The 57671-nt window shown below is 39.1% G+C and carries 53 protein-coding genes and 5 pseudogenes; 12 read left to right on the top strand and 46 right to left on the bottom strand.

All coding sequences use genetic code 11. From position 1 onward, the window contains the following. The first annotated feature begins 588 nt into the window (after positions 1-588). Positions 589-1962 (top strand): IS4 family transposase, encoded by a 1374-nt coding sequence (locus ROSEINA2194_RS18710; RefSeq protein WP_044928915.1) that lies wholly within the window; start codon positions 589-591, stop codon positions 1960-1962. A gap of 211 nt (positions 1963-2173) precedes the next feature. Here ROSEINA2194_RS18710 and ROSEINA2194_RS18705 read toward each other — a convergent pair whose 3' ends face one another. From ROSEINA2194_RS18705 to ROSEINA2194_RS18645, 13 genes and pseudogenes are all read right to left on the bottom strand, one after another. Continuing rightward, on the bottom strand, positions 2174-2398 hold the full coding sequence (locus tag ROSEINA2194_RS18705; RefSeq protein WP_217284426.1) for an HFCD family protein: 225 nt from the start codon (positions 2396-2398) through the stop codon (positions 2174-2176). Beyond that, positions 2391-3877: pseudogene (gene malQ / locus ROSEINA2194_RS23720) on the bottom strand (4-alpha-glucanotransferase). Before malQ ends, ROSEINA2194_RS18705 begins: the two are co-directional and overlap by 8 nt. A 22-nt stretch (positions 3878-3899) precedes the next feature. Continuing rightward, a complete protein-coding gene (locus ROSEINA2194_RS18695; protein WP_007890472.1) occupies positions 3900-4685 on the bottom strand; it encodes a nitroreductase family protein in 786 nt (261 codons plus the stop codon). Positions 4686-4731: 46 nt separating this feature from the next. Continuing rightward, positions 4732-6306, bottom strand: a complete 1575-nt coding sequence (locus ROSEINA2194_RS18690) for a response regulator transcription factor (protein ID WP_007890471.1) — start codon at positions 6304-6306, stop codon at positions 4732-4734. Then, on the bottom strand, positions 6303-6827 hold the full coding sequence (locus ROSEINA2194_RS20745) for a sensor histidine kinase (protein WP_369122138.1): 525 nt from the start codon (positions 6825-6827) through the stop codon (positions 6303-6305). Before ROSEINA2194_RS20745 ends, ROSEINA2194_RS18690 begins: the two co-directional genes overlap by 4 nt. After that, on the bottom strand, positions 6718-7941 hold the full coding sequence (locus tag ROSEINA2194_RS22425; RefSeq protein ID WP_252832755.1) for a sensor histidine kinase: 1224 nt from the start codon (positions 7939-7941) through the stop codon (positions 6718-6720). The genes ROSEINA2194_RS20745 and ROSEINA2194_RS22425 overlap by 110 nt, the downstream gene beginning before the upstream one ends. Before the next feature lie 4 nt (positions 7942-7945). Continuing rightward, positions 7946-8827 (bottom strand): carbohydrate ABC transporter permease, encoded by an 882-nt coding sequence (locus ROSEINA2194_RS18675; RefSeq protein ID WP_007890468.1) that lies wholly within the window; start codon positions 8825-8827, stop codon positions 7946-7948. Positions 8828-8838: 11 nt separating this feature from the next. Then, positions 8839-9783 (bottom strand): ABC transporter permease, encoded by a 945-nt coding sequence (locus tag ROSEINA2194_RS18670; protein ID WP_007890467.1) that lies wholly within the window; start codon positions 9781-9783, stop codon positions 8839-8841. A gap of 121 nt (positions 9784-9904) precedes the next feature. Beyond that, positions 9905-11443, bottom strand: a complete 1539-nt coding sequence (locus ROSEINA2194_RS18665; protein ID WP_007890466.1) for an ABC transporter substrate-binding protein — start codon at positions 11441-11443, stop codon at positions 9905-9907. Positions 11444-11481: 38 nt separating this feature from the next. Further along, entirely contained in the window at positions 11482-13911 is a 2430-nt protein-coding gene (locus tag ROSEINA2194_RS18660; RefSeq protein WP_007890465.1) for a TIM-barrel domain-containing protein, read from the bottom strand. Between the two features lie 366 nt (positions 13912-14277). After that, a pseudogene (locus ROSEINA2194_RS18655) lies at positions 14278-14511 on the bottom strand (IS4 family transposase); the annotation flags it as partial. 157 nt (positions 14512-14668) lie between these two features. Beyond that, positions 14669-14956 (bottom strand): hypothetical protein, encoded by a 288-nt coding sequence (locus ROSEINA2194_RS18650; protein ID WP_007890463.1) that lies wholly within the window; start codon positions 14954-14956, stop codon positions 14669-14671. Between the two features lie 245 nt (positions 14957-15201). Beyond that, positions 15202-16257 carry a carbohydrate-binding domain-containing protein gene (locus ROSEINA2194_RS18645; protein ID WP_007890462.1) on the bottom strand — a complete coding sequence of 352 codons (1056 nt, stop codon included), beginning with the start codon at positions 16255-16257 and terminating at the stop codon, positions 15202-15204. 211 nt (positions 16258-16468) lie between these two features. Here ROSEINA2194_RS18645 and ROSEINA2194_RS19975 point away from each other — a divergent pair, with 211 nt between their 5' ends. From ROSEINA2194_RS19975 to ROSEINA2194_RS18625, 3 genes are all read left to right on the top strand, one after another. Beyond that, positions 16469-16990 carry a DUF6431 domain-containing protein gene (locus ROSEINA2194_RS19975; protein WP_007890461.1) on the top strand — a complete coding sequence of 174 codons (522 nt, stop codon included), beginning with the start codon at positions 16469-16471 and terminating at the stop codon, positions 16988-16990. Positions 16991-17053: 63 nt separating this feature from the next. Further along, on the top strand, positions 17054-18298 hold the full coding sequence (locus tag ROSEINA2194_RS18630; protein ID WP_007890460.1) for a DDE-type integrase/transposase/recombinase: 1245 nt from the start codon (positions 17054-17056) through the stop codon (positions 18296-18298). Next, positions 18298-19098, top strand: a complete 801-nt coding sequence (locus ROSEINA2194_RS18625; protein WP_007890459.1) for an ExeA family protein — start codon at positions 18298-18300, stop codon at positions 19096-19098. The genes ROSEINA2194_RS18630 and ROSEINA2194_RS18625 overlap by 1 nt, the downstream gene beginning before the upstream one ends. Before the next feature lie 167 nt (positions 19099-19265). On the opposite strand, the gene ROSEINA2194_RS18620 is transcribed toward ROSEINA2194_RS18625, so the two are convergent. Beyond that, complete coding sequence (locus ROSEINA2194_RS18620; RefSeq protein ID WP_007890457.1) at positions 19266-19949, bottom strand: hypothetical protein; 684 nt, start codon at positions 19947-19949, stop codon at positions 19266-19268. Positions 19950-20240: 291 nt separating this feature from the next. Between ROSEINA2194_RS18620 and ROSEINA2194_RS22420 the strand changes: the two genes are divergently transcribed. From ROSEINA2194_RS22420 to ROSEINA2194_RS20740, 6 genes and pseudogenes are all read left to right on the top strand, one after another. Further along, entirely contained in the window at positions 20241-20393 is a 153-nt protein-coding gene (locus ROSEINA2194_RS22420) for a hypothetical protein (RefSeq protein ID WP_007890456.1), read from the top strand. 113 nt (positions 20394-20506) lie between these two features. Next, a complete protein-coding gene (locus ROSEINA2194_RS18615; protein WP_007890455.1) occupies positions 20507-21175 on the top strand; it encodes a response regulator transcription factor in 669 nt (222 codons plus the stop codon). After that, positions 21172-22185: a sensor histidine kinase gene (locus tag ROSEINA2194_RS18610; protein ID WP_007890454.1), complete on the top strand. Its 1014-nt coding sequence runs from the start codon at positions 21172-21174 to the stop codon at positions 22183-22185. The genes ROSEINA2194_RS18615 and ROSEINA2194_RS18610 overlap by 4 nt, the downstream gene beginning before the upstream one ends. Positions 22186-22296: 111 nt before the next feature. Beyond that, entirely contained in the window at positions 22297-23064 is a 768-nt protein-coding gene (locus ROSEINA2194_RS18605) for an ABC transporter ATP-binding protein (protein ID WP_007890453.1), read from the top strand. Continuing rightward, entirely contained in the window at positions 23054-25267 is a 2214-nt protein-coding gene (locus ROSEINA2194_RS18600; RefSeq protein WP_007890452.1) for an FtsX-like permease family protein, read from the top strand. Before ROSEINA2194_RS18605 ends, ROSEINA2194_RS18600 begins: the two co-directional genes overlap by 11 nt. A gap of 15 nt (positions 25268-25282) precedes the next feature. Further along, positions 25283-25471 (top strand): annotated as a pseudogene (locus ROSEINA2194_RS20740) (DUF4368 domain-containing protein); the annotation flags it as partial. A 9-nt stretch (positions 25472-25480) separates the two neighbouring features. Here ROSEINA2194_RS20740 and ROSEINA2194_RS21410 read toward each other — a convergent pair. The 26 genes and pseudogenes from ROSEINA2194_RS21410 to ROSEINA2194_RS18475 form a co-directional block, all read right to left on the bottom strand. Beyond that, on the bottom strand, positions 25481-25621 hold the full coding sequence (locus tag ROSEINA2194_RS21410; RefSeq protein ID WP_007890450.1) for a hypothetical protein: 141 nt from the start codon (positions 25619-25621) through the stop codon (positions 25481-25483). Between the two features lie 29 nt (positions 25622-25650). Beyond that, positions 25651-26997, bottom strand: a complete 1347-nt coding sequence (locus ROSEINA2194_RS18595; RefSeq protein ID WP_044928905.1) for an MATE family efflux transporter — start codon at positions 26995-26997, stop codon at positions 25651-25653. A gap of 239 nt (positions 26998-27236) precedes the next feature. Continuing rightward, positions 27237-28316, bottom strand: a complete 1080-nt coding sequence (locus ROSEINA2194_RS18590) for a Fic family protein (protein ID WP_007890448.1) — start codon at positions 28314-28316, stop codon at positions 27237-27239. 143 nt (positions 28317-28459) lie between these two features. Further along, entirely contained in the window at positions 28460-29125 is a 666-nt protein-coding gene (locus ROSEINA2194_RS18585) for a hypothetical protein (protein WP_007890447.1), read from the bottom strand. Positions 29126-29316: 191 nt separating this feature from the next. After that, on the bottom strand, positions 29317-29916 hold the full coding sequence (locus tag ROSEINA2194_RS18580; protein ID WP_049888010.1) for a TetR/AcrR family transcriptional regulator: 600 nt from the start codon (positions 29914-29916) through the stop codon (positions 29317-29319). A 71-nt stretch (positions 29917-29987) separates the two neighbouring features. Further along, positions 29988-31343 (bottom strand): MATE family efflux transporter, encoded by a 1356-nt coding sequence (locus ROSEINA2194_RS18575; protein ID WP_007890445.1) that lies wholly within the window; start codon positions 31341-31343, stop codon positions 29988-29990. A 92-nt stretch (positions 31344-31435) separates the two neighbouring features. After that, positions 31436-33586 (bottom strand): ABC transporter permease, encoded by a 2151-nt coding sequence (locus tag ROSEINA2194_RS18570; RefSeq protein WP_172727175.1) that lies wholly within the window; start codon positions 33584-33586, stop codon positions 31436-31438. After that, the gene (locus tag ROSEINA2194_RS18565; RefSeq protein WP_044928902.1) at positions 33490-35118 is read right to left on the bottom strand and encodes an ABC transporter permease; all 1629 of its coding nucleotides are present in this window, start codon (positions 35116-35118) and stop codon (positions 33490-33492) included. The genes ROSEINA2194_RS18570 and ROSEINA2194_RS18565 overlap by 97 nt, the downstream gene beginning before the upstream one ends. 9 nt (positions 35119-35127) lie before the next feature. Continuing rightward, positions 35128-35832 (bottom strand): ABC transporter ATP-binding protein, encoded by a 705-nt coding sequence (locus ROSEINA2194_RS18560; protein WP_044928899.1) that lies wholly within the window; start codon positions 35830-35832, stop codon positions 35128-35130. A gap of 301 nt (positions 35833-36133) precedes the next feature. Beyond that, complete coding sequence (locus tag ROSEINA2194_RS18555) at positions 36134-37852, bottom strand: glycoside hydrolase family 13 protein (protein ID WP_007890441.1); 1719 nt, start codon at positions 37850-37852, stop codon at positions 36134-36136. Between the two features lie 29 nt (positions 37853-37881). Beyond that, entirely contained in the window at positions 37882-38223 is a 342-nt protein-coding gene (locus ROSEINA2194_RS18550) for a PAS domain S-box protein (protein WP_007890440.1), read from the bottom strand. A gap of 113 nt (positions 38224-38336) precedes the next feature. Then, positions 38337-39090: pseudogene (locus ROSEINA2194_RS18545) on the bottom strand (NifB/NifX family molybdenum-iron cluster-binding protein). A 154-nt stretch (positions 39091-39244) separates the two neighbouring features. Beyond that, positions 39245-40156 carry a nucleotidyl transferase AbiEii/AbiGii toxin family protein gene (locus ROSEINA2194_RS18540; RefSeq protein ID WP_007890438.1) on the bottom strand — a complete coding sequence of 304 codons (912 nt, stop codon included), beginning with the start codon at positions 40154-40156 and terminating at the stop codon, positions 39245-39247. After that, positions 40143-40760 (bottom strand): hypothetical protein, encoded by a 618-nt coding sequence (locus ROSEINA2194_RS18535; RefSeq protein ID WP_007890437.1) that lies wholly within the window; start codon positions 40758-40760, stop codon positions 40143-40145. The genes ROSEINA2194_RS18540 and ROSEINA2194_RS18535 overlap by 14 nt, the downstream gene beginning before the upstream one ends. Before the next feature lie 536 nt (positions 40761-41296). Further along, on the bottom strand, positions 41297-42094 hold the full coding sequence (locus tag ROSEINA2194_RS18530; protein ID WP_227970502.1) for a YhfC family intramembrane metalloprotease: 798 nt from the start codon (positions 42092-42094) through the stop codon (positions 41297-41299). A 19-nt stretch (positions 42095-42113) separates the two neighbouring features. Next, positions 42114-42416, bottom strand: a complete 303-nt coding sequence (locus tag ROSEINA2194_RS18525; protein ID WP_007890435.1) for a hypothetical protein — start codon at positions 42414-42416, stop codon at positions 42114-42116. Positions 42417-42425: 9 nt separating this feature from the next. After that, positions 42426-42632 (bottom strand): helix-turn-helix transcriptional regulator, encoded by a 207-nt coding sequence (locus tag ROSEINA2194_RS18520; RefSeq protein ID WP_003865061.1) that lies wholly within the window; start codon positions 42630-42632, stop codon positions 42426-42428. After that, positions 42629-42958 (bottom strand): DUF6442 family protein, encoded by a 330-nt coding sequence (locus ROSEINA2194_RS18515; RefSeq protein ID WP_005608366.1) that lies wholly within the window; start codon positions 42956-42958, stop codon positions 42629-42631. The genes ROSEINA2194_RS18520 and ROSEINA2194_RS18515 overlap by 4 nt, the downstream gene beginning before the upstream one ends. A 193-nt stretch (positions 42959-43151) precedes the next feature. After that, positions 43152-43391: a TnpV protein gene (locus ROSEINA2194_RS22415; RefSeq protein ID WP_007890434.1), complete on the bottom strand. Its 240-nt coding sequence runs from the start codon at positions 43389-43391 to the stop codon at positions 43152-43154. Positions 43392-43406: 15 nt separating this feature from the next. Beyond that, positions 43407-43832 carry an HAD domain-containing protein gene (locus ROSEINA2194_RS21560; protein ID WP_044928896.1) on the bottom strand — a complete coding sequence of 142 codons (426 nt, stop codon included), beginning with the start codon at positions 43830-43832 and terminating at the stop codon, positions 43407-43409. Positions 43833-44558: 726 nt separating this feature from the next. After that, complete coding sequence (locus tag ROSEINA2194_RS18500) at positions 44559-44984, bottom strand: hypothetical protein (protein WP_007890432.1); 426 nt, start codon at positions 44982-44984, stop codon at positions 44559-44561. Between the two features lie 18 nt (positions 44985-45002). After that, positions 45003-47495, bottom strand: coding sequence for an ABC transporter permease (locus ROSEINA2194_RS18495; protein ID WP_007890431.1), 2493 nt, complete (start codon positions 47493-47495; stop codon positions 45003-45005). A gap of 14 nt (positions 47496-47509) precedes the next feature. Further along, on the bottom strand, positions 47510-48175 hold the full coding sequence (locus ROSEINA2194_RS18490) for an ABC transporter ATP-binding protein (protein WP_007890430.1): 666 nt from the start codon (positions 48173-48175) through the stop codon (positions 47510-47512). 263 nt (positions 48176-48438) lie between these two features. Beyond that, positions 48439-50259, bottom strand: coding sequence for an ABC transporter permease (locus tag ROSEINA2194_RS18485; protein ID WP_044928894.1), 1821 nt, complete (start codon positions 50257-50259; stop codon positions 48439-48441). A gap of 165 nt (positions 50260-50424) precedes the next feature. Further along, positions 50425-51456, bottom strand: coding sequence for a sensor histidine kinase (locus ROSEINA2194_RS18480; protein WP_007890427.1), 1032 nt, complete (start codon positions 51454-51456; stop codon positions 50425-50427). Further along, a complete protein-coding gene (locus ROSEINA2194_RS18475) occupies positions 51453-52145 on the bottom strand; it encodes a response regulator transcription factor (protein WP_007890426.1) in 693 nt (230 codons plus the stop codon). Before ROSEINA2194_RS18475 ends, ROSEINA2194_RS18480 begins: the two co-directional genes overlap by 4 nt. Positions 52146-52373: 228 nt before the next feature. Between ROSEINA2194_RS18475 and ROSEINA2194_RS18470 the strand changes: the two are divergent. Next, a pseudogene (locus tag ROSEINA2194_RS18470) lies at positions 52374-52610 on the top strand (helix-turn-helix transcriptional regulator); the annotation flags it as partial. A 358-nt stretch (positions 52611-52968) separates the two neighbouring features. Then, positions 52969-53208 carry a DUF6061 family protein gene (locus tag ROSEINA2194_RS18465; protein ID WP_007890424.1) on the top strand — a complete coding sequence of 80 codons (240 nt, stop codon included), beginning with the start codon at positions 52969-52971 and terminating at the stop codon, positions 53206-53208. A 314-nt stretch (positions 53209-53522) separates the two neighbouring features. On the opposite strand, the gene ROSEINA2194_RS18460 is transcribed toward ROSEINA2194_RS18465, so the two are convergent. The 6 genes from ROSEINA2194_RS18460 to ROSEINA2194_RS18440 all read right to left on the bottom strand — a co-directional run. Further along, positions 53523-54149, bottom strand: a complete 627-nt coding sequence (locus ROSEINA2194_RS18460) for a DUF3879 family protein (RefSeq protein WP_007890423.1) — start codon at positions 54147-54149, stop codon at positions 53523-53525. Between the two features lie 135 nt (positions 54150-54284). Beyond that, entirely contained in the window at positions 54285-54884 is a 600-nt protein-coding gene (locus tag ROSEINA2194_RS22410) for a LytR/AlgR family response regulator transcription factor (RefSeq protein WP_007890422.1), read from the bottom strand. Positions 54885-55164: 280 nt separating this feature from the next. Next, positions 55165-56607 (bottom strand): hypothetical protein, encoded by a 1443-nt coding sequence (locus ROSEINA2194_RS18450; protein ID WP_015517468.1) that lies wholly within the window; start codon positions 56605-56607, stop codon positions 55165-55167. A 72-nt stretch (positions 56608-56679) separates the two neighbouring features. Then, positions 56680-56880, bottom strand: coding sequence for a DUF6947 domain-containing protein (locus ROSEINA2194_RS23990; protein WP_081453954.1), 201 nt, complete (start codon positions 56878-56880; stop codon positions 56680-56682). Beyond that, complete coding sequence (locus tag ROSEINA2194_RS21400) at positions 56843-57031, bottom strand: hypothetical protein (protein WP_044928892.1); 189 nt, start codon at positions 57029-57031, stop codon at positions 56843-56845. Before ROSEINA2194_RS21400 ends, ROSEINA2194_RS23990 begins: the two co-directional genes overlap by 38 nt. A gap of 48 nt (positions 57032-57079) precedes the next feature. Further along, on the bottom strand, positions 57080-57671 hold a 592-nt coding region (locus ROSEINA2194_RS18440), incomplete at its 5' end, for a DUF3879 family protein (protein ID WP_007890419.1).

Raw genomic sequence — 57671 nt, 5'->3', positions numbered from 1 at the left:
AATTCTAAAGAGTGTTCACATAAAGAAAGAAGCAGGTCGTTGTCATATGTTTATCACAACTGCCTGCTTCTTCTCTTTGCAAAACACTCAGGTGCATAAATCATATGAAAATAAAACCGTATTCATCCATACAGCACATACAACAGCGGCACATCTGTTTTTTGTTCTTTACAATCGTATTTGTTTTCATATGATTTTCTCCCTTCTTTATTTCCTATCTTTTTGATATGTTTTATAGGAATTAATTTATGTTTGTGATTATAACTATGTGGTCATGGTTTGTCAATTGTTCTGGTTATAGAAGATTCCTTGTGGTTGTTATAGGTTTTTCTTATAACTCATATTGTCGTTCATTTCACTTTAATTTTTTGCAATAAAATAATCCCCAGTATCAGGATGCTTCCTCTGTCTGATAGAAATCATCTTAATACTGGGGATGTTTGATTTTATAAACTCAAACTTCGCACTTAAATAAGTGCCTATGCACCTTGAAAATTCAATAATAACTGGCATAAATATAGCATGAAACCGTCTGGTTTTGATATAATTGAGTTGTTCAGAAACAATTACAAACTGGAGGCTCATGCTATGAATAAAAGTATAACACAAGCGACCCAAGATGATAAGCAGATTTCGAAATCTATCAAAAGATTTTTTACAAGATTTCATATATCCTCAGCTTTGAAAGTATCCAACACCTACAAAAAGAAAGGGATTCCGGTAACGGAAATCTTCCAGTATCTGTTTCTGCTGATTTTTTCAAACAGAAGCATGTACATGAATTTGATTACAGGTCGAAACACTCCTGGTTTTGCAAAGGATACGGTGTATCGTTTCATGAAGATGATACAGATTAACTGGATTCGTTTTACAACGATTCTTTCTTCCCGGATCATCAAAGAAGCTATCATTCCACTGGATTCCAAAGATCGTACCAATGTCTTTATCATTGATGATTCCATGTTTGAACGCAACCGTTCCAAAAAGGTGGAGCTTCTTGCAAAAATCTATGATCACGCAAAACATAAATATCGTTTTGGATTTCGAATGCTTACGCTTGGATGGTCAGATGGAAGTACGTTCCTGCCGGTAAACAGCATCCTTCTTTCTACAGAAAACAAGAAAAATCGTATCAATGAGGCTGTAAAAGCAGACAAAAGAACCTTTGGCTACAAACGCAGAAAACTTTCCATGGAAAAAGGAACATCTGCCATGCTTTCACTTTTAAATACAGCTAAAAGAGCTGCAATTCCTGCGAAATATGTTCTTTTTGACAGCTGGTTTTCATCCCCAAGTACGCTTCATGCGGTAAAAGGGATTGGATATGATGTAATCGGCATGGCTAAGAAAACCCCAAAGATGTTCTTTCGTTACAATGGGGAAGATATGTCTTTGGTTTCTATCTACAACAGGAATAAAAAGAGACGCGGAAAATCAAGATATCTGCTCTCTGTTATGGTCGATGTTGTAAAGAATGGTGAAATCATTCCGGCAAAAGTGGTTTATGTCCGTAACCGCAACAAACGCAAGGAGTACCTCTGTCTTATTTCTACAGATATAAATCTGACCGAAAACGAAATCATCCGAATTTATGGAAAGCGCTGGGATATAGAGGTGTTCTTCAAGGTATGCAAAAGTTATCTTAACCTGAGCAGAGAGTGCAATTCTCTGTCCTATGATGCAATGACAGTGCATACCGCAGTTGTTTTTACTCGATACATGATGTTATCGCTGGAAAGCCGGGAATCTAATGACAGCCGGTCTCTTGGCGAACTCTTTTTATACTTTTCTGATGAGTTATCTGATATCACTTGGATACAGGCATTTCAAATGTTACTTCAAATGTTCTGGACAATGTTTGAAGAAAATACCGAGTTATCAGATGAGAAAATCAACGAAATGATGGAGACATTTATGAATGCACTTCCAGTGATGTTGAAAACTCAGTTGCATGCTGCATAAAAGTGGAACATTGACAACGGAATAACTGCCAGATATTGAATTTTCAAGGTGCATAGCTAAAATTTATGTGCGAAGTTTGAGTTAATTATAAATACTTGCTAAAATCTTGCGTAATCTAGCAATATTTTTACGTAATCCACAAGAATACAACGTAACCGCATTGATGCAAACGATATTTAAAGCAATATATAGCCAGCAGTGATGTATTATGTTAAAAATCAATCCATACAGACCGGGGGCAGGATTCATCCATTCCATCTGCGATACACCTTTGCCTTGATTCCAAAAGTTCTATCAGCTTGGCTGCTATGTAATAGGTCATGTCATCGATTGTCTCAGGTTTGCGGTAAAACGTCATTATGAGTGGGATAATGCAGACTCCAGAAATCATGGAAAGCTTGCCAGTGCATCCTTCCTTTCTTCTGTAATCAGCCACATCTTCCACAAATTTCGCATAAACTTTTAATTCTCTTTGCCAGATTTCCTGTAAGAACCTCTTTTTCGATTCGCCACTCCCAGTTTCCGCCAAGTGTAGATGGTGTATTCATTCTCGCCTCATTTCCAAGTCCAATATAATCCTGCATTGGTATAATTGCAGTATCTGCAACACTTGCCAATGCTGTCCTTATCATCTCCCATGCTGGTTCATCTTCACTGTGAAGGTTTAAAAAGCTGTCTGCAAGTCTTTTATCATCCTCAGGAAGATGCATATACCATCCCGCTGTTGTCTCATTATCATGTGTTCCAGTATAAACCACGCAATTATGGCTGTAATTGTATGGCATATAGTCGCTGGCTTCCCTTGAATCAAATGCAAATTGCAATACTTTCATTCCCGGAAATCCACTGTCTTTCACCATCTGTATGACACTCGGTGTCAGAAAGCCAAGATCTTCTGCAATAATTTGCTTTTTTCCAATCTTTTTCTCCATCTCACGAAATAGTGCCACTCCTGGTCCTGCCTCCCAGTGCCCACCTGATGCAGTTTCATCGCCGTATGGCACAGACCAGTATTCATCAAATCCCCTAAAATGATCGATTCTTACAATATCATAAATACTACAGCAATATTCGACTCTCCGTATCCACCATGCATATCCGGTATTTCTATGATATTCCCAGCAATAAAGTGGATTTCCCCATAATTGTCCGGTTGCAGAAAAAGCATCCGGCGGACATCCAGCCACAGCAATCGGTTTTTTTGTTCGTCCAGTTGAAATAACTGTGAATTAGCCCAGGTATCTGCACTGTCAAATGCAACATAAATTGGAATGTCCCCAACAATTTCTATCCCCTTCTCATTTGCATACCGCTTTAACTTTTCCCATTGCCGTATAAATATGTACTGTAAAAATTCATAGAAAGCTATATTTTCTGACAGTTTCTGTCGATATTTATCTAAAGCTCCCTTCTTTCTTAGGCGGATATCTTCTTCCCAGTCAATCCAGCATATACCTCCAAATGATTCTTTCAGTGCCATATACAGGCAGTAATCAGGCAGCCAGAATGTATTTTCTGACAGAAAACTTTTATAATCCTCTGTTTCACTAATATTTTCAGCTTTTGCACTTTTAAATGCCTTCCTTAATACCTGAAATCTCGTTTTATAAACAGCTTCATAATTTACTTTCCCAGGTTGTTCTCCACAATCTGCTTTTTTACATTCCTCTTCTGTAAGCCATCTCGATTTTTGTAAAGATTCAAGATCAATATAGTAAGGATTTCCTGCAAATGTAGAAAACGACTGATACGGGGAATCCCCATAACCAGTTGGTCCAAGAGGCAGAATCTGCCATATTTTCTGTCCTGACTCTCCGAGGAAATCCACAAATTCATATGCTTCCTTTGAAAAACCCCCTATCCCATATTTTGACGGAATGCTTGATATTGCCATCAATATACCACTTTTTCTCATCTCTGTACTGCTTTCCTTTCTATTATTTCCAATAAATAACTGCAGGTTTTCGTGGTGCCGGTCTCTGATAACTGATATCTGGATAACCCATGAGCATGCAGATACAAATATCTTCCTTTTTAAGATTTAGCAGTTCCAGTGCTTCGCTGCTTTCTTTTAATCCTCTCTCAATAAATCCGGAATACAGGCATCCAAGTCCTAGCGTATTGGCCATCAGTTCAACACTGTCTGCCGCCAGAATACCATTTACTGATGTTTTTGCAGCTACGATCAGCAGAATTGGTGCATTAAAAAAAAGATGGTCTTCTTTCCCCTGTGTCCTGCAGCACTGAGTATACATTCTGCTCCACAGACTGTCATACATACTGTCCGGGTCGATTTCTTTCATTTTTTTCCCAAATTGCAGCAATCCCCGCCATATATATGGTTTCACTTCTGGAAGTTTTTTACTCACTACGGTATAAGTTACATCCTGCGCATTTCCTGCTGTAGGTGTATATCGGCCCGCCTCTAATACCAACTGGATCTGCTCATTCGAAACAGGCTGATCTTTATAATACCGGATGCTCCTCCTGTTTTTAATAAGATTTAAAAATTCTTCTGCTTTTCTATTTCCGGTTTGTATTTCATCTTCGGTATCTCCTTGAATTTTTGCTGCATTCACAGGACATATTGCAACACAGTGACCGCATTCGAAGCAGTTTCCTATTATATGTGCCTTTCCCTCTTTCATGCTTATGTTATGTCCAAAGCAGTCTTTTTCACACTGCCCACATCCTATACAGCTTATTTTATCTATTACTACCATTTAATTTCTATGCTCCTTTTCGGTTATCTTCATATTCTGTAAACTGTCAGATTCCCTTTCGGTATTCATTTGGTGTCTTTCCGACAAATTTTTTAAACTGCTTGGAAAAATGTGCAAAACTGGGATACCCTGTCTCCGTAGCGATTTCACTGATTGAATAATTTGTTTCCAGCAAAAGCTGTTTTGCCCTGCTCATTCTTACATTCTGAATATAAACGCTCAGAGATGATCCTGTTTCCTTGCGGAATAATTTCGACAGGTAGTTCGGGGACAGATAAAACTCTTCCGATATCTCACTTCTTGTCACGCTATCCAGATGTTTGTCTATGTATCTCCTGATGTCGGCAATCATTGTATCTGTTTTTTCCACATAAGAAACAAGTTCCCAGATTTTTCTGACTTCTTCTTCAATTAATTCTTCCATACATGATACACTTTTCAGTGCGAGCAATGCGTGTTCCTGGTTTCTTACTCTGCTTAACATCTGGTAAGTTGTCATATTATGGCTTACAAGCACATTATGGGCGATCATATTCCAATCCATCAGGACAACTTCCAGAAAAGTTGCATTTAAATTTTCAATCTGCTTCAAATGCGCAAAATATTCACGAATCGACTTATAAAGTTCCTCCAGTTTTCCTCTTTGTAAAAGTTCTTCCCATATTTCAGCTTCCGGATCATGGAAGAGTTCTTTTGCTGTCTCAGGAGAATTCCTTTCATAAATAATTCCGCTTTCCCTGTTCAGATTCTCCAATGCCTGTCCTTCAAGCTTCCTTACCATTACAGCAATTTCATCAATACACACATTTTCTGCAAAATAACATTGTACTCTTCCATGATAAAATGGAACGAATGCCTGTATGAACTGTTCCAGAGTTCTTTTTATATGATCCATTTTCCATTTTTCTTCCAGAATTACTGCATACTGAAATGGTCCATTATACATAATCGCTTCTGCTTCAATCCCATTCTTTTCTGCAATCTCATTCCAGACATTTTCACATGAAAATCCAAGTAATCCCTGTGTCAGGCGCTGTTTTCCTATGTCCGGTTCAAAGCAGAGCAGTCCCACACAAAATTGCTGATCCGGTTCATAAGTTAAACCTTCTTTCTTTATCCGGTATATTGCCGAATTATCTCTGCAGAAAATCAATTCGTCCAGAACATCTTTCCAAAACATTTCCTTAATGATACTCTGGTGGGAAAGCCAGTCATTTCCACATTGAAGAAGTCTTTTTTCTCTTTGGTACTTTACTCTGCTGTCAACCTGTTCAATCATTACTTCTTCTAATTTGGACGTTTCTATCGGTTTTAGAAGATACTGGCTGCATTTGTAATCAATTGCCGCCTTGGCATAATGGAAATCTGCATAACTTGTAAGGAGCAGTTTCTGTGTATCCATTCCCTTTTCCTGCATCCAGGAAAGTAATTCAAATCCATTTTCTTCCGGCATCTCGATATCTGAAATCAGGAAATCTATTTCTTCTTTTTCCATAATTGATTTTGCCTGGGCTACACTATAGCAGCCAAAAATCTCATCTATTCCAAAAGCACTCCAGTTTAACTGTCTTTTCAGGCCTTCTACTACATACTTATTATCATCCACGATCAAAAGTTTCATAATGTTTCCGTTTCCTCCGGTATAAGAATATCTACACAGGCACCACCCTCCTGGGTATTTCTGAATAATATCCTTGCCTTTTCCCCGTAAATCAACGATATTCTCTGCCTTACATTATTAATTCCGATGTGTTTTCCTCCTGTATCCGCTACTGGAGCTCCCTGGTTCAATTGCTCACACACTTCTTCTGAAAAGCCTGCTCCATTGTCAGTAATACAGATAGAAACCATATTCCGCTCTGCCTTTTTTGCTGTAAGCCTGATTTTCAAGACACCCGCCCCAGTCATTGCATGTTTAATGGAATTTTCCAGGAATGTGCTTACACTTAAAACCGGAATCCGGGTCTTATCTGTTCCTGTTTCCAGCTCATATCGGAACTGTATTTCGTTTGCATTCCATTCTCCCCTGATTTTAATTAGGTTTTCCATATGGTGGATTTCTGCTGAAAGTGAGATCGTATCCAGACAATCTTGACATATATAGCGATAATATTTCGAAATACATACTGTCATTTTCTGAATCTTCTCTACATCCCCTATCTGAGCCATTCCTGAAATCATAGCCAGGCAGTTCACAAAAAAAATGCGGACGGATCTGCAGATTTCTGAAATTAATTTCCAGCTGTTTTTTTTCCATCTCACTCTTACACAACTGCAGCGACAGACTCTCCACATGATTTCCCAGACTGTCCAGAATCTGATAAGCATCGTTTACTACATCTGGTGCCTCATTTTCTTTTTTCTGTTTCCTATATTCTTTTACTGAACGGTACCGGTCTAATACCTCCACCAGATTTTTCACAGGTATGATAAAATTCTTTCTCAACTGCCACATCATCACAAGCAGAACGATCAGAACTTGTAATCCCAGAGCAAACTGCAGTACCTGTAAGATCATAATCCTCTTCATCTCACTGTTCTGTTTCAGTACTTCACAGATTTCAAAATCACTGTTTACATCCTCAAGCTCATATATTGTTGCCCTGTGATTTTCCATGGATAAGTCGGTCTTATCCATATCCTCTTTCAAAACAAGTGAGATGCCGCCTCCAGATCCGTAATCCAGCTGACTTACGTCCTTTAAAAAATCCTCTTCTGTAATCCATGCTCCGAGAACAAATTGATCATATAACCAGAAAGATGCAATTATGTTTTCCTGCTCTGTCTTTATATATATCCACTTTCCATTTATAATTTTTTCTGAAGCACCGTCTTTCAGATATGGACGTATTCTCCGGTATCTTTCAAACGGAAGTTTTACTGCGGTAAGCTCTATAAAGTCATCATCTTCCCTGTTCATTGAGAAAAAATGATATCTATAATCACTTGCACTGCTTAGCAGTTTATATGTCACCTGTAGTTCTGAGATTTTTCCTATTTTAGACAGCTCATCCAATCCAAACATTCCTCTATAATCTTTTGAATCCACTGTAGTCACACCCATATAGCTGTCATTTCTCTTTAATTCATTCGTCACTTTTTCAACATACTGCTCTGTAAACTGCACAATATTCTTTTTTGCTTCATCCTGTTGTTTCTGATATGTATAACCAAATACAATCATACACACAATCTGGATGCAGATACTAAACACAAGTATTTTTCTCGAATTTTCTATTAAAAAACGACGATACACTTCTTTATCCTTTCACTGCTCCTAGTGTAATTCCTTTTTCGAAGTATTTTTGCAGAAACGGATACAGAATCAGCATTGGCAGCATTGCGACAAATGCAATTGCCATTCTTAAACTGATACTTGGTATCTGTCCTGTTCCTGTACTCTTACCATACTGTGTCAGATATTGGATATTTTTTACCATTACATTAAGCAGCTGCTGAATTGAATATTTTGATGAATCTGTCACATAATACAAGCCGTTCATCCAGTCATTCCAATATCCCAGACCTGCAAAAATCCCAATTGTCACAAAAATAGATTTTCCAAGAGGTAATACCAGCTTTCTGAATATCGTCAGTTCTCCTGCTCCGTCGATCCTTGCTGATTCATATAATTCCGGTGGGATATTACACCGCAGATAAGTTTTAACAATAATCGCATTGAATGCACTGAAAAGCAGATTAGGCATCAACAATGCCAGATATGTGTTTTTTATTTTCAACACAGTGGTATACATCATGTAAGTAGGTACCAGTCCTCCACTGAAGAGCATTGTAAATAAAATAATAAATGAAAGAATTCTTTTCCCTGGAAGTTTGTCCAATGACAGAGGATACGCAACCATTGCTGTAATCAGCACATTTAATGCGGTTCCTATAATTGTCACTCCAATAGTCACTGCATAAGCTCTTACTATTGTATCTTTTGACTGCCAGATATATTTATATGCGGCAAAGCTGATATCTTTCGGAAAAATTGAGTATCCATTTACAAGCAAAGATGTTTCTTCTGTAATAGATGACATAAATAAAAGTACAAATGGGAAAAGGATTATTAACATTACAATAGACATTATAACATAAGCTGCCACTTCTGACCATTTATCCTGTTTTGATCGAACCATAAATATTCCTCCTAAAACAATGCATTCTCTTTGCTGATTTTGTTGGTGATCGCATTAAATATCATTACCAGCAAAAACCCTATTACAGACTGGAAGAAGCTGGCTGCTGCAGACATTCCAATATCACTATGTGTAGTCAGTGCCTTATAAACAAATGTATCAATCGTCTGTGTAACGTTCGTAATCAATCCTGATCCCTGTGGCACCTGGTAGAACAACCCGAAATCACTGTTAAAAATTTTTCCAATGGATAACAATGCTACCGTAATTACCGTTGGTTTTAAAAACGGAAGTGTAATATACCATATTTTCTGAAATTTATTGGCCCCGTCCAGGGATGCTGATTCAAATAGGGATGCGTCAATTCCCAGAATTGCCGATATATATAAAATACATCCATATCCTACACTTTTCCATGTGTTTACAAAAATAAGGATACCTGGCCAATATTTTGAAACATCATACCAGGATACTGGATCTCTGCCCATTGCCTCCAGAATATGATTCATAAGACCTGCTTCCGGATCCAGGAATCCTCTGACCATATAAGAGACAATAATGATTGATACAACAAAAGGAAAAAGAATACTGCTTTGCGCAAATTTTCTGAATTTCTGGTTCCGGATTTCGGTGATCAGGATTGCCAGTATCACTCCCAATACCATATTCACTATAATAAAGCAGATATTATATCCTATTGTATTGCGGAACAGAATTGGCAGCTCCTTGTTCTTTAATAAAAACGAAAAATTCTTAAATCCAACCCATTCACTGCCCCAGATTCCATCTCTCGCCCTGTATTTTTTAAATGCAAGTACCAGGCCACTCATAGGAAGGTAATTATTAATTAAAAGGTATGCCATTGCAGGAAGCATCATAAAATACAATGGCAGATACCTTTTGACTGCAGCTATTTTTGATCTAAAACTCTTTTTTTCTTGTTTCTTTCCGCCCATTTGCAGGTCACTCCTCTTTTATTAATGATCGTAAATGCATTTTAACCTGCAGACTCTATTATCTACCTAAAGCCTACAGGTTAAAATCACAAACAACTATTTCAAGATATATAATAAAGTTTTACTCACTCTTATTCTGCAGGAATTCGTCTACCTGTTTCTGCATTTCAGCAATGATCTCCTCTGATCCAGCATCCTTCATTTCCTGCACCAGTTTTTCAATATACTCATCCGGGTCAACTGCTCCAGTAACTAATGCTTTATAATACTCGGCTTTTACATTACTTACCGCAGAGATCTGATCCTGAACCGGTGTCGGATCAAATGTGAATCCCATAAGCTGTGAAATAGTAGTATTATTATTGTACTCTTCCATCTTTTCGTAAATGTCAGCACCATCTGTACACCATGGTGTACATACAAACTGATTTGGAAGAATCCAGCCTGCACCAATATGATATCCTACTGTTGATGCATCCTTTCCTTCCGGATAATCTAAGAGTCCATCACTGTTTACTACGTAATCTTCACCTTCAACTCCCCAGTTAAGAAGATTCATAACGTCTGCATTGGTTTCAATAAAATTCAACATCTGCATAGCTTTTGCCGGATCTTCTGAACCGGAAGAAATGCAATAGCAAAATGAAGAAGCCGTAGCTGTAGTTGCAATTGATTCTTCCAGGTTGACCATAGTAAGATCTGTTCCACCGCAGTTGCTCTCCTGATCTTTTTCTGCTAATGGATGACCCGAATCATTGAAGAATGCAAATGCCTGTCCGGAAGAAATATATGTATAATAAGATTCTGTATCAGAAGCTGCACCACTGTTGATCCATCCTTTATCAAACCATTTATGTGCGTAAGTGGTCCATTTTTTAAATACATCTGTTTCAAATACATTTTCTACTGTGCTGTTTTCTGTAGGATCTAATACAGCATAAGTCTCAAGACCGCCGATATAATCCATTGGTTCTAATTCCGGCCATCCCAGGTTATCCATAGCAACCATCCACATATCTGGTTCCTTTGCAGATACTTCGTCGAAAATCGCATCAACATCTTCAATCGTCTTGACATTGCTCACATCAATATTATACTTATCAAGAATGTCTGTTCTGAAATAAATAGATGTCTGTTGGGAAATTTCCTTATGTACCGGAACACCATATACATATCCATTCAAATTCGGTGCCGTTGCCAGTTCTTTTGACGGATAGCTTTCCAATGTCTCCTGACCATACTGATCAAGAAGCGGTCCCATATCTGTTAAAAATCCCGCGTCTACCCAGCTTGGTCCATAAGCTGTAGGTGCAACAAAAATATCAAGATCTGCTCCTGAGCTTAGCTCCAGCTGAATCTGCTCAAGATAAGCGGAAAATGGAAGAATCGTAAGATTCAGCGTCATATTCAGATTCTCCAATGTAATTTCGTTAATTTTATCTGTAACTCTTTTTACCTCGCTGTCATTCGGTGATGCTGCCGGAAGGGCAATCAGCATATTCACCTCGTATGGATCTTCATCAAAGTTGATATCTGATGCCTCACCCTCTGCTGTTTCCGTACCCTGGCTTCCATTACCTGTGTCCTTTGCTCCACAGCCTGCCAATGTTCCTGTCATCATGGCTGCAATAAGCAGTCCTGATAAAATTCTTCTTTTCATCTTTTCCTCCTTTTCTGCAGGCAGCTCCCGCCTGCATCTTATTTATCTATTATCCAGGCATTATCTGCCTTTCGTACACTCCACTGTGTGCCATTTACAAAGCATCTTCTGATCTGAGCCGGAATCCACGCTTTAATGGCTGCCACGTCCATGTCTTTTGTTGTAATCTCCACCACATCATTTTTCAGGACTGCCTGGAAGCTTCCAGTAATGTCGTCATCATAGTAATTCTGACTGATTGAGTCTGTCAGATTCATCCAGATTTCCAGATTCTCAAATTTCTGATCTCCGATATGCATAGGCGCTTCTTTCAATAAAGGAATCATTTTATTTTCTCTGAGATAAAGTGGTATCTCATCAAATACCTGATCTGAAACAATCCATCCTGCTTCTTTTCTTTTGCCACTGTTCAGATCGATCCAGCTTCCCTTTGGCAGATAAATATGCTGGATCTGCTGGTCAAAAACAGGTGCAACTAACATTGCTTCTCCCAGCATATATTGTGTGGAAAGATTTCTGGCATTCAGGTCATTCTGGAATTCCAGAAGCATAGCTCTCATCATTGGAATCCCTTCCATTACGGTTTCATGCGCTGTACTGTAAAAATATGGAACCATTCTATAACGCAGTTTATTTATCTTTAAGAATGCATCCTGTGTTTTCTTTGAAAAATTCCATGGTTCTCTTGGTGACTGTCCATGGCTTCTGCTCAAAGGTGCCATCAATCCCATCTGTACTGAACGGATATACTCATGATCTTCAGGAATTTTTATATTGCCTTCATCGTCTGAATTATAGAAACCTCCTATATCGAATCCCCAAAATGACACACCACTTAGGCCAAGACTCAATCCGCCTTTTAAGATAGATGCAAGGTTGTTCTCTGTTGCGGAAGAATCCCCAGCCCAGTGTGCCGGATATTTCTGGCTTCCTGCATAGCCGCTCCGACACCAGATCAGTCCCTTTTCACCTGTCTCTGCTTTTCCTTCTGCACAGGCTTCATAGACAGTTTTAGAATACAGATATGTATATTTATTATGTCCCTCCAGTCCCCTGCTTCCATCATAAAATACTGCATCTTCCGGTATCTCTTCTGAGAAATCTGTTTTTATAACACCTACACCCATTCTCATCAGGCGTTTTACTCTTTCTTTCAGATATGCAACAAACTCAGGATTTGTAAAGTCCAGTGCTACAATGGCAGTATTGGCGATATCTCCTTCTCCAAGTGGAAATACATATGGGTTCCCGGAATAATCTTTTACGATAAAGTTTCGTTCTCTCATAACTTCTACCAATTTAGATTCTTTTCCAAGAATTGTTTTTCCATTTTCGTCTTTTGCATAAGCCGGAAGATATGGAAACATCCATAAAGACAAATGAATTCCCTTGTCCTTTAGCCACTGGATCATTCCTTCCGGATCCGGAAATCTTTTTTCATCAAAAGCTAGAAGCTCCTTTCCATCTCCTCCACCGATAAAATCAAGCCAGCCGTCAATATGGATCACATCCGCTGACATGCCAAAAGCCTCCATATGTTCTACCGTATCCTGCACTTCCTGTCTTGTAAGATAACTCATTTTGGACATCCAGAATCCAAATGCCCATTTTGGAATCATTGGCGATCTTCCACTGAAAGATGTATATTCTTTCAACAATCCCTTAAAATCCCTGTCACAAAACATATAATAGTCAAGATATGGATCTTCTGCTTCCATCGTGTAGCTTACGCCTGAAGTTGCTCCCATATTAAAGTGATTTCTTGTAAATGTATTCAATAAAATTGAATATCCCATACTGCTCATAAAATATGGCATTGCTTTATATGCCACATCCGCATTCGTAGACTGGGCATCTCTCTGCCATACAGTGATTTTCTGCCCTCTTTTTCCAAAATCTGTAAATTTTTCTCCAAATCCATAAAAATTCTCATCACTATACATATACATAGTTTCAAAGCAGTCAACAACACTTCCGTCTTCTTTTCTGCTGAATCCTAATGGGATTGATTTATATTTAAGTCCTACATCCTGATCCTTGATCTGTTCTTTGGTAAGCTCACTTCCATCAAGATATACAACGATCTGCCATGGGCATTTATATATGTATACCTCCAGTCTTTTTGTGGAAAGTCTAATATACTTATCCATCTCTTCAACTTTTACTTTATTATAAGGATCAAGAGAAAGTACTTCTCTCCTGCAATCTGTCTTACTTCCTTCCGGAACCATCCGCAGACGAAGTGCGCACTCACCGACAAAATTCACCTTAACTCTTGCACTGCTTCCAAGATAAGTTGCTGCTTCAAAAACTGCTCCGTCATCCCCCGGCTCATATGCAGTCATTCTTGTAACAAAGTCCTTCACACCATTTCTTGCATAATGTCCATACCCTACCTGAACATCCAACGGATCGCTGTCACCATGAAGACAATAACCTGTTTTCCCATGATTATCCACCTGTATCATATATAACCCTCCTTTTGATGATTATATTTTACTAATCTTATTTCTGTGGCTCTATAATTTATATATCCTCTATTATCGTTTTTTTTCCTTTTCCCATTCTTCTGTTTTAGTTTTTTATCGCAGCCATTAAATCCGACACATTTTTTGACGTCCTTTTTTTACGGACTTTCTTTCCATTCTGTAAAATACAAAAAGGAAGATATCTGCTGCCCTATGCTGATATCTTCCTAGATATTTTCTTTTAAATTTATTGTTGGATACAACTCATAAAATGCACTTTTTCAAATTTCCTGTCAGTTGCAGCCTGGATTTTTGTCCGCAGTACTCCTTGATATACTCCACAAAATATGGGAGTACAAGTGAGATATCCTTTGCAAAACCAGGAGTGTTTCGACCTGTAATCAGGTTCATGTACATGCTTCTGTTTGAAAAAATAAGCAGAAACAGATACTGGAAGATTTCCGTTACCGGAATCCCTTTCTTTTTGTAGGCGTGGAATACTTTCAAAGCTGAGGATACATGAAATCTTGTAAAAAATCTTTTGATAGATTTCGAAATCTGCTTATCATCTTGGGTCGCTTGTGTTATACTTTTATTCATAGCATGAGCCTCCAGTTTGTAATTGTTTCTGAACAACTCAATTATATCAAAACCAGACGGTTTCATGCTATATTTATGCCAGTTATTATTGAATTTTCAAGGTGCATAGGCACTTATTCAAGTGCGAAGTTTGAGTTTATAAATATTTATTTTTTGCTTATCTTACTTTTTTTCTGATTCCAACTGCGGCCAATGCTCCACAGGAAAGAATGAGAAGTGTGATCCACAAAGCTGCCTGACCGTTATCTCCGGTTTTCGGTGAAACTGCTGTTGTATCTGCTGTCTGAACTTCAAAGTTTGCTGTTGCAACTCCATTTGCAGAAACAATACTAATACTGTGTGATCCGGCTGCCAATGTGCTTAAATACTCCGGTTTCAAAGTGATAATGATACTTCCTTCTGTTGCCGTATAGCAGTCTGCACTGAGTTCTGCGTTATCTACCATAACTTTCTGGAAGTTTGCAAATGCATCGCTGGAACGGAAATAAATTGTATTTCCACTTCCCTGCGTATAGCTGCTGCCTGCACCTTCAATGATGGTTGGTATAACCTGCTGACTGCCCTGTGTGCTTACCGTTGATGTCGAAGCCGGTGTTGATGTTGTTGTAGATTCACCTTGCGTTGTTGACGGTTCACTTGGTGTCGGTGTTGGTTCTGGTGTCGGTGTTGGATTTGGATTGGTATTATTACTTACGAAAGTTGTACCAATCTCACCAGTATATCCTTCTGGTTTTTATTTAATGCTGCGGTAACTCCAGATGCTGTGACAACTGCATTTGGAGATATTGTTATTTTTTTATCACTTTCTAATCCGTAGCTGAGAGTCTCTCCTTTTTCTGCCTTAGCTGCTACAGTTCCTCCACTAATCGTTATATCGCCATTACATTCAATACCACGGCTACTGTTAGTTGCTTCTGCAGCATATGCTGTAATATTACCATTTTTAATAACAATACCATCATATGCAAATATGCCACTTGTACCGGCTGTTGCCTGTGCTTTGGCAATAATTGTACCCTGACTATCAATTTCCAGTTTGCCTAGTACACTAATACCATGACTGGTATCTGCTGTTCCACCTGTTACATCAAGTGTTCCATCTCCTGTTATGGTTAAATTTCCATGAACATATATTCCGCAACTCCATCCATTTGTACTACTGCTGTAAGAACTGCTTATATTTTTTATTCTATTTTCATTTTTAATTATTATGTTCAGGTCTTGTAAGGTTTCGATTTCGATTCCGCTTCCATCACCTTCATAATTAAATCCATCTAAGGTCAGTGTATTTGTCTGATTATCATAACTCCAGCCTGTGCCGGAAGTATTGGCACTGGTAACTTCAACTCCGCCTACCCTTAGCTTGTAAGAGGTTGGCGTGGATGGTGTGGAGCTGCCTCCCGAAGAATTTTTTGGAGAATAAAAAATACCATCTACTCCATCTTTTGTTGTAATTTCATAGTTTTTATCATCGTCAGTGAAAAATGCATCTTTGAATTGTTTTCCTGAATCTGCAAGTGGTATCTCGTTTTTTCCATATGGCTGATAATAACCTACACCTATTTTAGCACCCGTTGTCAGTGGAACAGTCGTGCTCAGATTAATTTTTTCACTACTATTGTAACGATAAATATATAAGTTACTATTTTCTCCATTTGAGTTTTTATTTCCGTAAATTTTTGCACTTCCTCCGATTGTTACATCCGCTCCCTGATATGCTGTTATCCAGCACCCTTGGTGCTCCAAATCATTCTTATATCAGTCAAATTAAATGAAGGTACTGACTCAGATATTCTGATGTTTTTTACAGCAGAGTGTTTGAACCGGTACCTTCTTGTGTTATCATATCAAAGTTACAAGAATAGCAGGTATCTCCCCGACCAAAGTTTGACACCTGCTATCATAACAATCCGATGCACCACTACATCCTTAGACAGGGAGATGCTGCACCAACGCTATGATAACAATTACAGTACCTTTTGACAATCCGTTAAATCTAAAAACTTACGAAAATCTTATCAATACCTTACAGTTCCATCAGTTACAGTGTACCTGTGGCCATTCAGGATGTTTAACCATTCATGGCTACTATCCCCGTTCCCTCAAGAAAGATGATTCTGAAATCACTTTATCTATCTGCAGGGTTAAATGCTCTCACTGTGGTAAAACCCATGCTCTGCTTCCTTCCCAGATTGTGCCTTATTCCCAGGTATCCTTACAGGAGCAGGCTGCTATCATATCTGCTTATGAGGATTCCGGAGATTTTGAACAGATCATGAACAGAACTCCTTCTATTGATGAAAATCTTATTGCCTCCATCACCAAACGCTATATCATGCACTGGATGCAGAAGATCCGTTCCTTTCGGATTGATTTATCCTTCCCATCCCGTCTTGTAAAGCTGTGTTTTTCACTTTTTATGAACCAGTTCATGCAGATAAGACAGACCCCAAACATCTTATTTCTTACACCCACATAGCCTTACAGGAAAACTCTCCCGATCCCCTCTATACTTAAGAAAAAATGAAAGAGAGGACTTCAAATGAAACAGGAATTAGCACAGGATATCGCTTTGATGCGGTATTCCATAATCTCACCACTGATTGTTGGTCTCCCGGATGAGTACAGATCCAAGGAGGCTTACTTTCGTGCGGCCTCTGCACGTGGTGCACTCCATCCAAACGGATCCTTCATCCATCCGGCACCGACATCCATCAAACGCTGGTACCAGCACTATCAAAAGAATGGTTTTGACGCTCTGCTCCCTTCCAGCCGCAGCGACGAGGGAACTTCCAGAAAGATCGACCCTGACCTTGAGGAACAGATCCGATATCTGAAAACAACCTATCCCCGTATGTCTGCAGCTGCTATCTTCCGTCAGCTGTGCACCAATGGATCCACGAACCGTAATGAACTGTCAGAATCCACCGTAAACCGTTTCTTAAACAACCTTGCTTTAAAAGAAAAGACGACAGACAATCAGGATATGCGTCGTTATGAACGTGCCCATGTCAATGAGGTATGGTGCGGTGACAGCAGTGTTGGTCCTTACCTGAAAACAGAAGACGGCAAAAAGCATAAGGTATATGTGATCGCCCTCATTGATGACGCCAGCCGCTACATTGTTGGCATTGATGTCTTTTTCAATGATAACTTCGTCAATCTCATGTCTGTCATGAAATCAGCAGTTGCAAAGTTTGGTGTTCCAAAGTTATTCAACTTCGATAATGGCAGTTCCTATAAGAATAAACAGATGGATCTGCTTGCCGCACGTATCGGGTCTACAGTTCATTATGACCAGCCGTATACGCCAACCCAGAAGGCCAAGGTGGAGCGCTGGTTCCGTACCATGAAAGACCAGTGGATGGCAGGCCTTGATATGAGAGATTTTCACACTCTTGACAAGCTTCGTGGCAGTCTTTATACCTATGTCTCCCAGTATAATCAGAGGATTCACTCTTCCCTAAATGGAAAAAGTCCACAAGAGCGCTACTTTAGCGAGCCGGACTGTTTCCAACGCTTACCGGAAGATAAGATTGACCAGTTATTCTTACTGGAGTTAGAGCGTCGTGTTTCCATTGACTGTGTAGTTACGATTGACCACATCGAGTATGAGGTGGATTACCGTTTTGCAAAACAGCGGATCAGACTCCGTTATTCTCCTGATATGGAATCTATCTATGTCGTTGAAGCAGATGGTACGCTTACCCCGATCCGCCTTTTAAACAAGGTTGAAAACGCGGATATCAAACGTGAAAAACCACGTCTTTATGGAGGTGACGACTAATGGATTATACGATCCGCTATGGTTTGGAATTCAATCCTTTCCTAAAGAATTCCAAAGAAATCTTTGTATCAACAGACGAATCCAAAGAAGTTTTATTCCGGCTGGACTATCTTGCAAAAACAAAGGGCTTTGGACTGCTTACCGGCAGCCCCGGCCGCGGAAAAACAACCGCAATCAGGAAATGGGTACAAACCTTAAATAACTCACAATACAAAGTAGTCTATACCTGTTTTTCCACTTTTAGCCCCAATGATTTTTATCGGAATCTTGCCACGGAACTTGGTGCACAGGCCCACTATCGAAAACCAGATAACTTCCGGGTAATTCAGGAAGAGCTCACAAGGCTCTCTGTAGAGAAAAGGAAAACTCCAGTAATCATCATTGATGAAGCGAACTATATCAGTTCTGCCATTCTGAATGATTTTAAGCTGTTGTTTAACTTTGAGATGGATTCCAGGGATCGTGCTGTTGTTCTCCTGTCAGGACTTCCATCACTTAACGCCACACTTCGCCTGAGTGTGCATGAGCCATTCCGTCAGAGGATCATCATGAATTATGAACTTCCTGCATTTACAAAAGAAGAAGGCAGATCTTATGTCCTCGATAAGCTTCAAAGAGCAGGTGCAACCAGGGCAATCTTTGAAGACGCAGCACTTGAAGCCATCTTAAATGCATCTGATGGAACACCTCGTATCATCAACAATCTATGCAATAGTTGTCTTCTGATTGGAGACTCTAGAAAAAGTGACATGATTACTGCAGAGATCGTCATGCAGGCAATCAATAATAATGAGATTTAGCAGTAAAAGCAGGGCAGCCTGCTTTTACTGTATTTTCCCAGATCTCTTAATCTGCATCATTTTTTATGTCGATCAGATAACTTGCAGATGTTGGTGCAGACAATCTGCGGATGCATAACAAATAAGATCTAAATCAGGTGCATCTAATCTGCATGGAGATGGTGCATCTAATTTGAAGGACAACAATATGCAAATACACCTGCTCCATCCTGATCTTGATAGTCACCAAAATCACAAATATTTTCTGTGATTTCTCCACCAGTCATTATAAATTTACAATTATCAAGAACAACCACTCCAGCGCCGTATCCTGCCTTATTTTCTGAAATCTTACCTCCTCTCATGATAAAAGTTCCATTATAAAAAAGTGCAACTCCACCACCGCGTTTTGTAAAAGTACTATTGCTACGATTTCCAACAATATTGCCGGATTCTAATATTAACGTTCCTCCGCTGACATTAATGCATCCAGCATAGTCTTCATTTGCCCATCCACCAATAATTTTTCCATTTTGTCCTTCACTCGTATCTTTTATTATTAAAGTTCCATCTGTCATCACACTAAATACATTGTCTTGTTGTACATTTAAGTTACGATCAATCGTATATCCATTCAAATCAATGGTCACGTCCCGAGTTACATTAAAACTATAATCACCCGTTCCAGCTGTAATATTACTCGTCAATTGAATGTCGCCACCCTTACTTATTGCATTTTTTAACTCAGTCCACGAACTTACTGTTGTTACCGCATCATCTGCCTTCACTTCCATCACACCCAGTCCTGCAACCATGGTTATGACAAGCATCATACACAGCAATCCTGCTATCCATTTGTTCAACTTTTTCATTCCTTTTTCTCCTTTGCTTTTAATGTAAAAAATTCGTTGTACATGATTACCTGTTTCTAATGTACAACGAATTTCTTTCCAAATGGGCGGATTGTCATGAATCGACCGTAAAATGTATTGAATCGACCATATTTTTTCACTACGTCTGTATTTTATGCTTTACAAGACAGCCGAAGGATATTTACCTAAACAACCCAATAATCGTTAGACACTATCCTCTGGAAGAAAATATAAACTATTGTTTTGTCGGCATCAGAAGAACCGGCAAATCCTACATGATGTATCAGCAAAATGCTCAGCAGCGAAATTGCTTCTACACTGGGCGGCCGTTTTGTCATCATGAATATATATCCTTATTCCTTCTCTGAGTATCTGACTGCAAATGGAAAAGAAAAGAATTATCTGGATACTATCAGCACAAGTGATAATGCTCATGCGCGGTAAAGTAACACACAAGAATTTGATAGACAACCGCCCATTATTCCGTTACTATTCTTCAATATGGATTGAGAAAACCTCTCTGATACAGTATAATAAAGTGTCAGGGAGGTATCTCTATGAAGGAAAAAATACTAATCATTGAAGATGATTTTACGATACAAACACAGCTTAAAACTCTTTTGTCTGGGAATGGATATGAAGTATTTGCAGTTACGGATTTTTCCCAAACAATAGAGCAGTTAAAAGAAGCTGCTCCACATCTGGTTATTCTGGATATAAAACTTCCGTGGAATAACGGTTTTGAAATATGCTCTCAAATTCGCACCTTTTCAGATATTCCGATTGTATTTGTAACAAGCAGCAATACAGATATGGACGAACTTAACAGCATTATGCTGGGTGGAGATGCGTTTATCACAAAGCCTTATAATCCCGCTATTCTTCTTGCTAAAATTGCTGCATTGTTAAAGAAAGCCTACCGTTCCCCTCAAACAGAAATTTATATGTGGAAAGAAGCTACCCTGCATTTGGAGAGTAGCATGATAGAGTACAAAGGACAGAAAGCAGAATTGACAAAGAATGAATTGAAAATCCTCTACTACCTTTTTAAGAACGCTGGAAAAATCTGTTCCAGAAATGATATTGTGGATTTTCTTTGGGACAATCAGCTTTATGTTGATGATAACGCCCTAAGTGTCAATATTACCCGTATTCGCGACAAACTGGCAGCAATCGGACTTGTAGATTTCATTAAAACAAAACACAGGCAAGGATATACATTATGAGTGGAAAACAATATTTGAAAAATCAACTCCCCGTTATTTTAATCAATCTGCTGGGTATGCTTGCCCTTGCTTTGTTCCTGATTGCAAGCGATAATCCTATCCAAACAGTCCTGTTTATTCTTGCAGTCTGGTCGATTGTCCTTGTTTTATCTTTGCTGGCATTTTATTTCTCACGAAAAAAATATCTGAATAAATTGCTCAATATGACGGAGCAATTAGAAGAACGATATTTATTGCCGGAAATCATGCAAGTGCCGGAAAGGGCTGATGAACAGGTTTTTTACCAGATTATGAAAATGGCTGAAAAATCTATGTTGGAACGGATTGGCGAAGTACAGAGGGAACGCAGGGAATATAAAGAATACATTGAACAATGGATACACGAAGTAAAAACACCAATTACAGCCATGAAGCTGCTGTGTGAGAATAACCGTTCTCCCTTTTCCAGAGAGGTATTGGCAGAGTTAGAGAATATCAATCAATATACAGAACAGGCGCTTTACTATGCCCGGAGCGAACACGCTGAAAAAGACTATTCTGTCCGTGAAGTCAATTTATGCGATGTTGTGCATAGTGCAATCGCAGATAATAAGTATCTTTTGCGTCAAAGCAATATGACGATTCAGATAGACGATATAGAAACAAAAGTTTACACCGATGAAAAATGGGTGCGGTTCATCTTAAATCAGATTATCGGTAATGCAATCAAATACCATGCAGAGCAGCCTATTTTGCACTTTGGGGCGACAAAAACGAATGACAAGATTGTGCTATCTATCAGCGATAATGGGATAGGTATTCCTAAAAGTGATTTACCCCGTATTTTTGAAAAAGGATTTACAGGTCAGAATGGGCGAACCGGGAAAAATTCTACTGGAATTGGCTTATATCTTTGCAAGCGTCTATGTGATCAACTGGGAATAGGACTTACTGCTTATTCCGAAAACAGAGGAACAACGATTTCACTTATCTTTCAAATGAATGATTTTATTATCGGAGTGCAGGGCTGATAGGTTCTGCACTTCTTACATTTTTGTAAGAACTGTGTAAGAAAACTTGATACAAAAAATGATATACTCCATTTACAATATGGGTATGGAACAGTTAAGGAGGTTTATCCGATGAATACAATTTTGAAGCTGGAGCATATCCAGAAATATTATGGCAATGAGGGGAATATTACCAAAGCCATTAAAGATATTAGTTTTTCTGTGGAAGCCGGAGAATTTCTCGGAATTATGGGTGCGTCCGGTTCTGGAAAGACAACGCTGCTCAACTGTATTTCTACGATTGATACCGTAAGTGCAGGGCATATTTTTTTAGAGGGAACAGATATAACGGAAATCAACCCAAAATCCCTTGCCCGCTTTCGCAGAGAGAATTTAGGTTTTGTATTTCAAGACTTCAATTTGCTGGATACATTGACAATTTCAGAAAACATTGCACTGGCATTAGCAATCAATAAAGTCCCTGCCGGGAGTGTAGAACCCCGCATTTTGGATATAGCCGGAAAGCTGAATATCAGCGATATTCTAAACAAATATCCTTATCAGGTATCGGGCGGTCAAAAACAGCGTTGTGCCTGTGCAAGAGCAATTATCAACAATCCGAAACTCTTATTGGCAGATGAGCCAACAGGAGCATTAGACAGCCATTCCTCACAAATGCTGCTGTCTACCATTCAAAGTATCAATGAACAGCTTAGGGCGACAATTCTTATGGTAACTCATGACGCTTTTACCGCCAGCTATGCCAGCCGTATTCTTTTTTTGAAAGACGGAGAAATCTTTATGGAACTGCGCAAGGGCAACGACAGCAGAAGTGATTTTTTTGATAAAATTCTGAATGTCCTTACCATGATCGGAGGGGGACAGAGCCATGTATGCTAAACTTGTTTTCAGAAATGCAAAACAGTCTGTAAAAGACTATCTGGTCTACATTGTCACAATGACAATCTGTGTTACCTTGTTTTATGCGTTCTTGTCTATTTCCAGTAGTTATTATAGCCCGGATATAGGCAGCGAGTATGATTTTACTCTGTTAAGTGACGGAATGAAAATTGCAATCTGCATGATAACATTGCTGTTGTTATTTTTGATACGGTTCGTCAATCATTATATGCTAAGACGGAAGCAAAAAGAGTTTGCTGTCCAGTCCATTATGGGAATGGAACAAAAAACCATTGGCAGGATTTTCTTTGCAGAAACACTGATTATGGGTATGTTTTCCATTTTGATTGGTATTTTTTGCGGTGTATTTTGCTCTCAATTCATTACCGCAATGCTCCTTACTGCTTATGGAAAGCCTTATGAAATCTCATGGACATTATTCCCGGATACCGTTTTGTTGACAGTGGTATTTTTTGTGGCAAGTTTTTTTGTGGTAGGAATTTTCAATACCCGTACCATTCAGAAAACAAAAATTATTGATATGCTTTCCGCAGAGAAAGAAAATGAGCCAGAATTGAAAAAGAGCCGATTCATTCCTGTCGTAGTAATTCTATTTTTAATGTTTACTTTATGGGAATTGTTTTCAGGAATACAAAATGTCCGATTTTATTATGACTCCCGCTTTGTTTTCCCGGTGAAAATCATGTATTGGGGAAATATTTTGCTCCCTGTTGTTACATTAGGTTGGGCGGCATTATGGATGTTGAAAAAGAAAAAAATTGCTTTTCAAAAGTTGATTGATGGGCTGCTTATTTGTTCTGTATTGCACGTCTTTTTAGCAGCAAGCGTACCTGCTCTTACCAATCAATACTATCTGCCTTTACATGGTGGAATACTGAATCAATATCTGGTATTTGTATTGATTGATTTACTCTTCTTTATTTGTGCATTGATTTATCTTGCCAGCAGCTTGATTGTAGCATGGAAAGTAAAATCGCCGGAACATAGATACAAGGGAGAAAACCTGTTCTTTTTCGGGCAAATTATATCAAAACTAAATACAACCAGCAAAACAATGACGCTGATTTGTATAACCCTTGTCCTTGCAATCTTCATGTTTATTGCCGCCCCTATTTTGACGGGCTGGGCTTCAGGTTATTTGGATATGCGCTCTATGTATGATGTGCAGGTATATTCAAGATATAATAACGTATATGAAGAAGAAAATCTGCCGCAAGACAGTTATGAAATCATTACTGAGTTTCTGACAGAACACAAAATAGATACAGTTTATGATTGCACGTTCAATCTATATCTGTCAGAGAAAGATGATTTTCACAACAGACAGAAATATGATTTTCCGATTGTGGCAATTTCTTTGAGTGATTATAACACTATACGGGAAATGCTGGGTTACGAACAGATTTCTCTGGAGGAAGATGAATTTACAACACAATGGAAAGCAATCGCCACCGAGGAAGAACGGGATAACTTTTTGAAAGAACACACCAGCATTATGACTGACGCAGGAGAATTGACTCTTTCCGGGCAGTCCTATTATGAGGATCCGATTGGAGAAACAGCGTACAATTCCTATACAAATGTATTGTATGTACTTCCAGACAATATTTGTGAAAAGCTGTTGCCAGTAATAAAAAACCGATATATTACAACAACGGAAAATATCTCCTATGAAAATGCAAGGAAACTGGAAAAACTTTTTACAGAAAAATATCCCGAGCAGGCAGAAACCGGGGCTATTTATGGCGTGCGTTTTAGCACACTGCAAATCAATAGTTCCATAGCAAATAACTTTATTTTACAGACTGCAATGATTTATGGTGCTGTCGTACTGATGGTTATATGTCTTACCGTACTTTCTTTGCAACAACTCTTAGACGCAGGACAATATAAGTATCGTTTCTCTGTACTCCGAAAATTGGGGGTGGAAGAAAAGCATATCGGAAAACTTATCTTGCAACAATTAAGTGTTTGGTTTGGGCTTCCAATTATCACAGCAATCATTGTAGCTGCTGTTGTAATAGCTTACTTTATCCAAACCATATCAGCAGAAATTTCAGCCTATATCGGGTTTGGTGCACTGATGTTACAAATAGGGGCAACAATGGGGATTTTGGCAATTTTATTGATTTGTTACTTCATAAGTACATGGATTATTTTTAGGCGTTCTGTTAATCCATAGTGAGTGCAATTTATAGTGAACGCAGAAAAGTTTATGAATGTTGTCCGGCGGCATACCAGCTTTGAAGAACTTACCCCTACTCTGCTGCGGGAGTTTGTAGAGAAAATCGTTGTGCATGAGTGCAGCTATGACGAGAACAATACCCGCAGACAGGACATTGAGATTTATTATTCTTTTGTTGGCAAGGTGGACTTGCCCGAATAACCGCCCGACCTATCCGACACAATGCGCAAGTAATTGACTTCTATATTCCCGACGTAAAGCTTGCCATTCAGGTATCGCCTCTATGTAAGAAATTTTCTCCTTCTTTTTATCATCTGCACTTTGTGTGTCTTTTTCTGAAATCGTATCCACGTGGAAATACTCCTTCCAATCTATGCAGCCTATGATACAGCACGTTCTGTTTCATCAGTCGGCCATGATTTTCTAAGGGCTGCATAAGAAATCAAAAAGTTTGCAAGCCAGCCTGCAGGTACAGCAAGCCAGACAAATGCAATACCAAAACGTGGTGCAAAAATCAGTGCGACCGATAAACGAATTGCAAGATTTACCATGTTCGCAATAAGGAATGGACGCATAATTCCAAGGCCACGAAGCACCCCATCTGTTGCCATCTTGATACCCATAAAGATAAAGAAATAACCAAGCCATCTCATATAATCACCGGACACCTGATATGCCAGGGCTGTTCCGTCTTTGCCCAGGAATAATGATGAGATCTGAGTATGCAGTGTTTCAATAACTATGAAAGCGAGAGCTGCAAAGCATGTATCTAATAACAATGCCGCACGATAGCCTTTTTTGATACGTGAGGTTTTATTTGCACCAAGATTCTGGGAAACATATGGTGAAACTGCATTACCAATCGATACAAACATCAATGAAAAAACATTCTCTACTCTCATCGTTGCTGCGTAACCTGCAAGTGCCTGTGTACCAAAAGGATTTACAACTGCCTGTACGATCATCATGCCTATTGATACTGTAGACTGTTGAAGAACTGATGGAATAGCAATTCGAAGCATTAATTGTAACTCCTGTCTGTCAAACCATCTATACCGGCACTTATACCGACGCATCCGGTATAGAAAAATCAAAAACGAAAACACTGCGGAAACACCCTGTGCGATGAGCGTTGCAAGAGCTGCACCGAACACACCCATTCCAAGATCCGCTACCATCCAAAGATCCATAAAAATATTCAATACAGATGAAAATATCAGAAGTCCTAACGGAATTTTTGATTCGCCGATTGATGTAAACATGGTAGATAGAATGTTATACATAAAAAGAAACGGAAATCCCACAAAATAGACTTGCAGATACAATACTGCTTCGTCCAGTATATCAGCAGGTGTCTGTAACAAGCTCATCATCAGGCGGGAAAACCCAAATCCAAACGCACCCAGGAGTATGCTTAAAATACAAAAGCTGATCAGTGATGTTGACACAATCGTTTTCATTTTACTGTAATTTCTGGCACCAAAATAGCGGCTCACAAGCACTCCCGCACCTACACCGGCACCAAGTGCTACACATATGAAAACATTCGTAAGTGCCGCACAGGCACCGACTGCTGCCAGTGCAGAAGAACCGACAAACTGACCGACGATAATCGAATCAGCCATATTATAGACTTGCTGAAAAAAGCTGCCCAGAATCATTGGCATTGCGAAAATAGTCAACGCTTTAAGAGGTTTATCTGTTATCAAATATTCATCTTTTGACATTCTTTTACTGCTCCTTCTAAAAAAATCCCATTGCGAGATTGTATGCTTCATCATACATCATATAAAATCAGAAAACAAAAAACGGCTGCCAGCCTTGATTTTACTAGCTATACAACCGTTTTTTGTTTTCCAACTGTCAAAGATGGGAATATAGCATGGTTTCAGGAAAGTTGCAAGGGGACTTGTTCTATACTACTGTGATGCAATACCTAATTAATTTAGGGGAATCATTCTATTTGTTAGAATTCTCTTGTTCCAACAAATACTTCATATATTTTTTGGTATCTATATCCCTTTTTCATTTTTGTTGAGTCAGGAATAATTACATTTAAATCAACTAACTGATTAATAATTTTTGAAACAACATTTGGAGATACCCCAGATAACTCTTGAATCTCTTTTTTAGTAAAAACAATCTGTTTCATGATAACCGGCATTATCTTATAAACAGAATTACCTTTTATTGCTTCAATAGTTTTCATGTCTTCTTTATATATTTCTTTGATTCTATCCAACTTGTAAATATATGCATTACACTGGTCAATAATACATTGTAAGAAGAACTTAATATATCCTGATACATTTCCTCGTCTACATTCCATCAGATTTCTCTGATATGACGGTTTATATAACTCAAGTATCTCTGACATATACAAAATAGGTGTGCTTTGATCCAACATCGCCATTTGTACCGGTATCAAGGCTCTGCCAAGACGTCCGTTTCCATCCTTATACGCATGAATAGTTTCAAACTGCATATGCGATAAGGCAATATTTACCAACAACGGATCCTCAAATTCATCATTCATGTATTCATATAGATTTTTGAGCAATCCATATACCTCTTCAGGAATTGGCGGAACAAATGTTGCGGTATCAATGGTACATCCCCTTGGTCCGATCCAATTTTGTGTAGTTCTTATTTGACCTGGAGTTCGCTGTGATCCACGGACACTATCCAGTATGATCCTATGCATTTCATTGACAAGCTCATAGCTGATCTTATTTCCCACCTGTAAATTTGAAGATGCATATTCTATTGTCTTTTTAAGATTTTGAATTTCTCTGCTATCATCCGTTATTTCCATGTACTTCAGGTAGTACATCTCATCTTGTGAAATCTGGGTACCCTCGATCTGTGTTGATTTATAACTTTCATTCAAAATAACAGAATCCAGGAAGAAACCTGCATCAAATTCCAAAGTGTTTAAAAGAGACTTATATTCCCCATACTTCACATTTGCTTCTGATATCAACATCAGCATTTCTTTATCAATTTTGTATTCTAAAGGCATTTTTTTTGCTTTATATGGCTCCATATCCACACACTCCTTTCATCTACAGTGAAATAATACTACTTTTCCAAAAGAAAATCACTGTTTTTTTTAAATTCAGCGTTTTTATTACTTTATTCACCGTCGATGAACATATGCCCTCTTATTGTTACACAAAAAAGTTTTTCTTAAGCGATCTCTTTGTTCATCGCATTGTAACCGATCACGACTGTCCAGACATATGCACATGTCTTAGGGATCATCAGCATACCGATCATCGGAATGACATCCGCCCACAGCACAACCGGGATATAGAATGCAAAGCTTAAAACGATTGTCAGCCACATAAAGCGGAAAGACTTGTCATTGTTCTCTTTTGCGCTTTTATAGAATAAAACAATGATCAGGATTCCCATCAGTGCAAACGGAATATTACGGTAAATACCCCAGGAAAGCGGAGCTGATGCACTAAGCCAGTTATTCTGTGGCATCATACACAAAATAATTCTTAATCCTGCAAGACTGTAAACAGCTGCTGTCGCTGCATTATGACCTTTGATCTGATAGCGTTCACGCCAGATGTGATAAAGTACAACGTAAAAGATTGTCATCGTTACAGATGTGATCCATTTGCCCAGTCCTAACTGTACAGTAAAGTTCTCAAGACCTGTTGTGCAAAGAGCCAGTGCACGTGGAACCAGATGGAATGCATCTCCACTTCCCAAAAGAACTGCCATAATTCCAAACATAGTAAACTGGCGGTTTCCTTTGCTCTTTCTGATCATTAAAATTCCGATCGTGATTACCGAGATTAAATATACGGTGTCAAATAAAGTTTCTACAATTGCCTGCATGATAAATTTCCTTTCTTATTTTAAAATTTTATATTGAATTACGTTGCACTGCGAAAACAGTCTCAACCTAATTGCAAACATTTAAAAATCACGATATATGAACGCTGTTCATTTTGGTTCAAAAATTTTCCCACTTTCAAAGTGGGAGAATTTCCGTTACTGATCACACACAATGTGAACAATAACTGCTTTTAATATAATGTTTTGTTGATAAGCATTAACACAGAGGACGGATCATAATCCTCGCGGATCACTGATACCAGCATGAGGGAAAACAGGATTTCTGCAAACTGCATTTCTGTAAAATTCTCATCGAATACGCCCGGACGGATCTTATGATCATTTTTTAAAACTTCACATAGTCCATTTAAAATATGTCCCCATGTACGCATCATCCTTTTCTTTCCGTCATCTTTTCCTTCCTTCATGAAAGCAAAGGAATGTAAAGAGAAAAATCCCGGAAACCGCTTATTGCCATATTTGAACCGTTCATAAATCCATGAAATGCAAGTTGTAACATCATGAAATACCTGCTCGTCTTCCGGATGAAAAAAGATTTCCTGCCAGACACTCTCAATGGTAGCACCAAGCAGCTCTGCCTTGGATTCGTAGTAATTATAAATCGTACCGGCTGAAACGGAACATTTCGCTGCAACTGATCTTATGCTTACAGCCGCCCACCCGTTTTCTTTGATCAGCTCCCTGCTGGCAGCCAATATATCTTCTTTTGAAGTAGCAAGACGATTCATAATTTCCCCCTTTGACATTCCGGCATTTCTTTTATTTTTCATATCTGAACGCTGTTCATTTTGAAAATATACACCGTTCATGTTGATTTGTCAATCATTTATTTCTGAGGCCATCACTCAAAATCTCTGGTAATATTCGTAAGCCATTTATTTCTGAAATAGTGAATAAATACCACAGGCATTTTTTCGAACTCGTCCAGTGTCATGACAAAGTATACCCAGACAGGCGGCAGTTTGAAAACATATGCTGCAAGGAAGGTAAGTGGGACTGCAACAAGCCACATAAATATGGTATCTACGATCATTCCAAATCTGGCATCACCGCCACCCCTGAAGCAGCCGCATATAAGACAGGTATTAATACCTTCGCCCACAAAACGCCAGGTTGTCATAATGATAAAAATGCCAAGATAATAAATAGCCGTCTCTGTTAATTTATCCCGGTAGAAATCCAGTATCATAGGACGGATCGCCAGAATAACGACACATCCGATCAGGCTGACAATAAATGTTATTGTAAGCATTCGTTTTCCGTACTCTCTTGCTGTATCAATGCGGTCTTTCCCAAGCTCCTGGCTGACAATGATCGTGGTAGCGTTGGCAAAACCGCGGCAGGCGATAGCACCGATATTTACCACCATAACAGCAACGGCATTTGCTGCAACCATATCATCACCAATATGACCAAGAATTGCAGCAAACGCTGAATTGGCAAAGCTCCAGACAACGTCATTTATCACCGCCGGAGTTGCAATTTTTATAAAGTCCTGTAACAGAATATCTGATTTAGCAAAAAAATATTTTATTCTGAATCTGACGTCCGAACTGCGCAATGAATAAATCAGACAGATCAGCACTTCTGAGATTCTGGCGATCACCGTACCAAGTGCAACACCGGTAACACCGAGTTTTGGAAGGCCAAACAATCCAAAAATAAAGGTTGCATTACAAAATACATTCACACAAAGCGAAACAATATACGTAACCGACGGCAGCATGATTTTTCCGATGCTTCGGAGCGCACTCATAAAAATCTGTGAGAATCCCATGAATACAAATGAAAATGAAATCACCTTCAGATACTCACTTCCTGCAGCGATCGTCTCAGGACTGTTTGTAAAAATCTTCATAATTGCCGTTGGCATAGTAAAGGAGATAACAAAAAATACAAGAGAGATAATCAGGGAAATCCGTTCTGCGAGCCCCAGAATCTTCTCTACCGTCTTTTTATCACCTTTTCCCCAGTATTGGGCACATAAAACCGAAGTACCTGTTGCCATTCCATAATATAAACAAAAAAGAATAAACGTATACTGGTTCGCAAGCGATGAAGCCGACATGGCAGTCTGGCTCACGTAACCAAGCATTACCGTGTCGGCGATGTTTACCAATGTTCCGATCAGATTTTGGAGCATAATCGGAAATGCTAATGTCGATGCATATTTTAAGAAATCTTTTTTATTTAACATACAGTAGTTCTTCCTTAGTTCTTAGTATTCATATATGTCAATTGACTGACCATACGATTATACTGTCTGCAAATAATATACGCAAGCAGAAGTTATTCGACGCTCTTTAATGATTCGATCATATCTATTTTTTTCATTTTCCAATGCATCACGATATTCACAATAATAGAAAAACCGATTGTAAGTAAAATACTATAGATATAACTTTTTGTATAAATCTGCCGGCCAAACATCATAATATCAAGTTCTGCTGTTAAGATGACAAACCGGTGCAGCCATATTCCAAAGAAAATACCAAAAATTGTACCGAGCACTGTCAGCATAATATTTTCCCTGAATACATACATTGATATTTCCCCATCATAAAAGCCAAGCACTTTCAGCGTCGCCAGCTCCCTCTGACGCTCACTGATGTTAATGTTATTTAAATTGTATAAAACAATAAATGCAAGCAGTCCTGCAGACACAACAAGTACATAGGTAACAATATTCATACTTGTGATCATTGATTCTATCCGGTCTGATATTGTACGCGTAAATGTGATTCCTGACACTGCATTGTTATCAAGATATTTTGCCGAAAAATCATTTTCATAAGAAATATCTTCCGGGTCTTTATTTACGACAAATATTTCATCATACTCAATATCTTTCCCAAATAATGACTGGTAGCATTCCGGTGTCATATAAACATAATGGTAATAATAATTTTCCGCAATGTGCATTACCTTAACAGGTTTATAATTTAAGCTTGAAACCTCAAGATAAATATCGTCACCCTCGGATACATCCAGCAAAGTTGCCAGCTTTTCTGAAATGATCACACCTTCATCATCTAACGTGTATTTTTGCCCGGATATACGATTCTGCAAAGATACAAATTCATCTAACTCATCCGCGTCGGATGGGATGAACAAATACGTGCTTTGCTTCTTTTCTCCATTGGCTCCACAACATGCATCAATCGTAGATTCATGACTGAGCATAGCTGCCTTTGTCGTCGACTCCTTAAGAACACTGTCTAAAACTTCCTGTTTCTCTTCATCCGTATCCGCATCGGCCAGTGTCATCTTAACCTGGTATGTATGAATGAAATTATATTGCCTGTCTCCGATCGTCATGATGGAATCTTTTACACCAAATCCAACAAGCAGTAATCCCATACAACCGCCAATGCCAAGTACAGTCATAAACAAACGTTTCTTGTATCGGAACAGATTTCTCACTGCCGCTTTATTGGAAAAATTAAGATGTTTCCATATAAATGTAATTCTCTCCAGAAAAACCCGTTTTCCGATTTTAGGTGCAGCCGGTCTCATCAATTCCGCCGGTGCAGCAAGAAGTTCTTTGTAACATGCCGCAAGCGTGGCAGCCGTGGTACTAACAACCGCAGCGATCATTGAAATCAGAGAATATTTTAAATGGATCGGTGTCACAAAATCTGTCAATGTAACATATGCGATCTTATAGGCATTCATAATGACTGCCGGAAAAATAATCTGTCCGATCAAAGTACCGATCGTGCCGCCTAACATCGTAGCAAGAAATGCATACATGACGTATTTTGCTGCAATACTGGATTTCCTATATCCCAACGCTTTCAGTGTACCGATCTGAACACGTTCTTCTTCCACCATTCTCGTCATCGTTGTCAGACTGACGAGTGCTGCCACAAGGAAAAATATAACCGGAAAAACATTTCCAATATTTCCTATACGTTCTGAATCCTGGGCATATGCAACACAGGTAGTGATATAATTACGGTCGAGTACATACCACTCCGGTACATCAACATCAGCAAGATCTGCTTTCGCCTGGATAATGTCAGCCTTCGCATCTTCAAGCTTTTGATGATTTTCTTCATATTCGGCATCATATTCAGCCTGGCCATCTGTCAGCTTTTGTTCATTTTCTTTGATTTCATTTTTTGCATCTGCCAGTTTCTTCTCATTTTTATTTATCTCTGACTGTGCATCATTTAATTTTTGCTCATTTTCTGCGATTTCGGCTTTCGCTGAATCTAAGGAGGCTTCATTTTCTGCAATAGTGTTTTGTGCAGAAGCTAATTCCTGCTCTTTCGCCGCAATGGTTTGTTTTGACTCGGTTAATACCTGTTTTTGTGCATTAAGCTTCGCCTGATTTGCATTTAATTCTGACAGGTTGTCTTCATATGCCGACATACCTGCCGTGTAGTCTGCCATGCCGCTGTCGTATGTTTTTTCAATGCAGCAAGCTCTGCCCATTTTGCATCTAATGCCTTTTTTCCTTCTTCATAAGCCGCTTCATTTTGTAAAAGCAATGCTTCGTTTTGATCAAATTCAGCAATACCAACCTGCATCGCATCTCTTTGTGTGATCAGAGCCTGCATCTGAGTATTTAATGTCTGCCAGTCTTCGCTGCCCTCAACAAGAAGATCCATCTGTGTCTGCAGATCATTTATTTGTGAATCCATTGTTGCGACAAGCGTTCTGTAACCATCGATCTGCCCACGGTTCGCTTCAAGTTCTGTTCTTGCCTGTTTTAAATCCTCACCGGAAGCATCCAGTTCCGTCTGACTGGCATTTAAAGCATTTTCCATCTGCTCAATCCCTGATTTTAATGTTTCTAATCCGGTTTTTGCATCTGTAAGCTGCCCTGCAGCACTCTCAAGCTGCTTTCTTCCATTGTCTAATTCTGTATTATACGCTGCGATAGAAGCCTCACCATCTGAAATCTGCTGCTTCGCCTGATTGATCTGATTCTGTCCATCTGCAAGCTGTGTTTTTGCGTCTGCCAGTTCCTTTTCACCGTCAGCAACTTTATCCTTAGCTGCATCAAGCTCCTTTTCCCCATCACTGACCTGCGTTTTCGCATCTGCAAGCTCCATCTGGCCTTCTGCAACTTCCTTCTTTGCATCTGCAAGCTGTTCCCATCCATCCTCTAATTCCTCTTTTGCATCTGCAAGTTCTTGTTCACCATCAGAAACCTCTGTCTCAGCTTCAGCTATCGCATCCTGTGCCTCACGTACAACTTCGGCATATCGTATTTCGCATCGATCCCCTGCAATATCTTTGATTTTCTGTGTAACTTCATCAACAGCATCTTCATAAGCATCACTATAACAATCCAATGCTATCGCACCATCAACAAGAACATCGATTTCCGTAAATGCTTCTAGCGTAAAATTATCTTCCGGAATAATCAGAAATCCTGACATGGAACCATTACCAATCGTGCTGGAATCCCTTGTCAGATCAAGATAATATGACGATTTTCCGAATCCGGTGATCGTATATGTCTGCGTATTGACAATGTCTTCAATTGCCTTGTCATCTCCGGAGCTGATTGTGATCTTATCTCCGATTTTATACCCATAATTTTGTTCCAAAAGCCAGTCTGCCAGACATTCTCCGGATTCCTGCGGCATCCTGCCTTCTGTCACAGTGATTTTATTTATATCTGTTGTTTCTGACATTAGCTTGATCACATGCTGCTTTTCATCTTTCTCCGTCAAAACATCATATGTATACACAGGTATCGCAGATTCTACACCTTCAATTGCAGAAATTGCGGTAACATCATCTTCCGTTAATCCTAATGTAGACAGCACTCTGATATCCATTAACTTACTGTCGTCAAAAAAGATATCCGCTGATTCCTGCATATCCGGTTCTGCTGCTTTCACCCCTGCAAAAAAAGCTGTCCCCAGCATAACGATCAGGCAAATAGATATGAATCGATTGTATGTCTTTTTTATGGACATAAAAAATTCTTTGGCCAGTGCTTTCTTTTTCATAGCAATCACCTACCATTCAATCTGTTCAACCGGTGTTGGCTCACTGTTTCGTGTAATATTCCTTACCTGTCCATTTTTAAAGCGGATTACCTGATCTGCCATCGGTGCAATTGCCATATTATGAGTAATTACAACAACTGTCATCCCTTTTTGTCTGCATGTATCCTGAAGTAATTTTAAAATGGCTTTACCTGTCTGATAGTCCAATGCTCCTGTCGGTTCATCACACAAAAGAAGTTTCGGATTCTTTGCAAGTGCCCTTGCAATAGCAACACGCTGCTGTTCCCCTCCGGATAACTGTGCAGGGAAATTCAACATTCTGTCTTGTAATCCGACATCCGTTAAAACTTCTCTCGCATCCAGCGGATCTTTGCATATCTGCAATGCCAGCTCAACATTCTCAAGTGCAGTCAGATTTTGAACAAGATTATAAAACTGAAATACAAACCCTATGTCATCTCTTCTGTATGATGTCAGCTGCCTGCTATTAAACGAGCTGATATCAACACCGTCAACGATAACGTGTCCGCTTGTAGCCTTGTCCATTCCCCCAAGAATATTCAATACAGTTGTTTTTCCGGCACCACTTGGTCCGACAACGACCACAAATTCGCCTTCGTTTATTTCAAAATCCACGCCATCTACAGCATGAATTTCGACTTCTCCCATATGATAGGTTTTTTTCACATTCTGAAACTCTACTAATCTACCCATACGTCTACCTCTGTATATAGTATATTTTGACAGTTTCCTTATATATTCAATAATACCATCTTTTTCAGGTTTATATATAAATAAAAAATAAAGTTTGTCTAAATATATTATATTCGTTTTCTTTCTACATACGATCCTGCAGCTATGTATCATTTATTCTTCTCACAGGCTGCCTTTATGTTCATAAAAAAAGAAAACAGATTCAGATACACTGAAATTATTTTTCAATGTATCTAAACCTGCTTTTATTTAAAGTTTCGAAGCAATCATATACGCAGGCAGAAATCATTCTTAAATATTCTTAAAGTACGATCACTGCGGCATCAAGCCCCTCAACTTTTCCATCAAACGGCTCATCTCGAAGTAAATTATATTTTCCCTCATACTCACTAAAGTTCTTTGCATTACTGCTACAATTAAAAATCAAGGCAATTGTCTCTTCGACATTTTTCCTGATCAGGACAATTGTTTCTTCCTCATCCTTTGTAATTGACCCTATCAGTTCGCCTTCTGAAATGCACGCATGTTTTTTTCGAATCCAAAGCAGCTGTTTATACCATTCATACATCTCTTTGTCCTGATATTCTTCATCCCAGTACATGCCCCGCCTGCAATCCGGATCATTTGCTCCCGGCATAGCAAACTCATCTCCATAATAAATCATAGGCATTCCCGGCAATAACAGCTGAAAAGCCGCTGCCAAATGCTGTTTTTTCTTATTGCCATTACAGAGATGTAAAAATCTTGCTGTATCATGGCTGTCAATCAGATTCCACATAAGGGGATAACATTTTTTATTTAAACGTCCCTTCAAATATCCCAGATTCTGTACAAACTGACTGACGTGGATCTTTTCATCTGCCAGCAGATCGATCATATTCAGATAAAACGGATAGTTCATGACCGTATCCCATTCATCTCCCTCAAGAAAATCTCCTGCATAATGCCAGATTTCTCCAATGATCAGCATATCCTTTTTTACAGCCTTGACCGCTCTTCTAAAATTCTTCCAGAAATAATGACTGATCTCGTCTCCTACATCCATCCGCCATCCGTCAATATCACATTCCTTAATCCAATAGCACGCAACATCCGTAAAGAATTTCTCAACTTCCGGATTTTTCAGATTTAGCTTAGGCATTCCCCCATAGTAGCCAAAACATTTGTAGTTTGGAATCTCTCCTCTTTCACTTTCAAGTGGAAATTTCTCAATATAATACCAGTCCAGATATTTTGATTTTTCTCCCTTTTCCATGATATCCTCAAATGCAAAAAATTCTCTTCCTGTATGGTTGAACACTGCATCCATGACGATTTTCATTCCACGTTTATGAGCTTCCTGCACCAGTTCCCTCAGATCCTCTGTCGTTCCAAATGAAGGATCGATCTGATAATAATCGATGATATCGTACTTATGACTTGAATATGATTTGAAGATAGGTGTCATATACAAAACATCGATTCCCAGATTCTGAACGTGATCCAGATGTTCAATAATTCCTCTGAGATCACCATGCAGATCATCCATAGACGAAATTGGTGCTTTATACCATTGTTCCTTATCTACCTGTTGTGATGCTGCAAAACGGGCCGGAAAAATCTGATACACGACCTTATTTGCTGCCCAGTCCGGCACCTCAAACATTTCCTCTTCCCGAAGATTCTGCGGGCAATCAAACATTCTGTCCCTGTTTGTGATGCATTCCTTATAAAACTCATAATTGCCGTAATATATTTTTTCACCCTGCGTGTCCGTAAATTCAAAATAATATCTGAGACATATCAGATGCATCTGAAGCTGTGCTTCATAATAATCATGAAACTGTGAAGTGGCAATCTTCTTCATCAGAATGGTCTTTTTCGTATCCTTGCGTTCCATTGGTATATACTTATCTTCACAGTGAAGGATAATCTCCTTCATGTCATCTTTTTTAACCTGCACACGTATCACAAACAGATCCTTATCAATTGCGTAACAGAATCTTTTGTCCATGTCATGATAAATTGCTGAATATTCCATAATATTTTCCCTTTACATATTCTTTCCATTCAAATATTTTCTGCTGACACATCCGTGGAAACCATGTTTCTTCCAAGAAGAGGAATCCGATATCCGTTTTTATGCCTCACAAACACTCTTTCTGTACGGACAACACCATCAATATTCGTTGCAAATAACGGACAACCTGTGATGCACAGATGATTTCCAAATTCATCAATGTGATTCAGTTTAGATTCCGAACACTCCAAACCTAACATTTCATCTGCCTGATAACCGGTTATCTGTTCTGCTCCCTTATTCCAGAATTTAATTTTTCGATGTATATCCACATAATACACACCATCCTGAATATTATCGAGTATACTTAAATATAATTCTTCCTTTGTCATTTTTCTTCACTTTCGTTTTTATTCTATACATAATGCTTTACATTTTCATTAATAATATTATACATTCCATTACCTTGACACATCCTTTCGTATTGTTATTTTTGCTATTCTTCTTAATGGCAGCTATGGCTTCCACATCCATGCTCACCACATGTATGTCCTTCCCCATGGTTGTGCTCATGGTGAGAACACTTCACATCCGGATTATAATCAAGTGTATCATTGATAAAAACTTCTACCGCTTTATCTGCATCTCCTGAAACTCCTCCGAAAAGCTTAATTCCTGCTGCCGCTAATGCGGTCTGGGCACCTCCTCCGATTCCGCCGCAAATCAAAACATCGGCATTTAAGGCATTAAGAACTCCTGCCAATGCACCATGTCCGCTTCCATTCGTATCTACTACTTCTGAATGTACCACTTTTCCTTCCTCTACATCGTAAATCTTAAATGTCTCTGTGTGTCCAAAGTGTTGGAAAATCTGTCCATTTTCATATGTTACTGCTATTCTCATGATACCTTCTCCTTTTTCTACTGCATATTTTTGGTAAATCTCCTGCTTATAACATCCTCCAAAGCTGCAGTCGTTGCTCTGACCGTCACAGATTCTGAAATCCCCGCCCTCAATTTTAAGCGGATGTCCATCAATGAGAGCATCTGCTATTTTCTTTCTGGCAATCTCGTAAATCCGTTGAACCGTCGTTCTTGCGATCTGCATAGATTCTGCACACTGCTCCTGACTATAACCTTTCTTGTCCAAAAGACGGATTGTCTCGTACTCATCTACCGTCAGAACAATGGGCGTTTTTTTTCTCAGCATCATCTGCCGGAAGAAATTCTAAAACATTTGGGAAATAGCAGACTTTTATGAATCACCTAATAGTATTACTTATTTTCATTATTTTTTATTTTGGGTGGAAAAATGGTGGATTTTCCACCATTAGGGTAAAGTCAACCTGTTCCTTTTATATATAAATGATGGCTACCATTACCTGACATTTTACAGTAATGATTATTTAATGTTTATTTTTTCTTATACAAAAACACCTCCGACTCCGCTACCACTGCAATACCATTTTCGATTGCATAATCATAACTGATATCTTCATACAATAATTTCTGGGTCACATTTCGATAATCAGGTTCATAAAATCGACTGGAAATTATCTCCTTTAACATTTCTGGAATATTATATTCCAGCTGAGCAGACGGATTGTTCTTTGAATGCATTCTATCTTTTCTAACAGTATCAATTAGCTCGTCCAGTTTCAAATCCATTTTTATTACCGGAAGTAATTTACAGATATCATATAAATGGCGCGAATCTCTATCCTGCATATTCTGGATGCGGTAATCACAGATTGCAAATATCTTATCAATGAATGTTCGCTCCAATGACTGTACATTCATAATAACTGTCGCTGCTTCAAACGGAATTGGAAGTGATATCCCATTATCTTTACAGAATTTTCCCACAAAACTTCCAACTTCATGTTTTTCAGCAGGGTATACTGTCTGATAGTAGCTGGTCTCCACTATAATTTCCATTGGTTTCTCTGAGAAAAGAGAATCATAGCTAAATACATACATATTGTAATCATATCTTGATTTAATTTGATCTGGATTTGTAAGCTCCATCCCTAATGATTTTGCAATTTCTACAATATGCTCTTTTGATGCCTTTCTCTCAGTCTGCGTCGGTTTTCGATTCATCGACAGATCAATATCTTCAGAAAACCGATCTATCAGATTATATGCTTTTGACAAAGAGGTTCCACCTTTGAACACAAACGGAAGATTAATCTTCGATAGTTCCAATAGAAACATTGATTGCACCGTATCCTTCTCAACCATAAGTTCAGCTCTTTTACATTCGCGAGCCACTGCCTCTATGATTTCTTTCCATTCATTCCTATATTCGCTATACCAGCTCACCCATCAGTCCTCCTTGATAAATATTCCGGTACACCCGATCCGGGAATAACGCAATGTATCTTTTTACAATAGAAAAATCCACATTTAGGATATTTACAAATTCTTTTAGTTTCATTCTCAATAAATTACCTGAAATCTCACTGTATTTATCGATGGTGGTCATCAGATCTAAGAACTGCAGAGCTGTCTGATTTTCCTTTGTTATTTCGGTAATAGGTTTATAAACAATCAGATTTCTACCATCAATGCAAAGTTTTCTCTGTTTTGTAGTTGCTTCATTTGAACACACCTCTATGCAGGCCGGTGTTTGAGTCGTAAATCCATACATATTTGCAAGCTGAATTCCGGTAATATATCCAGTCACTCTGCCATTGGACTTAATAAATTTTTTATCCACATATTTGTCTATTGACATCTTCCCTTTAGTCCCCAGGATTGTTGTATACGATAAATAATAGACTCCATTAAATAAACGCTCTAATTTTCCGTCATCTACAAGCTTTTTCATTTCCTGACGAACGTAGTCTCTGGAATCTCCTGGAAGCTCTGACAAAAAGATTGGCTCATCTTTTTCGTAATTTTTTAATATATAGTCATATAACATACGCTTTACCTCACATATTTGAAATTTTATATTTCATTATTATACTACATATTATGCACTTGTCAAATGAATTTCATTCATCTATTTGGTTCTATAATGAAAAAAGCGGCAATGAAACTATCTTCATTACCGCTAAAAATGAGCGTCTCCTATAGGAATCGAACCTACAATAGAGTCTTAGGAGCTCGAGATACCACTGTAAATACATACAATGATTAGTCAACCTAAGTCAAGGAAATCCTTGGTTTTCCTAACTATTCTGTTACTCCCTGTCAAAATAAGCAAACCTGTTTTCATCTCTGTAAAGCACCTTTCGGTGCTCGTCCGGTGCTCGGAGCACCCGGAGGATATAACCATTCCGTTCCATCGAGTTCACTCAGTTAGCCACCATTACGATTCAGCTTCGTAACAATGATCACTTGGTTTTCTTATTAGATTAACTATATTATAACGTGCTGTAGGTCGGATGTCGATGTTTTTTTGACCATATTTATTGTTTTATATGTTACTTCTCTATTAGTTCTGCAAACTGGAATTCACAGTTCTTCCATCCTTCCCATCTTCAACGCCATAACAAGAGTTCCGGCTGCCATCACAAAGACACCAATTTCAATCACATAGATGGGAAGAAACGCCGGACCTGCCACGGCAAAGAAGTCCACGATAAAATGAATCCCATATGCAAGAACCGCTGTAAAAGCCGCTGTCCTGCATTTGCCTGCCTTTACCGCCCGATAGATCAGCAGTGACAACCCGATATGCAGAATGATGGCACTGATTCTTTCGATTCCGCTTACAAAAAAGAGTGGTGCCGGTGTTGTCCATAGGGCCGACAGCTGTGACACGGTCTGGTTTGCAGACTCAGCAGGAAGTGCCGCCAGCGTATTCTGCATGGCTCCGCTGTTGATCATCAGCATGGACACAAGATTGCTGATTCCGGAGAGTCCTCCGAGCAGAATGGCCTCCACACCGCCATGCCCGATTCCATACATCAGTGCATTTGGAAAATCCAGCCATTTCTTCATCCAGAACTTCATGGCAATCAGTCTTCCGGTCTCTTCAAAAACCGCTGCAGCCAAAGCCGCGTACACATAGTAAAGCCATGGCCTGCTCTGTGCGTTCAGTCCGCAGAACTGAATGACAAGAACATGCAGCAGCTGCTCCAACAGCATGGCAAACAGCAGATAGGTTCCTGCTCCGATAAAGAACGAGGAAATCCTTGCCTTAAGCTTCACCCTTCCTGCAATGAACAAAGCAATCGGTACCCCCATCGAGAGGACAACGGAACAGATAACTCCCGCTATCGCCAGACCTGATATTGTGTTCAATTCCATCTTTATACCTCCCTGATTCTTAAAAAATTCCTTTATTGTATTTGAACTGTCCATACAATATAAAGCCTAATCCAACAATAACTGCTGGAAGAATGATATAATCTATAATTATTTCACTCCAAAACGAAACAATAAAACCTAATACAAGAGATATTCCTATAATCAGCGTTCCTGTGCCGACTGTTTTTCCATACTTTGGTATATCTTCTTCCTTTACTTTTCGCCTGTTATAAGAGTGAATTGTGCTGATATTGCCTTTGATATTTACAATTCCCACAACAGATACGAACACTCCCAAAATCAACATTATAATATTTTCCATAATGACCTCCTAAAAATAGAATAGTTCCTCAAATTTTTTGTCCAATGCAATACAAAGAATTAGAGCCAATTTTGCAGTTGGATTAAACTGTCCTGTTTCAATAGAACTAATGGTATTTCTTGATACCCCTACCATTTCTGCAAGCTGAGCTTGAGAAAGATTTGCTTCTGTGCGAACTTCCTTTAAGTGATTTTTCAGTTGTAATTGTTCTTTCATATTCTCACCTCTAAAAGATGGCTAACAAATCCAACAAATGCCAAAATGGAAAGCACAAAAAACAGAACGGTCAAGACCAAATCACTCTTTCGCTTCATTTTGATAAAACGAACTAACCATTGTGTTGCAATAATGCTGAAGTATATAACCCACGGACTGTAAATCATAGTATGAGCAAGCACAGAAGATAACAGCGAAAGCAAACAACACACTAAAGCACCAACTCTGCTTGCGTGACTTCCGGCTTGATATACCACTTCCATTTCAGCCAAGTCCTTATTGCGATGTTCTTTTCTGCTTGCATTTAAGATTTCGTCCTTTTTCATAAAAACACCTCCATGACAAGTTTTCTTTGCATATTTTAATTATATATATACCAAGTTTTCTTGTCAATAGAGTTCATAAAAAAGTTACAACCGATATAATAGGTAACTTTTCTACCACTTCGATTATACTCGCAACTTAATGACTTCTTGAATACTTGCCGAAAAAGAAAAACTGCCATCGGTTTGACAGCAGTTAGGAATACACAATATCATTCAATACAATCTCATCGGCACAGGCTCGAATGTTATTCATCAATCCTATCCATCTCATCATATCCGTTGCTTTCAGTTCTTCCGTTACACCTTGCTTTGTTCCATTAGCCACATTGATAAGTCCTTGTAAACAATCTTTACTCATATACATATCCTCAATCGCCATAGTTGCTGCTACCTGTTGAATTTTTCTATTGTTTTCTGTATTTTCTACTTTCATCTTTTTATCCTTTCCTTACCAAAACCCTACCTTACTGTCTACCAATCTTAAATGGGGGATATCTTTCGATGAATATTCCTTAATATCGTCATCTACTACGACGTATTCCTTTATAGAGGGATGTTCTTTCAAATAATCCCTGACAGCATAATCCCTATATCGATTATCACACACTTTCCCTACAATGCGAATGCCATAACGGTCCAGTTGTGCCTCTAATTCTTTTATTTGTGGCGTATTTTTCTCATTGTGAGATGAGATAAAGCCATTCTTCCAAGAGGAAATCAAAATAATACGAGCTTCTCTATATTTTTCACAAAAACGGCGAATACAATCACTGCTGAGAGTAAATTGTGAACTGCATTTTTTCTTATCCAAACGTTCCATTTCAATTTCAACTTCTTTTTCATCCGAATCTCTGATATCCGTCTTTTCTGTCAATGACATTTCCTCCTTTTCCCTGAACGAAAAAAATCGCCCAGACTAGAATTTTTAATCTAATCTGAGCGATACTTCGTCAGGCCTGTTTTCTTCAAGCAAGAAAACCATTTTTACATTCATTGACAACCTAAATCTTATCCTACACTTTAGTTATCTCCATTGGGTGCTTGGATAGATTTAGTTCTCGGTGCCCGTTTTGTCTTTTCGGTGCTCGCAAGCATCATAAAATAAAAAATGCAACAATGAATTTTCACGATCATTGTTGCAAAAAATCGATGTTCCCAGCGGGAATCGAACCCACAACTAGCGCTTAGGAGTTCAAGTCCCCGTTGGAAACCTATATTATTTTGAGTTAAGATAAGTCAATGAAATCATTGATTTTTCTACCCTTCCTGTAAATCCATGTCAAAATAAGAAAACTGAAAATCATCTAAGTTAAGCACCTCTCGCTGACAAATGAGTGACATTGTCACCCTGAGGGTTCAACCATTCCGTTCCTACGAATTCATATTTATGGCTACCATTCTCATTTAGCAATGCAGTAATGATAACACTGTTTTCTTATTAGATTGCTTATATTATAACGTGTACGAGGTCGGATGTCGATTGTTTTTTGACCATTATTTACTTCTATTTGCTTTAACTTAAAAAGCCGTAAGCTAATGCTCCCAGCTTTACATTTTTTATTCCATCAGTTTTACAAATTGAAGTTGTCTTTCTGCTTATTTACTCAACATCAAATTCAGCCGCCAAATAATGCGGTGTTCCGTCCTTTGCCTTCATTTCTAATACTACACGATAGGTTCCCGCCTCCAAGCGAGTTCCATAATAATCATATTTTTGAACAATACTTCCCTGCAAGCCCGTACTGTCTCCACCCAATGAGAATTCTAAATTATTAAAGGGAAATATATCCTGCGAATATGTCAAACGATACCATTGCCCGTCAATGTGGCGTTCGAGATACTCAAAGCCAGGACTACCATCCTCACCGAAGGAATAGATTTCTTTAGAATTCGCAGTAACAGCCCAGCGAATAGTATATCCCTTAAACGGAGACCATGTGGGCTTTTCAATGGTCAATTCAAAGCCGTCAACCTGATTGACAGGATAAGAGACTGGTTCTCCAAGAGTAATCAAAAATAAACACATTTTGCTATTTGATTAAACTCACTCTGTCAACCGCAATCGCTCCACAACTGGAAGGTTAACGTCAGTTTTGTAGACCCATATAGGCACAATAAGGCAGATTAGCAACACCAGTCCAGACACCAGCACCAGTGGGATAAATGGATAGGAGAAAACAGCATAATAGGCCACCTTGCTAAAGATCATATATAGCAAGATGAAGATTGCTGTTCCAATGGTGACTGCAAGGGAAAGGGAAATGCCCCAATAATAGAAACCTTCCATAAGTAGCATTTGTTTGATTTGTCGCTTTGTCATTCCAATGCTTTCAAGAATAGCTAATTCATAGCGCCGAGTATTTACATTGACAACCATTGTATTGACAAAGTTCATGACACCAACCAGTAGCAGGATCACGGACAACCCTGTTCCTAAAACCTTTGCTGTAATGAGATATTCCTGCATTTCTTCTCGCCGTTCATATCGGGATATAATATCAATGTTAGCTTGTGATGCGGTGATTTGCTTTAATTCTTGCAGTATACTTTCGTCATGTTGACCATCCGTATCAAAGGCCACGCGGAACACTCTATATTGCGGAAAGAGTTCTTTCAAAGCTGTTTGACTAATATACAAATCAGGAGCCGTCCCTCTCTCATTGCCTCCTCCTGCTCGAAACCCTTCATTCAAATAACCGTTCGCTACAATAAAGGAATGCTGTCCGTTCTGCGTCTGGATTGTTATTTCCTGCCCCGGCTGAATAAGGTCTTCTACTGTTTTGGACAGCAGCACAACCTTTCCTTGTTCAAAGGCAGACGTGTCAATAGGCAAGTTTAAGGTTTTATTGATTTCTTCCAAATATGCACTGTCAATTCCAAAAACCCCGCTAAAAAAGTTTTGCTGATAATTTTCTAATTTTGCCGGATCAGAAAAATCAATGCCGTTTACTCCGTCTAATGACGCAAGAAACTCGTGAAATACAGCATCGTCATATACAACATCTGCTGCTACTTGAGGATAAGGTGCATAGGTCAACCTCAAATTCTCAATGCCGTCAAGCTGACCAATCTCTGAAACCATTTCGCTGGAAATTAAATCTTCTCTTTCGTGGATACTATATGTGAGTGCAAAATCGCTTACTCCCCATTGGCTCACATAATTCTCCGGGCTTAAACCATGTAATAGCCCTGTGACGACAAGGAACAAGGAAAGGCCGAAAAAAAGCGATGCAAAAACAAGGGTTGTACTCTTAGCATTACGAAAGACATTGTTCCATGCCATTCTGGACAACTTCATTTTGCTACAATTTCTGGCGCTGCTCTTTGTGCTGGCTGCTGTATATTGGAGTGCTGCTATTGGTGAAACATTTCCGGCAATTTTGGCGGGCTTCATGCTTGCAATCATAACGGTAATGAACGTAAATATGGCCGCTCCTATGAAAATAAACGGCGAAAAAGATACTTTTGTTCCCACATCAGAATTTGTTGAATACATCATATTCAGGAAGTAAGGAACAATGCCAAAGGAAACAACCGCACCAAGTAACAGACCAATCGGAATACCAATACAAGAGATTCTGATTGCCTGCTTATAGATAATTCTCTTTATCTGCCTTTGGGTCGTTCCAATCGTTTTAAGACGGCCATAGAATTGCACATCTTTTACGACAGAGACATAAAGAATATTATAAATCAGCAGATAGCCGCTAAAGGATATAAAAACTGCTAAAATTATTACAGCTAAAATAATAGTTCCACCATTTGCCTGTTCTAATGGTACAATTTCAAATGTTTGCCCTTCTGTAAAGTCAATCTCACGCCGCAATCTTTCACAGTTTTTGTCAGCATTATCATTGCCTTGAAAACGGATCATTGCCGTAACACTATTATCCAGTGATACATTTAAGCTATCCTTAAAAGCGGATGAAACATAAACATAACCACGATTATTTGTGCGCATTGGAATGTAGTCCGTATAGTAGCCCGACAGCAAAAAGGTGTCTGAGACATAATTATAGCTATCGCCAATTTGGTACGACAACACAATCTCCATCCCTATTTGCGGATCAGAAATGCCCATCTGTTCAAGCACCCATGTAGGTAGCATAATTTCGTTTTTACTTGATGGGTAATTTCCTACAACACTTGATATAGTAGGCAGACGGTGGGTTCCCCACTCGGTATCATCTATCCAAACTATACCTAATCTCGCATTTTGCAGTTGCTCTGTATCAACACTGCCTAAACGCTGCTGTATACCTACGTCAAGGACAAGGTTTGATTTTGAAATTTCAACCAACTGATTTTCTGTGACATTTGTGATTCCGACATCAGCGGTAGTTCCCATTAACCGAATTTGTTGCATTTGGTAGGTTTCAAAGTAACTAAAACCAATACTGAATGTCGCAGTTATCATAAATGCAGTTAGCACAAGAGCAATGATTGCAAATAAATTACGCTGCCGTTCACGATGCAAACTACGCTTTGCCAGCTTCTTTTCAATGTCACTGGTATCATTTTCAAAAGGCCATGTCATAGCTTGCCACCTCCTTATTCCACAATCTTGCCGTCCTCAATGCGGACAATCCGATCTGCAAGGCGGGCAATGTCGTCATTGTGCGTAATCATCACAACAGTTTGCCGGAACTCTGCACTGGTGCGCTTGATAAGTCCCAGCACCTCGGCGCTGGTCTTGCTGTCAAGGTTACCGGTTGGCTCATCGGCCAGCACAATAGCCGGTTTGGTAATCAGAGCGCGGGCAATCGCCACACGCTGCTGCTGTCCGCCGGATAGATTGTTCGGCATATTTTTCAGTTTATCTTCCAGCCCCAGTAGATGAACAATTTCGTCCAAAAACTTCTGATCCACCGTGTCCCCGTCCAACTCCACCGGCAGGACAATGTTCTCATACACATTCAGGATGGGAACAAGGTTATAGTTCTGGAAGATAAAGCCGATGTTGCGGCGGCGAAAGATGGTAAGCTGCTCGTCGTTCTTCTTTGCCAGTTCTTCGCCTCGGACAATCACGGTTCCGCTGGTGGGAGTGTCCAACCCGCCCATCATGTGAAGCAGGGTGGACTTGCCGCTACCAGAGGTTCCCACAACAGCCACAAACTCGCCGTCCTCCACGGAGAAATTTACGCCGTCAAGGGCGCGGGTAATGTTCGGTTCTGTACCGTAATACTTTTTCAGGTCAATCGTCTGTAAAACGCTCATATTCAAAACTCCTTTCAAGGCTTCCTACCTGTTGATAAGTGTATTGTAAAACCCAAATGTCCGCGAAATGTTACAGCGGCCCAAAAATTTCATTGAAAATCGGTGTGAAATGTTACAGCGCTCGGACATTTCAAAAATTTTTTTGAGAAATGGTGAAAAAAGCGGGGCAGCACTCGCCGCCCCGCCGATTCCATACGATTATACTGTCACTTTGATTTGTTCAACAAGAGATTTCATTTTAACGAAACTTTAGTTACATTGATTCACTCAATCGCTTTAATACGCTCTACTACAGACTGCTTCGCTAAAATGTGTCTTTGATACACTGTTACTACTATATGAACCACAAAAACAAGCACGAAATACAGGAGTAGAAACGGCCACGGGAAGCGATAGGAAATATAGGATAATCCGGGTATTTCTGCGATCTTGTTGCATAAAAGGAACCCCAGCGGTATGCCTACCACACAACTCCCTATTAAACTACCAAAAAAATAAATCCTGTTTTCTGCACTCTGTGTTTGATAAATTTGTACTTTCGTCATACCAGCGGCCTCTAACAGCGCATAGTCATGGCGGCGTATAACGGTGTTTGTAATGCAAGTATTAAGCAAATTGACAAAAGCAAACAAACATATCAACACTATCACTGCTGTAACAACAATTTTGGCGTTATAAAAATACGCCTGATATTCAGATAAATCATCCGCAAATATGGAAGTATTTATACGGTTATCCGAAGCCACCAGTGCCTTAATTTCCTCAACAGCCTGTTTCGTTTGCATATCTTCAGTACAAATGTACCATGCCAGATCACAATTTATTTCTGCTAAAAAGTCCAGATATTCAGGGGTCGTATAGAATACGCTACCTTTGTCCTTATTTTCGATGAAACCACATACTGAAAAATCAATTTCTTTTGTAGACATTCCCGTATTTACTGATGCGGAAAAATGATCTCCCAAACTCAGGGAAAGACCTGTTTTTTCATAGTAAGGAGAGGCACGATTTATCACAATCGGAATAGTGCTGTTTGTATTTGGAGAATAAGGCATATCACCCTCAACCAGTTGGGTTTCAAAACTGGTTGTGCCGACAATACTATTGATGGATAGTTCATATCTATTCTCAGGTTGACCGGGAACGACGATCTCACAATCTAATTTTTTGGATGGATAAATTTCTGTTACACCAGAGATATTTTCAATCTGCGCTTTCAATTCCTCCGTAAAAGGACTATCTTTCATCAGTTCAAGAGTAGCGTTTTCGGCAGCTGTTGAGTTCAGTTTAAGATAAATGCTGCTGTTTTCATAATACGGTTGCCGGACAAGCTCTTTTATATCAATAGCCGAAACTACCGAAAAGACTACAAATACAAGGACTCCGCTCAACACAAGGGATAGCAGCGTATAAAATGCCTTTTTACGGTTACTGAAAAAGTATTTTTTTGCCAAACCATTAGGATTGATACGACTGCTTTTTTTGAAAATTTTAGCTGATTTTATTTCCTCTGTCCTCAATGCCGCCATAGGGGATAAAGACGCAGCCAGTTTTGCCGGTGTACGGAATGACCAAAAAACAATGAACCATACAAAAGCACCGGAAAGCAATGTGCAGGCCACACTGGGCACCAAATATAATTTCAAGGGTAATACACAATTAAAAAGAAAACCCAATAGCAAACCGCCTAAAATATACTTCCAAGATAACTGTTTTCGCTCGTTATGAATGACTGCTTTGATCTGTCGGTAGGTCGCTCCCACAGTCCTCAACTGTGCAAATTCTCGTGTGTGCTGTAATATGGAAATATACATGATATTTTTAATAGCGATTCCTGCTGTGAGTAGCAGAACAATAGCAATCCCCAAAATTACACTAAGTATTTCCTGTGTGTTATCGACACGAGAGATTATCTGTGTATCTATTGTGGCATTACAAAGTAAGATAGTCGAAAATGCTAACAATAGAGAGGCAATAAACATGATAATCCCTGCGAGGAAATTTCGTTGTTTATTTGCGGATAGACTTTGCGTCGCTAATTTTTTCTCCACTTTGTGAGTATCATTTTCAAAAGGCCATGTCATAGTTGTATCACCTCCATATTTGATAAGGGTATTGTAAAACCTAAATGTCCGCGAAATGTTACAGCGGCCAAAAAATTTCATTGAAAATCGAGGTGAAATGTTACAACGCTCGGACATTTCAAAAAAATTTACGGCAGGCAGCCGGAAATGGCCGTCCGCCGCGTTCTATTTTGTCGGCAGCATAATGGAAAATTCTGAACCCTTGCCCGGCTCCGAAACCACTTTGATATAGCCGCCTTGCCGCGTTACGATCTCGCGGGCCAGATACAGGCCAATGCCCACGCCCTGCTGTTCGTGTACTTCTTCCTCACGATAGAAGCGCCGGAAGATGGCAGCCTGATTGCTTTCGGAAATGCCCTTGCCGGTGTCGGTCACTTTGACCTCCACATACATTTCCCACAGCACCACTGACACGGCGATTTTCCCGCCTGCCGGGGTGTACTTCACCGCATTGTCCAGCAGGTTAAAGAGGGCTTCGGATGTCCACTTGCTGTCATGGAAAACGGTCAAATCCTCCGGGCAGTCCACGGACACAGCGATTTCCTTTTTCTCCGCTGCATACACAATCCCACTCATGGCCTGCGCCACGGTATCAAAGAGGCGACCCGGTTTCTTATCCAACTGGATCACGCCCGTTTCCAGCCGTGAGGTTTTCACAAGGGCCTGAAAGAGAAAGTCCAGCTTATCCGTCTGGCTGCGGATTCCCCGGATAAAGTCGGTGCGCTCCGCCTCGGTCATGGGCTTTTCCAGCAGGGTGTCCGTCGCCATTTTCAGATTGCTTACCGGCGTTTTCACCTGATGGGAAATATCCGATACAAGGGTCTGTAACTCCTGCCGTTCCTCGTCCACCCGGCGGCGGTTCTCCTGCATGATCTGGTAAAGCCTTGCCAGCCGGTGTCCGATTCTGGCAAGCTGGGTTTCGCTGTCCTCTGGCCGCTGGGGCGCTTCATTTCCGGCAATCATGTGGTCTAAGGTCTGGCACAGGTCAGCGGTAAACTGTGATAACCGTTTTCCAAACGCCTGCGTCAGTACAAAAATCCCTACAAGGGCGCACAACAGCAGCGCCCCGCCCGTCAGCAGCACCGCCGTCTGTTTTGTCACAAGAAAAAGGGCTATGGTGATCCCGGACATGGAGAGGGCAAGCCCTATTGCCACCCGGCCAAACAGCCGCTTTACCGAGAGGTTTTGAAACTTCATTTTGCCTCGCCTCCCGTCCATTGATAGCCCATGCCGTAAACGGTCTTGATGTAGGGCGCGCCGCCATCGGATTCAATCTTGCTGCGAATCCGGCTGATAGAAGTTGTCAGGGTGTGTTCGTCTACAAACCTTTCGTCTATATCCCACAGCTTTTCCAAAAGCTGCCCACGGGTCAGCACTTGCCGGGGATTTTTGCGGAACAGGTTCAGCATTTTGTACTCCATCGGGGATAGGGTCAGGGGCTTGCCATTTAAGGAAGCCGTCTGTTCCGAGAAGTCCAGAAACAGCCGCCCGTCGTCGTAAATGTCCTTGGCCGGTTTGTGGTGTTCCAGCATGGCGAACATGGCTTTGATTTTCCGCTGCAAGGCCCCGATCACAAAGGGCTTTGTGATGTAGTCCACCGCGCCCACCTCATAGCCCCGTATCTGGTCGCTCTCCTGATCGTTGGCGGTCAGGAAAATCACGATGGTATCCGGGTGCTGGGGCTTTATCAGCTTGCACAGTTCAAAACCGTTCCCGTCCGGCAGGTTGATGTCCAGCAGCACTAAATTAAATTCCCGCTGGCGGATGGCTTCGGCTGCGGTTCTGGCATTTAGGGCAGAAGTCACGCCGTAGCCGTCTGCGGTCAGGTTATAGGCCAACATCTTATTCAAAAAACTGTCGTCCTCGACAATTAAAATCTGCTTCATATCCTCACTTCCTTTGCTTTTTGCAGATAGTATAACAGGCAAATGTCCGTGAAATGTTACAGCGGACGAATTTTTGAAAAAATTATTTCTTCATAAATTATATAGCCTGTTGGCTTTTACATAAAGATTTTACAAGTGAATAGTGAAATGAAATACTACCTTACATAAAGTTTCATTACATTCTCATAATCCAACCCGAAATGTACAATGATATAGGGTGATATGAGAATGAACCAAGATGAAAGAAGGTTTGACTTTCACGGCCTCGGGGCAGCTCTCAAAAGAGCCAGAGAAGAAAAGGGCTGGACACAAGCCTACGTTGCGGAATTAGTAGACCGTGACTCCCGTACCATTATGAATATTGAGAACAAAGGTCATTATCCCAGCTTCGACCTTTTTGTTAAACTCATTACGATGTTTGACGTTTCAGTTGACCAGTTTATTCATGCGGACGGAGGTTCCAGAATAAGGGCCTCTGTTTTTTTGCGCCATTTTAGGGGCTGTCGCTAAGTGGCAAGCAATAACAAACCCAATCATATTGTTTCTCCTTACAAACCGCATTAAAACCATAATGAGACACATTCTTGTATTTCCCAAAATCGAGATTTACTAATCCTACAAATTTCGATTGAGCTTTCCCTTATTGTTTCCCTTGTGTTATATCGTCCCGTCAGTGTTTACGAACTCTGATAAGGGCAAATACAAGGGCAAGAAAAATCTATAAAACAGTATAACACAAAATAAAAGTGACATGGTGAACTGATTGAAATGCTTCTGATTTTTGTAACAAATGACTGATTGAATGATAAGGAGATTCTATACGATGAGAACAATATTTGCAGAATACAATCCACACAGAAACAGCATTGATATTTATACTTCTGCTGGTTATATGCTCCGCATTGACTGTTGGGAAGCCGAAAAGGATTTAAAAACCACACCCGGATCAGACTGTGCATTGAACGCACTTGCCATTGATAAACCGCTTGAATATGCAAAATTATATCTTGATGGAACAATGCAGATATGGGTAGATGCAGAAGATTCATTAGAACTATGGTGATTTTTTCAACAGCACTAAGGTTAATTTTTCCAATCTCATTTATTGAGAATCGTCTTTTTACCGTGCATATATATTCAATATCTTTTTATCTATTATAATGAAATCAAGGGCTGGTCTAATGCCAGCCCTACAAAAATGAAAATTCACATAGAAAATAAATTTACAATTTTTCCAATATAAATCTGTTATCAACAAATACTAACATAATTTATATTATCGTATCTATTGATATGATATGTATTTCAAAGAGTTACCAGAAGTTTTTGAAAAGTTTTCAACTTCTTCCCTTGTGTTATTATCTAAATCTCCTAATTTTATACTGATACATCAATAGAATTACGAACTAACCTATTACCATTTTTGACAAGAGTAGATTCCACTGATTCTCTTTTGACATTATCAAGAATGCTTGTATCAAACTTTTGTCCCGGTTTCCAATTTGGATTAGCTGATTTCACTGCTGCATACATAGCAGATCTATACTGTCCTTCGTATTGCTCTAAAGTCCATGTGCCGCTTAACCGTTTGTCTTTGCTTACACTTAACTGATAATCTTTGAAAATATCCGAACGCTTCGTTGTATCACCATTTGAAAGACCGTTTTCCTGAATAAATTCCCTCTTCACATTATCAAACATCTTTTGACGATATTCCTCAGATACACTTGTGAGTTGCTGCCACGATGTACCTTTGCCGGTAACATCCATTCCTGCCACTCCATTTGCATTCAGCAAATCACCTTCTGAATCAAATTGCTTCATCAGATTATTAATAATGGTATCTCTTCCACCGAATGTTTCATATATCATTCTTTCTTCTGATGACATCATGGCTTCATTTTGCATAATACCTGATAACCAGCCCTTTTCTTTCAAAGCCTTATATTGTTTACTATTTGTGTTGATGCCATTATAGGTATTGCCTAATCCGCTGATATTCATTGACATATAAAACCTCCGTGTAAATACATTCTAAATCCGTTTGAATTAACTCTATGCTATATAGTATAGATCGTCATAAATCTCCAAAAAATAAAGGAACCCACTTTATTAAGTATTTTTGTTTTTAGCATATTTCTAAAGCACAGAATACCATTGTCTGTTCATACGATCAGCTTCATACTGGTATGTAATCAACTGGTTCATGTCCTTTAAGCCGCTCTTTCCATATAAAATGCTTAAAGTCATATCTGGCACATTGTTCCATCCTCTGGTTGAAATAGTTGAAATCAGGTCATGTATCCAATTCTTCATTTGCTGCTTAAACTCTTTCGGAACTTTTCCGGAACTTTCAACTGCACTATCCGGCAGTTGATTCAGAAGTTCCAATATCTGCAATTCCAGTTTATCATATTCCAATGGTTTACATAGAAATGAAAATGCATGAACTTCGTTAATGACCTGCATACAATATTCTTCATAACTCGTAATATACACTAATTTCACATCTGGAAATTTTTCTTTCAATTTTCTCCCCAGTTTAATACCATTCAGTTCTTCCATCGAAATATCTAAAATTCCGATATCAATACGACTGATATTTTCAAGCATTTGATTTGCAGACATAAATTTCTCTATATGATAAGCAATCTTTTGACTTGTAAAAATCTTATGCAGCATATTCACTGCACACTCAAGATCTGCTATATCGTCATCACAAACAGCAATTTCCAGCATATTACTCACCTTCTTCCTATCTTCCTACTATATCGGTAATTTTTATTTTTCCATTAAATAAATATAAAGTACTCTGCATATTATCTAAATAGGCTCTAAATAAATATCATATATATAGAAAATGTGCCATCATCTTGACGGCACATTTCCTATATTTTCCCCCCAAATTATATTGCTACAGTATAGAATACCATTGTCTGTCCATACTATCAGCTTCATACTGATATGTAATCAACTGATTCATGTCTTTTAAACCCGCCATTTCTATTAGGTTCTATCATTATATTATAGTTTTCATATTTTTATAGTATCCTGCATTATCCATAACACTATTATTGCCAGATGTACCCACAGTACTTACCTCAGAGTCCGAAATATTATACCCTGCCTTAAATGCAAGAATATCCTCCAATCCATATTGATTTTTATAATCCGTCAGCATATAGATATTATCTCGTATTTCCTCATATTTCGCATTGGCTTCCTGGGAGTTCATTATTTTACACATTTTCTCTGGAAGTCCGGTAATCTTCCCATTGTCATCTACGTTTATATCGTCAAATGAATACTGTCCATTTGTTGCTTTCTGAATGAACTGTTCCACTTCATAGTAAGCATTTACTAATCTATATTGTGTGTTAGAAATATCTGCTGTCTGAATATATTTTTCCCACATATCATCAGCAAAATTTTCCGATATCATATTTTTTATCTGTTCTTTGTTTTCTTCTGTAATGTCCCCGTTAATCGTAATAGTTCCAGATACATCTATTTCAATTTTCCATGATGTATCTGGCAGTTCAATTCCTTTTTCATTTGCTATTCTTTCTATTTCTGCATAAAAATCGTTTTTTATATAATTCGACTTCTCTGCTCTCTCATAATCAGATAAATTGGCAAATATTTTCACATATGCCATTTCCGACACACTTAACTGCTCCCCCTTTTTCATCTTATTTAATAATTCTTCTACACTATCCGTTCCCGAATATTTTTCATCTTCCGGCAACGCTTCAAATTGCATCTGATGTAATTTGTCAATTTCGCTTTGATATGTTTTTTCATATTTCTGCTTTATTGCATTTTTTTCTTCTGAATTATCTGCATTTGCTATTTCTTGTGAGTGCTGCACATTACTACTTGAAGTATCCCTGTTTTTCGTTTCCGTAATTTTTATTCTATAGGAACCTTCCCCGGAATCCGATGTCATATTGGAATTTTCTACTCTGATCACATAATCTGATGTAACGCAGTCCCAATTAGGTACCGTAAGCTGTTTATTACCATGTCCATCATCTGTCGCTATTCCAATCTGATTGCCATATAAATCGTACAATACTAAATTATATGCCTGACTATTCTTGCTTTCCAATGAAATCGTTATCTCTGAAGATATACCCATTTTAGAGTAAAAACTTTTTTGCGGATAAGAAAAAGAATAGTAATCTACATCATATTTTGAATCGATTGTTCCCTCTAAATAACTTTCATTATTATGCAACAATGTTCCTATATCATATGTACTGTAATAGCGATCTACCTGATCATCGTATTTCGTATGCTGATGATAACTATCATTCTTATTTGTTTTGGCATTTTCTATTAACACCGTTTGCTCATTTAATTCTTTCATCGGCGATTTAAAACTTTTTGCTGCATTTCCTGTCTCATATATTTTACTATCTACTATTCCGCCACCTATATAATGTACATAGTGTCCCATCTTATCGTCACCTCTTGGAATCCACGGATGGTATAAAAATACCATCCGTAATTTATTTATCTTTCTAAATATTTAGCCCACTATTATTCCGAAAGGAACTAAATAATCCAATGTCATCTGTGTCATTGTAGTGCAACTAGCATTTACATAAGAAATACCACTTACCCAATGTACTGTAACAGATGTTGCATAGTTTCCATCAATTGATCCTGATGGTGGATTATTGTCAACCAAGTCACTCCACCAACCTGCTGGTTGTTGATTTTCCTCCATTAATAGCATTCAGCTTAGTAGTTGTCTTACTATAAAAACTTGAAGCTGCAAATACTGGTGTTACAAAAAGCAAACAAACCATCATACTTACAACAACTGCCATAAACGTTTTTCTTGAAACCGTCTTTTTAGCTTTTTCTGATATTCTCATATTAGCAACCTCCTTCAAAAATGAAATATATTCCACATAAAAAACATACTATATTTTTATATCTACTGATTTCTTGCCACTCTCAACAGACTCTCTGGTAATGCCATCCAATGCACCAGCCGGTATTGGTTTACCAGCTCTCCATGTAGGATCAGCGGCTTTTGCTGCTTCTGCAAATGCCTGTCTGTATTGATGTTCATATTGTTCCATTGTCCAGCCTGCTGATAAGCGGTCATCCTTATCCATTTTTCTGTATAAATTGTTATATACACTCTCCCTTTTGGTAGTATCACCATTTAAAGTACCGTTTTCATTTAAGAATTCTTTCTTTGCCAGTTCAAACATTTCTTCCCGGCTACTCTCTGGAATAGAAATGATATGTTTATAACTGTTTCTGTTCTCATCCGTTACCGCAAGTCCTGTTAATCCGGTATTCGGATCAATCCAGTCTCCATTTTTGTCATATTGGCTCATCAGGTTCTTAATTGCCTGAACATTCGTAAACATTGCACCGTTTCCATTCTTCATCATCTCACTCAATGCTGCTTTATACTTTTTACTGTTTGTGTCAATCCCTGCTGCTTTTAATTGTTTCTGTACAGAGCTGCTGTTCATTTGGGACAACTGAATATTGTTGACT

It is taken from the genome of Roseburia inulinivorans DSM 16841, from assembly GCF_000174195.1.
GTDB lineage: Bacteria > Bacillota > Clostridia > Lachnospirales > Lachnospiraceae > Roseburia > Roseburia inulinivorans.
Note: the sequence above shows the minus strand (reverse complement) of the source record. Positions and strands in the feature narration are given on the sequence as shown.

Bases quoted from the DNA above. Each gene is read 5' to 3' on its own strand.
- ROSEINA2194_RS18710 (WP_044928915.1), top strand. From the start codon at position 589: ATGAATAAAAGTATAACACAAGCGACCCAAGATGATAAGCAGATTTCG.
- ROSEINA2194_RS18695 (WP_007890472.1), bottom strand. From the start codon at position 4,685: ATGGTAGTAATAGATAAAATAAGCTGTATAGGATGTGGGCAGTGTGAA.
- ROSEINA2194_RS18690 (WP_007890471.1), bottom strand. From the start codon at position 6,306: ATGAAACTTTTGATCGTGGATGATAATAAGTATGTAGTAGAAGGCCTG.
- ROSEINA2194_RS18675 (WP_007890468.1), bottom strand. From the start codon at position 8,827: ATGGTTCGATCAAAACAGGATAAATGGTCAGAAGTGGCAGCTTATGTT.
- ROSEINA2194_RS18670 (WP_007890467.1), bottom strand. From the start codon at position 9,783: ATGGGCGGAAAGAAACAAGAAAAAAAGAGTTTTAGATCAAAAATAGCT.
- ROSEINA2194_RS18665 (WP_007890466.1), bottom strand. From the start codon at position 11,443: ATGAAAAGAAGAATTTTATCAGGACTGCTTATTGCAGCCATGATGACA.
- ROSEINA2194_RS18660 (WP_007890465.1), bottom strand. From the start codon at position 13,911: ATGATACAGGTGGATAATCATGGGAAAACAGGTTATTGTCTTCATGGT.
- ROSEINA2194_RS18650 (WP_007890463.1), bottom strand. From the start codon at position 14,956: ATGGTAGATAACGCAGAACTCAGTGCAGACTGCTATACGGCAACAGAA.
- ROSEINA2194_RS19975 (WP_007890461.1), top strand. From the start codon at position 16,469: ATGATAACAATTACAGTACCTTTTGACAATCCGTTAAATCTAAAAACT.
- ROSEINA2194_RS18630 (WP_007890460.1), top strand. From the start codon at position 17,054: ATGAAACAGGAATTAGCACAGGATATCGCTTTGATGCGGTATTCCATA.
- ROSEINA2194_RS18625 (WP_007890459.1), top strand. From the start codon at position 18,298: ATGGATTATACGATCCGCTATGGTTTGGAATTCAATCCTTTCCTAAAG.
- ROSEINA2194_RS18620 (WP_007890457.1), bottom strand. From the start codon at position 19,949: ATGAAAAAGTTGAACAAATGGATAGCAGGATTGCTGTGTATGATGCTT.
- ROSEINA2194_RS22420 (WP_007890456.1), top strand. From the start codon at position 20,241: ATGCTCAGCAGCGAAATTGCTTCTACACTGGGCGGCCGTTTTGTCATC.
- ROSEINA2194_RS18615 (WP_007890455.1), top strand. From the start codon at position 20,507: ATGAAGGAAAAAATACTAATCATTGAAGATGATTTTACGATACAAACA.
- ROSEINA2194_RS18610 (WP_007890454.1), top strand. From the start codon at position 21,172: ATGAGTGGAAAACAATATTTGAAAAATCAACTCCCCGTTATTTTAATC.
- ROSEINA2194_RS18605 (WP_007890453.1), top strand. From the start codon at position 22,297: ATGAATACAATTTTGAAGCTGGAGCATATCCAGAAATATTATGGCAAT.
- ROSEINA2194_RS18600 (WP_007890452.1), top strand. From the start codon at position 23,054: ATGTATGCTAAACTTGTTTTCAGAAATGCAAAACAGTCTGTAAAAGAC.
- ROSEINA2194_RS18595 (WP_044928905.1), bottom strand. From the start codon at position 26,997: ATGTCAAAAGATGAATATTTGATAACAGATAAACCTCTTAAAGCGTTG.
- ROSEINA2194_RS18590 (WP_007890448.1), bottom strand. From the start codon at position 28,316: ATGGAGCCATATAAAGCAAAAAAAATGCCTTTAGAATACAAAATTGAT.
- ROSEINA2194_RS18585 (WP_007890447.1), bottom strand. From the start codon at position 29,125: ATGCAGGCAATTGTAGAAACTTTATTTGACACCGTATATTTAATCTCG.
- ROSEINA2194_RS18580 (WP_049888010.1), bottom strand. From the start codon at position 29,916: ATGAAAAATAAAAGAAATGCCGGAATGTCAAAGGGGGAAATTATGAAT.
- ROSEINA2194_RS18575 (WP_007890445.1), bottom strand. From the start codon at position 31,343: ATGTTAAATAAAAAAGATTTCTTAAAATATGCATCGACATTAGCATTT.
- ROSEINA2194_RS18570 (WP_172727175.1), bottom strand. From the start codon at position 33,586: ATGGGCAGAGCTTGCTGCATTGAAAAAACATACGACAGCGGCATGGCA.
- ROSEINA2194_RS18565 (WP_044928902.1), bottom strand. From the start codon at position 35,118: ATGAAAAAGAAAGCACTGGCCAAAGAATTTTTTATGTCCATAAAAAAG.
- ROSEINA2194_RS18560 (WP_044928899.1), bottom strand. From the start codon at position 35,832: ATGGGTAGATTAGTAGAGTTTCAGAATGTGAAAAAAACCTATCATATG.
- ROSEINA2194_RS18555 (WP_007890441.1), bottom strand. From the start codon at position 37,852: ATGGAATATTCAGCAATTTATCATGACATGGACAAAAGATTCTGTTAC.
- ROSEINA2194_RS18550 (WP_007890440.1), bottom strand. From the start codon at position 38,223: ATGACAAAGGAAGAATTATATTTAAGTATACTCGATAATATTCAGGAT.
- ROSEINA2194_RS18535 (WP_007890437.1), bottom strand. From the start codon at position 40,760: ATGTTATATGACTATATATTAAAAAATTACGAAAAAGATGAGCCAATC.
- ROSEINA2194_RS18530 (WP_227970502.1), bottom strand. From the start codon at position 42,094: ATGGAATTGAACACAATATCAGGTCTGGCGATAGCGGGAGTTATCTGT.
- ROSEINA2194_RS18525 (WP_007890435.1), bottom strand. From the start codon at position 42,416: ATGGAAAATATTATAATGTTGATTTTGGGAGTGTTCGTATCTGTTGTG.
- ROSEINA2194_RS18520 (WP_003865061.1), bottom strand. From the start codon at position 42,632: ATGAAAGAACAATTACAACTGAAAAATCACTTAAAGGAAGTTCGCACA.
- ROSEINA2194_RS18515 (WP_005608366.1), bottom strand. From the start codon at position 42,958: ATGAAAAAGGACGAAATCTTAAATGCAAGCAGAAAAGAACATCGCAAT.
- ROSEINA2194_RS22415 (WP_007890434.1), bottom strand. From the start codon at position 43,391: ATGAAAGTAGAAAATACAGAAAACAATAGAAAAATTCAACAGGTAGCA.
- ROSEINA2194_RS18500 (WP_007890432.1), bottom strand. From the start codon at position 44,984: ATGTGTTTATTTTTGATTACTCTTGGAGAACCAGTCTCTTATCCTGTC.
- ROSEINA2194_RS18495 (WP_007890431.1), bottom strand. From the start codon at position 47,495: ATGACATGGCCTTTTGAAAATGATACCAGTGACATTGAAAAGAAGCTG.
- ROSEINA2194_RS18490 (WP_007890430.1), bottom strand. From the start codon at position 48,175: ATGAGCGTTTTACAGACGATTGACCTGAAAAAGTATTACGGTACAGAA.
- ROSEINA2194_RS18485 (WP_044928894.1), bottom strand. From the start codon at position 50,259: ATGACATGGCCTTTTGAAAATGATACTCACAAAGTGGAGAAAAAATTA.
- ROSEINA2194_RS18480 (WP_007890427.1), bottom strand. From the start codon at position 51,456: ATGAAGTTTCAAAACCTCTCGGTAAAGCGGCTGTTTGGCCGGGTGGCA.
- ROSEINA2194_RS18475 (WP_007890426.1), bottom strand. From the start codon at position 52,145: ATGAAGCAGATTTTAATTGTCGAGGACGACAGTTTTTTGAATAAGATG.
- ROSEINA2194_RS18465 (WP_007890424.1), top strand. From the start codon at position 52,969: ATGAGAACAATATTTGCAGAATACAATCCACACAGAAACAGCATTGAT.
- ROSEINA2194_RS18460 (WP_007890423.1), bottom strand. From the start codon at position 54,149: ATGAATATCAGCGGATTAGGCAATACCTATAATGGCATCAACACAAAT.
- ROSEINA2194_RS22410 (WP_007890422.1), bottom strand. From the start codon at position 54,884: ATGCTGGAAATTGCTGTTTGTGATGACGATATAGCAGATCTTGAGTGT.
- ROSEINA2194_RS18450 (WP_015517468.1), bottom strand. From the start codon at position 56,607: ATGGGACACTATGTACATTATATAGGTGGCGGAATAGTAGATAGTAAA.
- ROSEINA2194_RS23990 (WP_081453954.1), bottom strand. From the start codon at position 56,880: ATGGAGGAAAATCAACAACCAGCAGGTTGGTGGAGTGACTTGGTTGAC.
- ROSEINA2194_RS21400 (WP_044928892.1), bottom strand. From the start codon at position 57,031: ATGAGAATATCAGAAAAAGCTAAAAAGACGGTTTCAAGAAAAACGTTT.